This window comes from Nocardia sp. CA-129566, from assembly GCF_050956075.1.
GTDB lineage: Bacteria > Actinomycetota > Actinomycetes > Mycobacteriales > Mycobacteriaceae > Nocardia.
This window is the reverse complement of record NZ_CP192085.1, coordinates 2638252-2694596: the sequence shown is the minus strand read 5'-3', so window position 1 is coordinate 2694596 and position 56345 is coordinate 2638252. Positions and strand designations below refer to the sequence as shown.

The 56345-nt window shown below is 66.1% G+C and carries 60 protein-coding genes and 1 pseudogene (1 of these 61 running past the window's edge); 15 read left to right on the top strand and 46 right to left on the bottom strand.

Going from position 1 to position 56345, the window contains the following annotated elements; all coding sequences use genetic code 11:
* A protein-coding gene (locus ACQP0C_RS12070) for a helix-turn-helix domain-containing protein (protein ID WP_433683737.1) crosses the window boundary here: on the top strand, positions 1-233 show its end. The gene continues 628 nt to the left of window position 1, outside the view; 233 of the gene's 861 nt are visible here — the last part of the coding sequence; its start codon lies beyond the left edge, outside the window; it ends in the stop codon at positions 231-233.
* On the opposite strand, the gene ACQP0C_RS12065 is transcribed toward ACQP0C_RS12070, so the two are convergent.
* The 3 genes from ACQP0C_RS12065 to ACQP0C_RS12055 form a co-directional block, all read right to left on the bottom strand.
* Positions 234-1058, bottom strand: a complete 825-nt coding sequence (locus ACQP0C_RS12065; protein ID WP_433733010.1) for an ABC transporter permease — start codon at positions 1056-1058, stop codon at positions 234-236.
* Positions 1055-1945: an ABC transporter permease gene (locus ACQP0C_RS12060; RefSeq protein WP_433733009.1), complete on the bottom strand. Its 891-nt coding sequence runs from the start codon at positions 1943-1945 to the stop codon at positions 1055-1057. The genes ACQP0C_RS12065 and ACQP0C_RS12060 overlap by 4 nt, the downstream gene beginning before the upstream one ends.
* 142 nt (positions 1946-2087) lie before the next feature.
* Entirely contained in the window at positions 2088-2519 is a 432-nt protein-coding gene (locus ACQP0C_RS12055) for a hypothetical protein (RefSeq protein ID WP_433733008.1), read from the bottom strand.
* 275 nt (positions 2520-2794) lie between these two features.
* On the opposite strand from ACQP0C_RS12055, the gene ACQP0C_RS12050 reads away from it, so the two are divergent.
* Positions 2795-3295, top strand: coding sequence for a hypothetical protein (locus ACQP0C_RS12050; RefSeq protein ID WP_433733007.1), 501 nt, complete (start codon positions 2795-2797; stop codon positions 3293-3295).
* Here ACQP0C_RS12050 and ACQP0C_RS12045 read toward each other — a convergent pair.
* The gene (locus ACQP0C_RS12045; protein ID WP_433733006.1) at positions 3292-3732 is read right to left on the bottom strand and encodes a DUF4254 domain-containing protein; all 441 of its coding nucleotides are present in this window, start codon (positions 3730-3732) and stop codon (positions 3292-3294) included. The two genes, ACQP0C_RS12050 and ACQP0C_RS12045, sit on opposite strands and share 4 nt — an antisense overlap.
* A 222-nt stretch (positions 3733-3954) precedes the next feature.
* Positions 3955-4719, bottom strand: a complete 765-nt coding sequence (locus ACQP0C_RS12040) for an SDR family oxidoreductase (protein WP_433733005.1) — start codon at positions 4717-4719, stop codon at positions 3955-3957.
* A 65-nt stretch (positions 4720-4784) separates the two neighbouring features.
* Between ACQP0C_RS12040 and ACQP0C_RS12035 the strand changes: the two genes are divergently transcribed.
* On the top strand, positions 4785-5123 hold the full coding sequence (locus ACQP0C_RS12035) for a winged helix-turn-helix transcriptional regulator (RefSeq protein ID WP_433733004.1): 339 nt from the start codon (positions 4785-4787) through the stop codon (positions 5121-5123).
* Positions 5124-5226: 103 nt separating this feature from the next.
* Here the strand turns inward: ACQP0C_RS12035 and ACQP0C_RS12030 are convergent, their stop codons facing one another.
* Positions 5227-6597, bottom strand: coding sequence for a TIGR03118 family protein (locus tag ACQP0C_RS12030; protein WP_433733003.1), 1371 nt, complete (start codon positions 6595-6597; stop codon positions 5227-5229).
* 106 nt (positions 6598-6703) lie between these two features.
* On the opposite strand from ACQP0C_RS12030, the gene ACQP0C_RS12025 reads away from it, so the two are divergent.
* The gene (locus ACQP0C_RS12025; protein WP_433733002.1) at positions 6704-7213 is read left to right on the top strand and encodes a peroxynitrite isomerase; all 510 of its coding nucleotides are present in this window, start codon (positions 6704-6706) and stop codon (positions 7211-7213) included.
* A 66-nt stretch (positions 7214-7279) separates the two neighbouring features.
* Here the strand turns inward: ACQP0C_RS12025 and ACQP0C_RS12020 are convergent, their stop codons facing one another.
* Complete coding sequence (locus ACQP0C_RS12020) at positions 7280-8395, bottom strand: hypothetical protein (protein WP_433733001.1); 1116 nt, start codon at positions 8393-8395, stop codon at positions 7280-7282.
* A 240-nt stretch (positions 8396-8635) separates the two neighbouring features.
* Here ACQP0C_RS12020 and ACQP0C_RS12015 point away from each other — a divergent pair, with 240 nt between their 5' ends.
* Positions 8636-9796 carry a BTAD domain-containing putative transcriptional regulator gene (locus ACQP0C_RS12015; protein WP_433733000.1) on the top strand — a complete coding sequence of 387 codons (1161 nt, stop codon included), beginning with the start codon at positions 8636-8638 and terminating at the stop codon, positions 9794-9796.
* On the opposite strand, the gene ACQP0C_RS12010 is transcribed toward ACQP0C_RS12015, so the two are convergent.
* From ACQP0C_RS12010 to dxr, 6 genes are all read right to left on the bottom strand, one after another.
* Complete coding sequence (locus tag ACQP0C_RS12010; protein ID WP_433732999.1) at positions 9790-11577, bottom strand: penicillin-binding transpeptidase domain-containing protein; 1788 nt, start codon at positions 11575-11577, stop codon at positions 9790-9792. The genes ACQP0C_RS12015 and ACQP0C_RS12010 overlap by 7 nt on opposite strands.
* A gap of 66 nt (positions 11578-11643) precedes the next feature.
* Complete coding sequence (locus tag ACQP0C_RS12005) at positions 11644-12507, bottom strand: GNAT family N-acetyltransferase (protein WP_433732998.1); 864 nt, start codon at positions 12505-12507, stop codon at positions 11644-11646.
* 125 nt (positions 12508-12632) lie between these two features.
* Positions 12633-13793, bottom strand: a complete 1161-nt coding sequence (gene ispG / locus ACQP0C_RS12000) for a flavodoxin-dependent (E)-4-hydroxy-3-methylbut-2-enyl-diphosphate synthase (protein ID WP_433732997.1) — start codon at positions 13791-13793, stop codon at positions 12633-12635.
* A gap of 1036 nt (positions 13794-14829) precedes the next feature.
* Positions 14830-15573: an AAA family ATPase gene (locus ACQP0C_RS11995; protein WP_433683723.1), complete on the bottom strand. Its 744-nt coding sequence runs from the start codon at positions 15571-15573 to the stop codon at positions 14830-14832.
* 47 nt (positions 15574-15620) lie between these two features.
* Positions 15621-16820 (bottom strand): M50 family metallopeptidase, encoded by a 1200-nt coding sequence (locus ACQP0C_RS11990; RefSeq protein WP_433732996.1) that lies wholly within the window; start codon positions 16818-16820, stop codon positions 15621-15623.
* Between the two features lie 216 nt (positions 16821-17036).
* The gene (gene dxr / locus ACQP0C_RS11985) at positions 17037-18176 is read right to left on the bottom strand and encodes a 1-deoxy-D-xylulose-5-phosphate reductoisomerase (RefSeq protein WP_433732995.1); all 1140 of its coding nucleotides are present in this window, start codon (positions 18174-18176) and stop codon (positions 17037-17039) included.
* Between the two features lie 156 nt (positions 18177-18332).
* Here dxr and ACQP0C_RS11980 point away from each other — a divergent pair, with 156 nt between their 5' ends.
* Positions 18333-18599, top strand: a complete 267-nt coding sequence (locus tag ACQP0C_RS11980) for a DUF2631 domain-containing protein (protein ID WP_433732994.1) — start codon at positions 18333-18335, stop codon at positions 18597-18599.
* Between the two features lie 41 nt (positions 18600-18640).
* Here the strand turns inward: ACQP0C_RS11980 and ACQP0C_RS11975 are convergent, their stop codons facing one another.
* Positions 18641-19585 carry a LysR family transcriptional regulator gene (locus ACQP0C_RS11975; protein WP_433732993.1) on the bottom strand — a complete coding sequence of 315 codons (945 nt, stop codon included), beginning with the start codon at positions 19583-19585 and terminating at the stop codon, positions 18641-18643.
* Between the two features lie 65 nt (positions 19586-19650).
* Here ACQP0C_RS11975 and ACQP0C_RS11970 point away from each other — a divergent pair, with 65 nt between their 5' ends.
* Entirely contained in the window at positions 19651-20064 is a 414-nt protein-coding gene (locus tag ACQP0C_RS11970; protein WP_433732992.1) for a DUF5997 family protein, read from the top strand.
* A 307-nt stretch (positions 20065-20371) separates the two neighbouring features.
* On the opposite strand, the gene ACQP0C_RS11965 is transcribed toward ACQP0C_RS11970, so the two are convergent.
* The 3 genes from ACQP0C_RS11965 to rlmN all read right to left on the bottom strand — a co-directional run bounded on the left by ACQP0C_RS11965 (position 20372) and on the right by rlmN (position 22878).
* Positions 20372-20692, bottom strand: coding sequence for a hypothetical protein (locus ACQP0C_RS11965; RefSeq protein ID WP_433732991.1), 321 nt, complete (start codon positions 20690-20692; stop codon positions 20372-20374).
* Positions 20673-21221 (bottom strand): RNA polymerase sigma factor, encoded by a 549-nt coding sequence (locus tag ACQP0C_RS11960; protein WP_433732990.1) that lies wholly within the window; start codon positions 21219-21221, stop codon positions 20673-20675. Before ACQP0C_RS11960 ends, ACQP0C_RS11965 begins: the two co-directional genes overlap by 20 nt.
* 547 nt (positions 21222-21768) lie before the next feature.
* Positions 21769-22878: a 23S rRNA (adenine(2503)-C(2))-methyltransferase RlmN gene (rlmN, locus tag ACQP0C_RS11955; protein ID WP_433732989.1), complete on the bottom strand. Its 1110-nt coding sequence runs from the start codon at positions 22876-22878 to the stop codon at positions 21769-21771.
* 192 nt (positions 22879-23070) lie between these two features.
* On the opposite strand from rlmN, the gene ACQP0C_RS11950 reads away from it, so the two are divergent.
* On the top strand, positions 23071-23436 hold the full coding sequence (locus ACQP0C_RS11950) for a LapA family protein (RefSeq protein WP_433732988.1): 366 nt from the start codon (positions 23071-23073) through the stop codon (positions 23434-23436).
* A 45-nt stretch (positions 23437-23481) separates the two neighbouring features.
* On the opposite strand, the gene ACQP0C_RS11945 is transcribed toward ACQP0C_RS11950, so the two are convergent.
* The 5 genes from ACQP0C_RS11945 to rpsB form a co-directional block, all read right to left on the bottom strand.
* Positions 23482-24564 (bottom strand): phosphatidate cytidylyltransferase, encoded by a 1083-nt coding sequence (locus tag ACQP0C_RS11945; RefSeq protein ID WP_433732987.1) that lies wholly within the window; start codon positions 24562-24564, stop codon positions 23482-23484.
* A gap of 48 nt (positions 24565-24612) precedes the next feature.
* Positions 24613-25170, bottom strand: a complete 558-nt coding sequence (frr, locus tag ACQP0C_RS11940) for a ribosome recycling factor (RefSeq protein ID WP_040693344.1) — start codon at positions 25168-25170, stop codon at positions 24613-24615.
* Positions 25171-25219: 49 nt separating this feature from the next.
* Positions 25220-25948: a UMP kinase gene (pyrH, locus tag ACQP0C_RS11935; RefSeq protein WP_433683709.1), complete on the bottom strand. Its 729-nt coding sequence runs from the start codon at positions 25946-25948 to the stop codon at positions 25220-25222.
* A gap of 254 nt (positions 25949-26202) precedes the next feature.
* Positions 26203-27027, bottom strand: a complete 825-nt coding sequence (tsf, locus tag ACQP0C_RS11930) for a translation elongation factor Ts (RefSeq protein ID WP_420773242.1) — start codon at positions 27025-27027, stop codon at positions 26203-26205.
* 149 nt (positions 27028-27176) lie between these two features.
* Positions 27177-28013, bottom strand: a complete 837-nt coding sequence (gene rpsB, locus ACQP0C_RS11925) for a 30S ribosomal protein S2 (RefSeq protein ID WP_433683707.1) — start codon at positions 28011-28013, stop codon at positions 27177-27179.
* A 991-nt stretch (positions 28014-29004) separates the two neighbouring features.
* Between rpsB and ACQP0C_RS11920 the strand changes: the two genes are divergently transcribed.
* From ACQP0C_RS11920 to ACQP0C_RS11910, 3 genes are all read left to right on the top strand, one after another.
* A complete protein-coding gene (locus ACQP0C_RS11920; protein WP_433732986.1) occupies positions 29005-29499 on the top strand; it encodes a hypothetical protein in 495 nt (164 codons plus the stop codon).
* 7 nt (positions 29500-29506) lie between these two features.
* A complete protein-coding gene (locus tag ACQP0C_RS11915) occupies positions 29507-30052 on the top strand; it encodes a M23 family metallopeptidase (protein WP_433732985.1) in 546 nt (181 codons plus the stop codon).
* A 72-nt stretch (positions 30053-30124) separates the two neighbouring features.
* Complete coding sequence (locus tag ACQP0C_RS11910) at positions 30125-30643, top strand: DUF1990 family protein (RefSeq protein ID WP_433732984.1); 519 nt, start codon at positions 30125-30127, stop codon at positions 30641-30643.
* Between the two features lie 69 nt (positions 30644-30712).
* Here ACQP0C_RS11910 and ACQP0C_RS11905 read toward each other — a convergent pair whose 3' ends face one another.
* The 6 genes from ACQP0C_RS11905 to ACQP0C_RS11880 form a co-directional block, all read right to left on the bottom strand.
* A complete protein-coding gene (locus ACQP0C_RS11905) occupies positions 30713-31078 on the bottom strand; it encodes a hypothetical protein (RefSeq protein ID WP_433732983.1) in 366 nt (121 codons plus the stop codon).
* Between the two features lie 79 nt (positions 31079-31157).
* Complete coding sequence (locus ACQP0C_RS11900; protein WP_433732982.1) at positions 31158-33056, bottom strand: alkyl/aryl-sulfatase; 1899 nt, start codon at positions 33054-33056, stop codon at positions 31158-31160.
* A 64-nt stretch (positions 33057-33120) separates the two neighbouring features.
* Complete coding sequence (locus ACQP0C_RS11895) at positions 33121-33426, bottom strand: DUF202 domain-containing protein (protein ID WP_433732981.1); 306 nt, start codon at positions 33424-33426, stop codon at positions 33121-33123.
* Positions 33423-33788, bottom strand: coding sequence for a YidH family protein (locus tag ACQP0C_RS11890; RefSeq protein WP_433732980.1), 366 nt, complete (start codon positions 33786-33788; stop codon positions 33423-33425). The genes ACQP0C_RS11895 and ACQP0C_RS11890 overlap by 4 nt, the downstream gene beginning before the upstream one ends.
* Positions 33785-34408 carry a DUF3159 domain-containing protein gene (locus ACQP0C_RS11885; RefSeq protein WP_433732979.1) on the bottom strand — a complete coding sequence of 208 codons (624 nt, stop codon included), beginning with the start codon at positions 34406-34408 and terminating at the stop codon, positions 33785-33787. Before ACQP0C_RS11885 ends, ACQP0C_RS11890 begins: the two co-directional genes overlap by 4 nt.
* Before the next feature lie 182 nt (positions 34409-34590).
* Positions 34591-35322 (bottom strand): acetoacetate decarboxylase family protein, encoded by a 732-nt coding sequence (locus ACQP0C_RS11880; protein WP_433732978.1) that lies wholly within the window; start codon positions 35320-35322, stop codon positions 34591-34593.
* A 464-nt stretch (positions 35323-35786) separates the two neighbouring features.
* Here ACQP0C_RS11880 and ACQP0C_RS11875 point away from each other — a divergent pair.
* Together ACQP0C_RS11875 and ACQP0C_RS11870 are read left to right on the top strand one after the other, a co-directional pair.
* Positions 35787-36128 (top strand): annotated as a pseudogene (locus tag ACQP0C_RS11875) (TetR/AcrR family transcriptional regulator); the annotation flags it as partial.
* 95 nt (positions 36129-36223) lie between these two features.
* Complete coding sequence (locus tag ACQP0C_RS11870) at positions 36224-36511, top strand: hypothetical protein (RefSeq protein ID WP_433732977.1); 288 nt, start codon at positions 36224-36226, stop codon at positions 36509-36511.
* A 31-nt stretch (positions 36512-36542) separates the two neighbouring features.
* On the opposite strand, the gene ACQP0C_RS11865 is transcribed toward ACQP0C_RS11870, so the two are convergent.
* From ACQP0C_RS11865 to ACQP0C_RS11825, 9 genes are all read right to left on the bottom strand, one after another.
* The gene (locus ACQP0C_RS11865; RefSeq protein ID WP_433732976.1) at positions 36543-37463 is read right to left on the bottom strand and encodes a tyrosine recombinase XerC; all 921 of its coding nucleotides are present in this window, start codon (positions 37461-37463) and stop codon (positions 36543-36545) included.
* 423 nt (positions 37464-37886) lie between these two features.
* Entirely contained in the window at positions 37887-39071 is a 1185-nt protein-coding gene (dprA, locus tag ACQP0C_RS11860) for a DNA-processing protein DprA (protein WP_433734516.1), read from the bottom strand.
* Between the two features lie 345 nt (positions 39072-39416).
* A complete protein-coding gene (locus ACQP0C_RS11855) occupies positions 39417-40925 on the bottom strand; it encodes a YifB family Mg chelatase-like AAA ATPase (protein WP_433732975.1) in 1509 nt (502 codons plus the stop codon).
* On the bottom strand, positions 40925-41281 hold the full coding sequence (locus tag ACQP0C_RS11850; protein WP_433732974.1) for a YraN family protein: 357 nt from the start codon (positions 41279-41281) through the stop codon (positions 40925-40927). The genes ACQP0C_RS11855 and ACQP0C_RS11850 overlap by 1 nt, the downstream gene beginning before the upstream one ends.
* A 184-nt stretch (positions 41282-41465) precedes the next feature.
* The gene (locus tag ACQP0C_RS11845) at positions 41466-41771 is read right to left on the bottom strand and encodes a DUF2469 domain-containing protein (RefSeq protein ID WP_011210678.1); all 306 of its coding nucleotides are present in this window, start codon (positions 41769-41771) and stop codon (positions 41466-41468) included.
* Positions 41772-41814: 43 nt separating this feature from the next.
* Entirely contained in the window at positions 41815-42618 is an 804-nt protein-coding gene (locus ACQP0C_RS11840) for a ribonuclease HII (RefSeq protein ID WP_433734515.1), read from the bottom strand.
* 43 nt (positions 42619-42661) lie between these two features.
* Positions 42662-43405 (bottom strand): signal peptidase I, encoded by a 744-nt coding sequence (gene lepB, locus ACQP0C_RS11835; protein WP_433732973.1) that lies wholly within the window; start codon positions 43403-43405, stop codon positions 42662-42664.
* A gap of 108 nt (positions 43406-43513) precedes the next feature.
* Entirely contained in the window at positions 43514-43855 is a 342-nt protein-coding gene (gene rplS, locus ACQP0C_RS11830; protein ID WP_011210681.1) for a 50S ribosomal protein L19, read from the bottom strand.
* A 181-nt stretch (positions 43856-44036) separates the two neighbouring features.
* Positions 44037-44183, bottom strand: coding sequence for a hypothetical protein (locus ACQP0C_RS11825; RefSeq protein WP_433732972.1), 147 nt, complete (start codon positions 44181-44183; stop codon positions 44037-44039).
* A gap of 51 nt (positions 44184-44234) precedes the next feature.
* Between ACQP0C_RS11825 and ACQP0C_RS11820 the strand changes: the two genes are divergently transcribed.
* Positions 44235-45104, top strand: a complete 870-nt coding sequence (locus tag ACQP0C_RS11820) for a sigma-70 family RNA polymerase sigma factor (RefSeq protein WP_433732971.1) — start codon at positions 44235-44237, stop codon at positions 45102-45104.
* Between the two features lie 66 nt (positions 45105-45170).
* Here ACQP0C_RS11820 and ACQP0C_RS11815 read toward each other — a convergent pair whose 3' ends face one another.
* The 4 genes from ACQP0C_RS11815 to ACQP0C_RS11800 form a co-directional block, all read right to left on the bottom strand.
* A complete protein-coding gene (locus ACQP0C_RS11815) occupies positions 45171-46037 on the bottom strand; it encodes a hypothetical protein (protein ID WP_433732970.1) in 867 nt (288 codons plus the stop codon).
* 29 nt (positions 46038-46066) lie between these two features.
* A complete protein-coding gene (locus ACQP0C_RS11810) occupies positions 46067-48475 on the bottom strand; it encodes a Tex family protein (RefSeq protein WP_433734514.1) in 2409 nt (802 codons plus the stop codon).
* Positions 48476-48733: 258 nt separating this feature from the next.
* Entirely contained in the window at positions 48734-50380 is a 1647-nt protein-coding gene (locus ACQP0C_RS11805; RefSeq protein ID WP_433732969.1) for an AMP-binding protein, read from the bottom strand.
* Complete coding sequence (locus tag ACQP0C_RS11800; protein WP_433732968.1) at positions 50380-52227, bottom strand: AMP-binding protein; 1848 nt, start codon at positions 52225-52227, stop codon at positions 50380-50382. The genes ACQP0C_RS11805 and ACQP0C_RS11800 overlap by 1 nt, the downstream gene beginning before the upstream one ends.
* 96 nt (positions 52228-52323) lie before the next feature.
* On the opposite strand from ACQP0C_RS11800, the gene ACQP0C_RS11795 reads away from it, so the two are divergent.
* Entirely contained in the window at positions 52324-53178 is an 855-nt protein-coding gene (locus ACQP0C_RS11795; protein WP_433734513.1) for a response regulator transcription factor, read from the top strand.
* 57 nt (positions 53179-53235) lie between these two features.
* Here the strand turns inward: ACQP0C_RS11795 and ACQP0C_RS11790 are convergent, their stop codons facing one another.
* The 5 genes from ACQP0C_RS11790 to rpsP form a co-directional block, all read right to left on the bottom strand.
* The gene (locus ACQP0C_RS11790; protein WP_433732967.1) at positions 53236-53457 is read right to left on the bottom strand and encodes a hypothetical protein; all 222 of its coding nucleotides are present in this window, start codon (positions 53455-53457) and stop codon (positions 53236-53238) included.
* Positions 53458-53610: 153 nt separating this feature from the next.
* Complete coding sequence (trmD, locus tag ACQP0C_RS11785) at positions 53611-54297, bottom strand: tRNA (guanosine(37)-N1)-methyltransferase TrmD (RefSeq protein WP_433732966.1); 687 nt, start codon at positions 54295-54297, stop codon at positions 53611-53613.
* Between the two features lie 63 nt (positions 54298-54360).
* Positions 54361-54885: a ribosome maturation factor RimM gene (gene rimM / locus ACQP0C_RS11780; protein ID WP_433732965.1), complete on the bottom strand. Its 525-nt coding sequence runs from the start codon at positions 54883-54885 to the stop codon at positions 54361-54363.
* On the bottom strand, positions 54886-55128 hold the full coding sequence (locus tag ACQP0C_RS11775; RefSeq protein WP_327101130.1) for an RNA-binding protein: 243 nt from the start codon (positions 55126-55128) through the stop codon (positions 54886-54888).
* Between the two features lie 82 nt (positions 55129-55210).
* Positions 55211-55636: a 30S ribosomal protein S16 gene (rpsP, locus tag ACQP0C_RS11770; protein ID WP_355177470.1), complete on the bottom strand. Its 426-nt coding sequence runs from the start codon at positions 55634-55636 to the stop codon at positions 55211-55213.
* Positions 55637-56345 lie beyond the last annotated feature (709 nt).

Sequence of the window (56345 nt, the reverse complement as noted above, 5' to 3'; positions counted from 1 at the left end):
CGTTCTCCGCAGGTGTGCATCCCGGCATGGCCGGTGCGTTCACACTGCTGGACTTCAAGGATCCCGCCGATCCGGAGCTGGTCTATGTGGAGGGCATCGCGGGCGATCAGCTGATCGAGGGTCATCCGCAGATCCGCCGCTTCGGCATCATTTTCGATCAGCTGCGGGCGATGGCTTTGAGCCCGCGCGACTCCATGGCGCTCATCGCCAAGGCATCCGACGAGATGCGCTGATCAGCTGCGACTGGCTCGCCGATACCCCACTGTCGCGGGTATCGCGAAGACTATGATCGCGCCGACACACCAGGCCAGGGTGGCCAGCAGCGGCTCGCGCACCGGACCGCCGACGGACAGGCCCTTCATGGCATCGATGGCATGCGACATCGGCTGATCGCGCACGATCGGCGCGGCCCACGCCGGATAGGCGAACAGCGGCACGAACCCGGTACTGAAGAACATCAGCAGCGATGACCCGAGCGAAACTATCTCCACCAGTGCGGCTTTCGCACTGAACACAGCCACCGCGGTGACCATGGTGGCGAAGGCGATGCCGAACAGCAGTGGCACCCCGAACAGCGCGATACCAGCGATCAGGCCCTGATGGAATCGGAAGCCGAGCGCCACCCCAACCACGAACATCACGCTGGTGCACAACAGGATCCGGATCGCCTCCGCGACGATGCGCGCCGCCAGTCCGGACGCGCGGTGCACCGGCAGCACCCAGAAGCGGGCCAGCAGACCCTCATCACGCTCGCGTCCGAGGGTGATGGCACCGGCCACCGAACCGGACATCACGCCGACCAACGCCACCATCGGCACCGAGCCGTAGAGTGCGTTCTCACCCGTGAAAGCCGAAATCTGTTGTCCTAGGACAGTATTCAATATGAACAGCAGGAGCGCGGGGAAGACGAGCGACTGCACGACCGTCAGCGGATCACGCCACCAGCGCATCAGCAGCCGCTTGGTCTGGATCATCGTCTGCGGGATCAGCAAACGCCAGATCTCGGTCCGACCGGTGACCGCGGGCAACTCCCGGGCGGGATCCAGTACCTGAGTCATGACGACCTCCGCATCGACATGTATACCGCCCCGGCGCCGAACATCATGGCGGGGATGACTGTCCAGGCCAGCGCGGGTCCGAAGATCGACCAGCCGACCACGCCCGCATGGCCCGATGGATCACCGGCGAGTGCCCGCAGCCCGTACACGAAGTGCGAGATCGGCTGGTTGCGTGCGAAACCCTGGATCCACGTCGGGAATTGGGAGGCCGGTGCGAATCCGGTGGAGACCATGCCGAGGATCAGCTGCGGCAGGATCAGCGCCTGGGTGGTCGCCTCCGGGCTCTTGGTCGCGGTGCCGAGCAGATCCGCGCCCAGGCACAGGTCCAGCGCTATCAGCATCGCGTACCCGATGAAACCGATGGTGTCCCACCAGCTTCCATAGAAGCGGAAGCCGATCACATGGGCGGAGGCCAGGGCCGCGGCCAGTGCGACCGCCGCCCGGAACAGTGCGGTCGTGACCCGCGCCGCGAGCGGCACCGCCGAAATCATCGGCATCGATCCGAACCGGGTATTGAGCCCGTCCCTGGCATCGGAGGCCGACCGGAATGCGGCCGTGATGGCGCAGAAGGCGACCGCCTGCATGACGATCATGGGCGTGAGGAACTGGGCGTAGCTGCTCAGGCCGTGCCCTTTGAAGGTCATCACGCGATTCAGCGGCACATAGAACCCGACGGTGAAGACCGCTGGCGCGAGCAGTGCGGTGATCAGTTCGCCATTGCGCCAGGCCGGCCGGACCAGACGCCAGGTCAGCGCCCACCACTGCGCCGCGGTCGCCATGCGCGGCGGTGGTGCGTCCACCAGCCGCTCACTGCTCAGGCGGCGGTATTCCTCGTCGCCGCGTTGCTGCTGGACGGTGCTCGATCCAGCGTCGCTGCCGATGCTCATCCGCACGCTCCCATCCTGCGCGTCATCCGTGCCCGTTGGTGGGGAACCAGCTGTTCTCAGCATGTCGCACACACCCTCGGCCGGTCCAGCTTTCCGCGCTGCTCCTGTACCACCGCAATCTCCTTTAGCACCTCGGCAGCCGTCATCGAGTCGCCCCGATGCCCCGCGTATCCGCGCAAATGCGGCCTCTGACGTGCGGGCGCCCCGCGCCTCCCGAATCGCGCTCGGCCCACCCGCAGAGTTCCGGCGCGTCGGAGGAACCGCTCAGGCGCCCCGAATGGCCATCGTCGATGGCGATAGCTTCGCCGAGGCCGTCGCGGACCACCGCGCTCTCGACAACCCGCAGGTAGCCGGTGCCGAACTCGCGACCGGCCCACCGGCCGAACTCGGCCAGCACATCGAGATGCAGATCGCCGACTATCTCGATGTATCGGGCCATGGCGATCGGCGCCGACCCGGCTACCTGCTCGGGGAATCGGATACCGTGCCGGGCGGTCGACGACGGACGCCTTCCGGCCGCCGTATCGCGCCGAGACATGTCTTCGATATCCGATACCACCGGTCGATACCGCATAGTCCCCTCGTCCGCTTTCGTCCCTGCCCACCGAAACCGGGCGCGCCGCCACATCGCGACGTTCATCAAATCTCGTAGACGAGAGCATGTTTCGATACCGCCCCCGAGTGTCGCAATGACGCCTCCCGAGGGTCCCGAAATCCCCACCAAGGTGTATGCGCGAGATCTCTGTCATATCCGCCCGGCGCGCGAATCATACTGCGTCGCTATCACTCTCGGCGGGGGGCCGAATCGTGGGGTGACGACCGCGCACGGGGTGAGTAAGGTATGCCCCGATGACCAGCATGGAAGCCCGGTTCCGTGACGCCGCACGGACCGTGCCCCTCCCCAGTCCTTGGAATCTGTCCGCCTACCTCGCAAAGGTCGCCGCGCACCGCGGCCGTTCCATCTCGCTGCAGGCGGTCCCCGCGTCCGCGCTGGCGGATATCGGCTGCCGCGGCAGTGGGCTCTGGGTGGCACGCGGCCGCGACGACATCATCGTTTACGACGCCTCCGCCACCGAGCGCAATGTGGACCACATCATCCTGCATGAGATCGGACACATGCTGTTCGGACATGGCAGGGGCGAGACGGCGGCCGCCGCGCCGATCGCGCCGACGCTGGCCGCGCTGCTACCTACCCTTTCACCAGCCTCCATCGAACATGTGCTCGGCCGCAATGAATTCGGCGCCGATCGCGAACGGGACGCGGAGGTCTTCGCCGATATGACCATGGTCTACGCGACCCTGCCGCGCCGCAGGGATCGGTCGTTTCGGCTGTTCGGGCGCGGGCGCTAGGGACCGTCGGGTAATCGACGAGTTCCGGCGCGCAACTCGTCGACGAGATCCTGATAGGCGTCGGCCAATTCGTTGAGCCGCACCCACGCGTCATAGAAGACGGATTCGGGCGCGTGCGCGAGCGGCACGAAGGCCTGCGTGGTCATCCTGGCCAGTCGATCCACGATCTGGCCGACGGTCTCGGTGTGCAACTGTGCGGCGGTGCAGGGCACCGGCATCGCCAGCGTTACCCAGAGGTCGATCGTCCGGACCAACTGAGCGCGCCGCCGATCCAATTTGGCCATCTCACTGATCGGTGTCCGCTCGCGAATCTCGTGCAACTGCGCCAGTTCCCCCGCCGCTTCCAACATTGGATGATCCTCATGCGGCAGCCCGCGAAACGCGGCCAGCAACAGATCCCGGCCCGGCATCATCCGGTCGCTTCCGACATAGCTCATCTCGGCCTCCCGCCGACGCCCGACGCCGTCGGCGCACCATCCGACCAGCAATGTCGTTGCCGCACCGCCCGACCGCACCCCACACCCCGATTATCGACCCGGATCCCCGTCCGCGGCCAGAAACCGCCGATATCAATTTGTTACAGATCAGCCGTGGCGGCGCTACCCCCTCGATGGGTGCGAGCAGTCGCGGCAGGGGGCATGCCGGCACGGACCGTTCGACTAGGCGGGTATGCCCTCCGCGCCGTCGGCCAGGTAGTCCGGACCACCGACATAGAAGGTACGGCCGGATGCGGTTGCGGCACCCGCGGCCTCGGCGACGACAGCAGCGAACTCGGCGATCGTCGGGAGCGTGCAGTGGTCGCGGCGGGCCGACACCGCGTCTGGATTGCGACGTTCGAGCAGGCGCACGATGATCGTGCCGTCGATCATGTCACCGGACACCACATTCAGTCCGATTCCCCGCGCGGCCAGCTCGGGAACCATGGCCCGCAACGCGTCTTCACCAGCCCGCTTACTCGCGGCGATCGGCTCGTAGTCCGCCGGAACGGGCTTGCGACCGTGGAAGTGCGCCTGATGGCTGGTCACGAAGACGATCCGGCCGCCGGCGGGCAGATGCGGCGCGGCCTGGCGCACCAATCGAACCTGCGCGTCGCGGTTGAGCGCCATCGCGTAGTCGGGACCGGCATTGCGCTCGAGTCCGCCGGATGCGTTGAGCACCAGCACATCCAGCCGGCCGAACGCCGCCACCACACCGGCGATCAGCGCGGCGGTCGACTCCGCATCCGCGAGATCCGCGCCCGCGATCGATGCGCTGCCACCGGCCGCGATGATCTCCTCGGCGATCGCCTCGGCGCGCTTGCGCTTCTCGCGATAGTTGACGATCACATGGTCACCGCCCGCCGCCAGCACCTTCGCCGTCTCGGCCCCGATCCCTCGGGAAGCACCGGTGATCAGCACAATCCGTCGTTCCGTCGAGTCGCCCACCGTCTCCCTCTCACCGATCAGCCCACAGCAACGCTTCTAATTTAGAATCACTATGGTAGTTCGAAATGAGAAGTGCAAGCGGAGCGAAACCGTCCAGGGGTGGAACCGACCCGGCGCACGCGCCGATGCTGGCGACCATGGACCTCATCGGCCAGCGCTGGATTCTGCGCGTCCTATGGGAACTCGAACCCGGCCGGCTGGGCTTCCTCGAACTGCGCCGCCGCATGGGCAACTGCTCATCGAGCATGCTCTCCACCCGCCTGCAACACCTCCAGTCCGCGGGCGTGATCATCAAGAATCCGGACAAAACCTACGAACTGACCCCTGCCGGACAAGAACTCACCCAAGCCCTGCAACCACTCTGGGACTGGTCCGAACGCTGGACCCCAGCACTGCCCGACTAGCCGCGGTCCCGTTCGAGAGCCGCACCTCACCTGTGGTTCCTGATGGCGGATACGACGAAGGCGGTCCCCGGAGCACATCCGGGAACCGCCTTCGGGGGCAGCGTTACTTCAACCGAAGCTTGCCGAACAGACCTTCCTTCTCGTCCTCCGGTCCGGCAGTGAAGTACAGCGAGTCGGCGTCGCCGAGGCTCTCGCCATTGCCGAACATCAGGGCCCACAGACCAGGGATCTCGACCGGCTTACTCTTCTCATCGCGCAGGTAGTCGACGAACTTGCCGGTGGCGTCGTCGTAGGCGAGCACATGGCCGAGGCCGCCGAAATTGCCGACGAGCAGCTTGCCGCTGAGCGGACCGAAGTTCGCTGGAGCCACCGCGACACCCCACGGCGCGTTGAGACGACCGCCGTCGTCGAGGATGCGGACGAGCTTGCCGTTGGCGTCGAACTCGGCGAGCTTGCCCTTGGCTGGCTTACCGTTGGCGTCCTTCTCCTGGTCCTTGTCGAGGGAATCCTCTTCGGCCTTGTCGAACTTCGTCGCGTCCTGCTCATCGGGCTTGGTGTCGGCGTAGGCGACGAAGACGCGGTTGCCGATGGTGGTCACATTGAACGGGGCCGGATCGCCGGGCTTGGCCTTCTTACCCTTTTCCGGTGCGGCCGCATCGATCTGGTCGCCGGTGGCGAACGGGTTGGCGAAGCCGACGGTCGGAATCAGCTGCCAGTCCTTGTCGAACGTGCGGATCTGCGGGTTCTCGCCGAAGTCGGCGGCGAGCAGCTTATCGGCGGACGGCGTCAGCGCGATGCCGAAGAACGCCATGCCCTGCGATTCGCCGTCGAAGACCAGATTCGCGGGACCGTCGTGGCGGATGATCGCGCCCTCCGGGCCGAGTTCGGTCCACGCCGAGATCTTGCCGGAGTCGGTGGCGAAGATGAAGCGCGACGAACCGGTCAGCAGCAGCGGGCCGCCATCCGCGTCCACCGGCTGATCACGCACGACGAACAGGTCCGAGGTGATCGGCGCGCCGTTGAAGACGACGCCGGTGGTCTTGCCGATGCTCTTATCCGAGGTATCGGCGTCCGCGCCCGGAATCGTGACGATCTTCAGCGGATCCTGGAACAGCTTCTGCACTTTGGGATCCGCCGACGCGCTGACATCGCCGACGAACTGGAAGGACTTGCCGCCCGCGCCGACCCAGAAGTGCCCGCCCGCACCCTTGGGGCGATCGGCCAGACCCCAGGCATTCACCATGTCGGGGAAGGTGTACTGCGCCTTGTATTCGGCCTTGTTGGCGGCGAGGTTGGTCTGCGCGTAGTGATTGCCGTCCAGGGCGGGCACATCATCGCTCGGCGACTTCGAATCCGAGCATGCCGCGGCGACGACCAGGGCCGCACCCAGCACCGCTACGCGCAGCAGACCATTGCGGGTCCGGGACCGCCACGCACCGTTCCGGCGCGATTCACTCCAGCGTCCGTTCAACATCTTCGTCCTTTCCGGCCTTCGCTACCCTCATATGGCGATTAGGCGATGCTAACCTTAGCTTGGCGGAATTTAGACAGTATGGGAGCACCCGGGAATCGACAGGTTTATGCTGTCGCCCGTGGTCGCCCCCCAGCCTTCCGTCGCACCCCATCCCGATATCGCTCCGCTCGCCGCGCTACTCGGCACCTGGCGCGGTCCAGGGCACGGTGAATACCCGACCATCGAATCCTTCGACTATGTCGAGGAAATCAAATTCGGCCATCTCGGCCGACCGTTCCTCACCTACCGCCAGCGCACCCGCGCCGCCGACGGCAGCCGCCCCATGCACGCCGAAACCGGCTATCTGCGCTGCCCGCGCCCGGATCACGTCGAGCTGATCCTGGCGCACCCGACCGGCATCACCGAGATCTGTGAGGGCAGCCTCACCATCGCCGACGGTGCGCTGCAGATGGAGTTCGAATCGACCAGCATCGGCCGCAGCAGCACCGCGAAAGTGGTGACCGCCCTCGGCCGTTCGATCGTATTGACCAGTGACACCATCGAATACACGCTGCGCATGGCCGCGGTCGGCGAACCACTCACCCACCACCTCGCCGCAACTCTCCACCGCGTCTGACCCCGCACATCCGGGTTGGTCACCTCACATGTGTGCGGTGACCGTGGGGCAAACCGGTGTGCCAGGTCAGTCGCGCGTTGTGTCGGGGCGCCAGGGAATGTAGATCCGCCCGTCGGCCTTCGCGGCGGCCTCGGCCGAATGGAGCTGGTACGGCGTGATACCGCCCGCTTCCCAGGCACCGACCGAACCCGCCGCAATGGCCTCGGCCGCCTTCGGCGCCAAACCGATCTCATTGCGTACCACCGCGATCGGACGGTCGGCCAGTGCGAACCAGTCCAGGTCCAGAAAGTCGTGACTGCCGTGGGTCAGCGCGCCACGACGCATGGCATCGCCGAGGCGGGTCGCCATGCCCGCGGTGCTCAGATGCCCCTCGTTGGCCTCGAACAACCCCGCACCCGCATGCAGATAGCCGGTTTCGAACAGCGAAATCACCATGGCCAGCAGGCTGAACGCGCGCGGATCGTCATTGGCGCGCGCCATGAACGCGAACACCTCGATCTCGTTCTCCAGGGTGGTGCCGTATCCCGCGAGCACATGCACCCAATCGTGCTGGGCCAGCAGCGGCGGCGCCGAACCCGGCAAACCCGGGGTGACGAAGCCGCGGTCGGCATAGAAATCCGATACGCCGCGCCCGAGCGTGCCGACCGGCAGCTCGCGCAGGGTGGCCCAGCGCGCCGCCAAGGCCGGATCGTCGCTGACCTGCCCCCAGGACGAATCCAGGCTTTCGGTGTGCAGCGCGGTGATCCGGCTCGGATCCAGCCCGCCGAGGTAACCGTTGCGATCGAAGTCGACCGCGGCCAGTTCGATCGCGCCCTCGGCGTACTTGTGCGCCACCGCGATCATGTCGTCGTCGACCTCGAGCGCATCGGCGAATTCGCGCAGTTTGGTCGCGACCAAGGGCGGTAGCGGCCGCACCACCAGCGCCGACAGCAACATGGTCTGCACGACCCGCTCGCGGAAGATCCGATTGCGCCGGGCCAACCCGACCGCGAAGGTCTGGGCGTCGATGGGCCGCAGCGTGTCCAGATCGACACGATGACCGGTCATCGACAGGAACAGCGCCGGGATCAGCAATTCCTGCAGCGGGGCCAGTCCGTCTTCACCGCCCGCCGCGGCCACCACACCGCTCGCGATCAACGCGACTTCGGCCGCATCCGGCGGGGTCAGCAGTACATCGTCCATCCGGTCAACACTCCAGCAAGATCGCCAATGACGTCCACCGCCGCGGTGGACGCCTCACAGTATCGAACCGAATTCCGCACGGCGACTACCTGTTTCGCCGAGGGCGTAGTCGAAGCGGGTCGACGCGGACAAAGGGATTGCTTCGGTACGTATGCTGAATTCATCGCGTGAGGCTTCCGTCGGCGAATCAGCCGTGGGCAGAGGCGGTCCGGAAGCAGAATGCGCTCGGAGGGGAATCAAGTGGGCTCTGCGCGCTCGAATCGACCGGCGCTCGATCTTCGAGTGCTCGGACCGGTGCGCCTGCTGGTCGACGATCAGGCGATACCACTACCCGGTGCCAAACTCCGCGCCCTGCTCGCCATGCTCGTCATCAACCGCCGCAATGCCGTCGCGAAAACCACACTGGCGAACAGTATTTGGGATGACGAGAAGCCCAATCGCGCGCTCGACGGCCTCTACGCCTATGTCTCGAATCTGCGCACCATTCTGCGTTCGGCCGGGGTCGACGACCGGGCCATCCTGCGCACCGTAGACGCCGGATATCTTCTCGATATCACCGATGACCAGTGCGATGTCGGCCGCTTCGAGCGGTCGCGGACCCAGGGCTCACTGGCCTTCACCACCGGTGATCTGGAAACCGCGGCCGAATGCTTCGCCGCCGCACTCGCGGAATGGAGCGGTGAGGCCGTCGCCGGGCTGCGCGGCCTACGCTTCTTCGACAATTTCGCCACCGATGTGGACGAACGCCGATTGAATGCCAACGCCGACCGCCTGGACGCGGATATCGCATGCGGTCGCGAGGGTGCTGTCCTCGGCGAACTGACCGCGCTGACCACCGAACACGCGGTGAACGAGCGGCTCTGGCGACTGCTGATCTCCGCGCTGTACCGCGCGGGCCGACAGGCCGACGCGCTGGCCGCCTGTCTGCGCATCCGTCGCAACCTCGCCGACCAGCAGGGCATCGATCCGGATCCGCGAACGCTCGCGCTCGAGGAGGCGATCCGCAGCCAGCAGGTGCTGCCGGCGGTCACCTCCTCGCCGGGTGCGACCAAGCGGGATCTACCCGATGTGCTGCACCAGGCGTGGCTGCGGGTCGGTGACGGTGAGGCGATCGCCATTCCGGCGACCGGGCTGCGGATCGGCCGCGAATGGGATAACGACGTCGTGCTCGACGACGCCAGGGTCAGCCGCAAACACGCGCGCATCGTGCCGCGCGAGAACCGGATCTTCATCCGGGATCGGGATTCGGCCAACGGCGTATACGTCAATGGCGTCCCGATCGGTGCCGATACCGTGCTCGCGCACGGCGATGTCATCCGAATCGGTTCCACCACACTGCGTTACGAAATGCCGGACCAGCCGGAGAACGGCAACCGCACCACGCACCGACGTGGTCAGTAACCCGTGGGCAGGGCGGCGAGCATGTCACGCGTCACCGCGACGGCGTGATCCGAACTGCCGCCCTTGACGAGCAAGGTCGCGAAGGCGAGATCCCCGCGATAGCCGACGAACCAGGAATGCGATCCACCGTCGACCTCGGCCTCTCCGGTCTTCCCGTACACCTCGCCCTGGTCGGCAATGCGTTCAGCGGTACCCCCGGTGACCACTTTGCGCATCATCATGCGCAAACCGTCGACCACCTCCGCTCCGATGGCCGGCCGATCCCCCTTGATCTCAGTGGTGCGTCCGGCGATCAGATACGGCACCGGTGCGCAACCGTGCGCGACGGTTGCGGCGAGCACCGCCATCCCGAACGCACTCACCACCACCTTGCCCTGTCCGATGCCGTCCTCGGTGCGCTGGATCACATCCTCGGCCGATGGCACCGAACCCGATACGGTCGGCAGGCCGGGGACCGTATATCCCTGTCCCACACCGAATTTCGCAGCAGTATCGTGCAGGGCGTCGCCCGTCAGTTCACTGGCCAGCTTCGCGAACGCGGTATTGCAGGACCGCTCGTAGGCGATCGCCATCGGCACATCACCGAGCTGGAAGAGGTTGTAGTTCGGAATTGTCCGCTCCCCGATGACAATTCGGCTCGGGCACGGCAGAACCGTTTCCGGCGTCGCCTTTCCGGCCGACATCGCGGCCGCCGCGGTCACCGTCTTGAATACCGAGCCCGGCGGATACTGGCCGATGGTCGCCACCGGACCGTCGCGATCGGCCGCCCTGTTCTGCGCGACAGCGAGAATCGCGCCGGTCGATGGCCGCAGCACCACCATCATCGTCTGCTCCTCGCGAGCCCCGACGGCGCGCTGCGCGGAGTTCTGCACATTGCGGTCGATGCTGAGCGAAAACGACGGTGCGGGTTGCGAGGGCACTTCGGTGAGCACATCGGTGTCGGCGCCATTGGCATTCATGGTGACAACGCTCCAGCCCGCCTTGCCGTCCACCTCGGCGATCACCGTTTTGCGCACCTGTGCGAGCAGATCGGGCGCGAAATCGCGGTCGGTGGGGACCAGATCCCACTGCTGGGTCATCGTTACCCCGGGCAGACCGATGAGATCGGCACTGACCTGGCCGAATTCGTTCTCGCTCAAGAGCGCGACGGTGTAGGCGCCCTTGGCGCCGTACGCCGCGCTGAGGATCGCCTCGGGGGTGAGCCGCTCGTCGAAGCGATGCAGCGCCGCCGCCAATGCGGTCGCGGTGTACCCCGGATCCGGTGCGGAGGCCACGGTGAACGCGACCCGGGATACCTTGCCCGGCACCAGCACATCGCTGCCGGACTGCTCGTTCACTCTGGCGCGCGGGGCCGGGTTGGCGCGCAGTGCCATGGTCTGGGTGTCGCCGAGTTTGGGATGGATATCGGAGGAGGTCCAGCGCACCATCCAGCGGCCGTCGCTGCGGCCCATCTGTAACTGGCCCGTGTATTTCCAGATCCGGTCCTTGGGCAGCCGCCATTGGTAGGTGTAGTCGACGGTCGCGGTGTCGCCGGTGACCCTGGCCGCGCCGCTGTGCGCGCTCAGTTGCTCGGCTTGTAATTCGTCCCATGCGGAACGCAGTGCGGCGGTTGCCTTCTCGGGCTGACTGGTCAGCTCGGCGGCCGCGACGACATCATGGTTCGCGAAGGCGGCCAGAAAGGCGTCGGCCGCGGGCACCGGTCCCTGTGGGCTGGCCGAACAACCGGTTCCCGCCGCCACGAGCGCCACGACGGCCAGCGTGAGAAACATACGTCTCGACATCGGCACCGATCGTATAGCCAATCGCGGGCAAACGGCTGTGGCACACCGATGTTCGACACGCCGTATTCAGTCGAGCAGAACGGTGGCGAAGGTGGCGATCTGCCGGAATCCGACGCGGCTATAGGCCCGGCGGGCGATCTTGTTGTAGTCGTTCACATACAGGCTGGCGGTGCGGCCCGAGGCCACCACCGCATTGGCGACGGCGGCCGTACCGCGAGTGCCGAGTCCGGCGCCGCGACGTTCGGGATGCACCCACACGCCCTGAATCTGCCCGGTGCGCCGCGACAGCGATCCGACCTCGGCCTTGTACACCACTTCGCCGTCCTCGAAACGTGCCCAGGCGCGGCCGGATTCGATCAAGCTCTGAATCCGGCGACGGTAGCCACGGCCGCCATCGCCCGCGCGCGGGTCGACGCCGACCTCCTCGATGAACATGGCGATCGCCGCATTGAGATAGCGTTCCAATTCGTCCCGCCGGACCCGGCGGACCTGCGCATCGGCGGTGGCCAATGCGGGTTGTCCGAGGGCGAGCAGCGGCTGCGCACCGCGCAGTTCCCGTGCCGGACCCCAATGCGCGGACAACATCTCCCACAGCGGCAGCGTCAACTCCTGGCGTCCGACCACCGACGAGCACACCCGTGGCCAGCGGACCGCCCGCGTCGCGAACGCGCGCAGCGCATCCTCATTCCCGCGCAACGGCACCAGATTCGCACCGGAGAAGCACAGCGATTCCGACGGTCCGCCCCGGCTCCACAGCTCGCCGTATCCAGCGCCGGCATCCAACCCGAATTCCTGCAACCGTGCCGCCACCATGCACGAGGCGACCGGATCGCTATCGAGGACTCGAAGCACCTGCGCCAGATCCCGGTTTGCGAGCTGACGCGCGGGGGCATCCTTGGCCCGTCGCGCCGGCTCCAGCAGACTCCGCACATCGACAGCCTGCCATGAATCAACTCGAAGTGGTACGTCGATCTCTAGAAGTGGTACGTCGATCCGCAAAAGCGAACCACGAGCCAGTCTTACGAGCGACCGCTCGCGGCCCGCCGCAGGCGCGGCTAGCTGGACACCGTGACGACAGGTTCGCCTGCACCCTCTTGCTCGCCCATCTCCTCGGCGATGCGCATCGCCTCTTCGATCAGGGTCTCCACGATCTGTGCCTCCGGCACGGTCTTGATGACCTGACCCTTGACGAAGATCTGGCCCTTGCCATTGCCCGATGCGACACCGAGGTCGGCCTCGCGCGCCTCGCCCGGTCCGTTCACCACACAGCCCATGACGGCCACCCGCAGCGGAACCTCCATGCCCTCCAGGCCCGCGGATACCTCATTGGCCAGGGTGTACACATCGACCTGGGCCCGGCCGCAGGACGGACAGGACACGATCTCGAGCTTGCGCGGCCGCAGGTTCAGCGACTGCAGGATCTGCCCGCCGACCTTGACCTCCTCGGCCGGCGGCGCGGACAGCGACACCCGAATCGTGTCTCCTATGCCCTCCGACAGCAGCGCACCGAATGCGACGGCGGATTTGATCGTGCCCTGGAACGCCGGACCGGCCTCGGTCACACCCAGGTGCAGCGGGTAATCGGACTGGGCCGCCAGCTGGCGGTAGGCCTCGACCATGACCACCGGGTCGTTGTGCTTGACCGAGATCTTGATATCGCCGAAGCCGTGCTCCTCGAACAGGCTCGCCTCCCACAGCGCCGATTCGACCAGCGCCTCGGGGGTCGCCTTGCCGTACTTCTCCAGCATCCGCTTGTCCAGCGAACCGGCGTTCACGCCGATGCGAATCGGGATGCCCGCAGCACCAGCGGCCTTGGCCACCTCGCCGACGCGGCCGTCGAATTCCTTGATATTGCCGGGGTTCACCCGCACCGCGGCGCAGCCCGCGTCGATCGCGGCGAAGATATAGCGCGGCTGAAAATGGATATCCGCGATGACCGGGATCTGGCTCTTGCGCGCGATGATCGCCAGTGCGTCGGCGTCCTCCTGGCGCGGGCAGGCAACGCGCACGATATCGCAGCCCGAGGCCGTCAGCTCGGCGATCTGCTGCAGCGTCGCGTTGACATCGTGGGTCTTGGTGGTGGTCATCGACTGCACCGAAATCGGGTGATCGCTACCGACGCCGACATTGCCGACCATCAACTGGCGGGTCTTGCGTCGAGGCGCGAGAACGGCCGCTGGTGCGGTCGGCATCCCCAATCCGATTGTGCTGGTCACTTTCGGCTGCCTACTTTCGTGCGTTCTGATCGGGCCGTTCGCCTACCGAGCTTAGCCGTAGGCGGGTTGCGTCCACCTGTGACGGCCATGACATGGGCCATAACAGCTCAATGTCCAGAATTGCCACTGATCCGGGGCCCGCGACAGGCTACCGCGATTTATCGCGTCAACGAAACAGCTGGATCGGATCACGATGTCGGCTACCAGAGATGGGTCACGCTCGAGGCCACCACCTGACACGCCGCTGGGGCACAGTCCTTCGGCCCACCGGTCGATCTACGACGGTACCATATCGACCCAGTACAGCGAGGCCAGCAGTCGACGGCCTCATGGTCGATCAGCTCGATATAGGCCCCTGATGTCTGATCTCCGTACGGGGATCGAGATCCCATACGACACGAGGAGCGCGATTTGGCCGCCGACCAACTGTTAGGAGCGCCAGCGGCAGGATATCGAACACACCGATGGCCAAACGGCCAGTGTCTATCTGCTGATAATTCGGCCTGGCCAGTCCACTGAAAGCTTCCTTGATATTCAGGTAGTCGGCTGCGGATTACCGACGAGCGCGGTCACCCCATTCGCCAAGGGGACGCACCTCACATACGGGCCGTAGGCACCACTTGCCCTTACGTTCTCACATTCTTGAGCAGAATTGAACAGGCGGATTACGGTGTCTTCCCAGTTGTCGTCAATCGCATGAGGGTCCGCTACCGAATACGTCCCCCCTGAACTGTCGAGAAGTTCTCGAGCGATGGCCGTCGCACCTGCAGATTGAGCACCTACGGCGCAAACCAAGCCGCACGCGACGACAACGGCGGCGATCTGACGGATCATGAATCCCTCCCAAATGAACTCCCCTGCCCCAATAGGGCTAACGCGAATCTTGGCCTGCGCCAACGGGTTCTGTCAAGCGGTACGTCGCCTCATCGAGCCTCGGGTAGATCCGGTCGATGACAGGCAGAGACGTTCCGAGGGTTCGACCAATTTGCCCAATCGGCGAGCCGTCATGCGACTCCCGGCTGACATCCGGGCCTCGCTAGAGCAGATGTCGGAGGTATCGGTCCGGTTGAGCGAGAAAATCCCTTGTCAGTCGGACCGGTAGGGCGTCGTCGTAGGCAACCGTCTCGATCTCACCGTCATCAGCGATCTCGTAAATCGTCGCTCCAGGCAACGCCAGCAATATGGGCGAATGGGTCGCCACGACGATTTGACACCGCTGAGCGACCAGTTCCGACAGTCGAGCCAGCACCGCCATGCAGCCGCGGGGTGACAATGCCGCCTCAGGTTCGTCCAGCAGATACAGTCCATCTGGGTAGAAACGATGCCGCACCAGATCCACGAACGACTCGCCGTGAGAACGTTCGTGCAACGACATCCCGCCGAAGACCGCCAACTGATCCGGACCGAGCATTTCGGTTGCGGTAGCAACGTTGTAAAACGACTCGGCGCGAAGAAAGAACCGGCTGCGCGGTTTATTTATGCCCCACCTCAGAACAAGATGCTCGCCCAGCGAAGACTCGGTCGAACGAGTAGCGAAACGGTAGTTCTGGCTGCCACCTTCCGGATTCATCCCGGCGGCGACCGCTATGGCTTCGATCAGGGTCGACTTCCCACTACCGTTCTCGCCCACCAGGAAGGTCACGCCCGGTGCCAATGTCAGTCCACTAGCTCGATCGAGGTGCGTCACCACGGGCAGGCAGAACGGATATTCATCTGAGCGAGTATCCGGCTCCAGCCGTACCTCATGGATATACTGACTCGCTCCAGCTTCTCTCCGCACAGCTCATGCTAACCATGGCGTGAGCGCAATGAGGTCGCCGCGCGACCCTAGAACAGTCGGATCGGGTTGATGATATCCGCGGCGATCGTCAACAGCATGTAGGCGCCACCTATCACCACCGCGACATAGGTGACGGGCAACAGTTTCAGATAGTCGACCGGCGCGCCCGGCGCCAGCCCCTTCCAACCGCGAATCGTGTTACGCACCTTCTCGTACAGCACCACCGCGATATGCCCACCGTCCAGCGGCAATAGCGGCAGCAGGTTGAACGCGCCGAGGAAGAAATTCAGGCTGGCCAGCACCAAAATGAAGACGTTCCACAGGCCGCGCTCCGCGGTCTCGCCGCCGATCTTGCTGGCGCCGTACACACTGACCGGCGTCTCCGGATCACGCTCGCCGCCGGTCACCGCGGTCCACAGCGCCGAAACCTTCTGCGGCATCTGCGCCAGCGATACGAAGGTACGAGTGAATACCTGCCCGGTATACGCACCGGCCGCCGGGATCGCGGCCAACGCGTTGTACTGCAGCGGCTCGTAGTACTCGGAGCCGACGCCGACCGCGCTGACCTCCTTGCCCGGTCCGTTCTTCTGCGCGTAGCGGGTGACGCGCTGCGGGGTGACCTCGATCGTCTTGGTCTGGCCGTTGCGTTCGATGATGTAGGTGAACGTGCCGGTCTGTTTCTGCGTTTCGGCGGTGAACTGCTGCCAGGTGTCCACCTTCACGCCGTTGACCGCCTTGACCACGTCACCGCGCTGCAGTCCGGCCTGCTGCGCAGGCCCGGTGCCGTCACAATGCACCATCGACTGATCCGGATTCTGCGGCGGCACGCAGCTCATCGCGCCAATAGTGGTGGCGGGCGGCTGGTCCAAGCGCGGCAGCCCCCAGCCGACGGCGAGTACGACCAGCAGAATGAAGCCGAGCAGGAAATTCATCGCGATCCCGCCGAACATCACCACCAACCGCTTCCAGGTGGCCTGCCGGTACATGGCGCGGTCGAGATCCTCGGGCGCGAGTTCGTCCAGCGCGGTCATGCCCGCGATATCGCAGAAGCCGCCGAGCGGGAGGGCCTTGAGGCCGTATTCGGTTTCACCGCGCCGGAACGAGAACACCTTCGGACCGAAGCCGATGAAGTACCGCCGCACCTTCATGCCGGTGGCCTGGGCGGCCCACATATGCCCGCATTCGTGCAGCGCGATCGAAATCGTGATGCCGAGGGCGAACAGTACGAACCCCAACGCGAACACCATTTGCTGTACAGCCCTCCTGCGTTGCGCAGCTCGCCTCAAATGAAGTGCGGCCGCCCGCAGCGGCCGCGACTACCCGCGGACGCGCATCCGTTCCCGCGCCGCGAGCACCCCGACCACAGTAACCGGACACCGAGCACCACTCGCTGCCAAGTCTGCCAGGCCAGCATCCGACGGCGCGTCCGATCACATCAAAGGTCGTTCGGTGCCCACGGCCGATCACCGATCGACGAGCGCGCGAGCGTACTCGCGCGCCCAGGTGTCGGCCGCCAGCACGTCTCGCAGTGTCTCGGGTTCGGCGCGCCACTGATCGGCCGCCTCGACGGCGCGTGCGACGGTGCGCACGATATCCGGGAAGCGGATGTGGCCGTCCAGAAAGGCTTGTACCGCAATCTCATTGGCCGCGTTGTAGACCGCGGTGACACTGCCGCCCGCGGTTCCGGCCTGCCTGGCCAGATCGACGGCCGGGAAAACCGCATTGTCGACCGGCTCGAATTCCCAGGTCGACGCGGTGCTGAAATCGCAGGCCGTGGCCGCCCCCGGTACTCGATCGGGCCAGCCGAGTGCCAGTGCGATCGGCAGCTTCATATCGGGCGGACTGGCCTGGGCCAGGGTGGAGCCGTCGGTGAAGGTGACCATGGAGTGCACGATCGACTGCGGGTGCACGGTGACGTCGATGCGGTCGTAGGGCACGCCGAACAGCAGGTGGGTCTCGATCAGTTCGAGGCCCTTGTTCACCAGCGATGCCGAATTCAGGGTATTCATCAGCCCCATCGACCAGGTCGGATGCGCCTTCGCCTCGGCCGGATTCACCGATTCCAGCATTTCGGTGGTCCAGCCGCGGAACGGGCCACCCGACGCGGTCAGCACCAGCCGATCCACCTCCTCGGCCCGGCCGCCGCGCAGGCACTGGGCGAGCGCGGAATGTTCGGAATCGACCGGCACGATCTGGCCGGGTGCGGCGGCGCGTGTCACCAGGGAGCCGCCCGCGACCAGGGATTCCTTATTCGCCAGTGCCAGCCGGGTGCCCGCTTGCAGGGTGGCCAGGGTCGGCTCCAGGCCCAGCGAACCGACCAATGCGTTGAGTACGACATCCGCCTCGGTGCGGCGCACCAGTTCGGTGACCGCGCCGGGGCCGCTCAGTGCCAGGTCGAGTCGCGCTCCCGCAGCCGGATCGGCGACCGCGACATTGCTGGTCCCGGTGGCGGCCATCTGCGCCGCGAGCAGCTCGGTATTGCCGCCGCGCGCGGCCAGGCCGACCACCTCGAATTTATCGGGATTGGCGGCAATAACCTCGAGCGCCTGGGTACCGATCGAACCGGTGCTGCCGAGCAGAAGGACTCTCACAATGTCGGACACGGCCCCATTGTGGCAGCGAGGCCAGCGACGCGCCCGAAGGCGGTAGCCTGCGCAACCACCTAGCACCACCGATCAAACCCAGCCCTGCTGGCTACGACGAGCGGTCGTATGCCACGATATCGGCAGCAACAACCCATACCGAGCTAAGGAGCGATCGTGGCCGCCACGGAACTCGAACCCACTAGTGACCGTGCAATCGTCACCCACGTGGACACCGCCGAGGTTCCGTCCGCCGCATGGGGCTGGAGCGGGGAATCGCGCCGCACCTTCCGCGTCGCGGGCTGGATCGTCTGCGTCATCCTGCTGGCCATGACGATCGGCAACCACAAGGGCCATATCGAGGACATATTCCTGGTCGGCTTCGCCGTCCTGATCGCGGCCGTCATGATCCGCGACTCGATCCTGCGCCGCAAGCCTCGGTAGTCCACGCCGAAAGGTGTTGACCCGGTTGGGGATTCGCCCGCCTAACGCCCTCGTCGCTTGGCGGGCTTTTTCTTGGCACCAGGGTTCTTGACGAAGCCCTTGGCGGCACCGCCGCGCGCGCCCGCCGAGCGTTCGGCGCCGGACTTCTTCGGCGGCTCGGTCTTCTTGCGCTGCGCCGCGGCGCGCGAGCTGCGCTCGGACCGGCCGCGCACGATGCCGACGAACTCTTCGATCAGGTCGGTGGTCTGCGCGCTCGGCCAGACCAGCGCGATCTCGGTATCCGGGACCCCCATCATCGTGCGATAGACGAGGTCGCGGCGGGCGTGCAGGCGGGCGATGGAATGCGGGACGATGGCGACGCCGACACCGGCCGCCACCAATTCCATGGGGCCCGCGACGGTATCGATATCGCTGGTGTCCTGGATCCGTTCGCCCTCCAGATCACCCATGCCCACCTGCTCGAACAGTGACAGCGTGTGATCCTTGGGCAGCACGACGACGGGCAGCTCGCGATACAGCGGAATCGCACTCAGGCCAGCGCGATCGATCGGCAGGCGGACGAAACAGGCGTCGACCCGACCCTCGCGCAGCGCCGCGAGTTGCTCGGCCATCGGGATCGCAACGACCTCGAGCGCGGTATCGGGAAACCGCTCACCCCAGATCCGTGTCCACTTGGAGACCGTGACACCCGGCACGAAGCCGACCCGCAGTGCAACCTCCTGCTGGGCGACCGGCTCGGGCTCTTGGGCTCGGGCGATGATGTCCTTGGCTTCGCGCAGCAATTGCTGTCCGGCCTCGGTCAGCTGAGTCGGCTGTGCCCCGGGCACAAAGAGTTTGGTCCCGAGTTCCTGCTCCAAATCGATCACGGTATGGCTCAACCGCTGCCGGGAAATGTGCAGCGATTTCGCCGCGCGCGCGAAATGCAGTTCCTCGGCGACCGCGACAAACCAGCGCAGGCGGGTCACGTCGATGGACTCGGGGTTCATTCGTATGAGGGTATTGCCCTCGGGGCCGGGGACTTGCATCCGGCCGCGCCCATTAGGCTGTACCGGTGAGCCCGGATAAGAAACCGCAGACCATGAAGCCGCTCACCGCGGCGAACAAGCTCGGCATCTACCTTCCGGCGACGCCCGAGGAATTCCGCAATTCCCCGATCTCCCGCGCCGAACTCGAAGAACTGCGCACCAATCCGCCGGCCTGGCTGACCGAACTCCGCAAAATCGGCCCCTTCCCTCGCGATATCGTGGCCCGCAAACTCGGCGTATCCAATACCGGCCTGGCCCGTGCCGAGGTCTCCGACGCGATGAACGCCGAGGAAATCGCCGCTCTCCTCGCCGACCCGCCCGAGTGGCTGATCCGCGAACGCGAAAACTACGCGGCGGTGCTGAAGGAAAACGAGCGCATCAAAACCCAGCAGGCCGAACGACGCGCCGCCTCCAACCGCCCGGCCAAGAACCGCGGCTGACCACCGCCGGATCCGTATCGGCCGCTGATCGGCACCCCTCGGGCACCCCCAGCGGAGATACGGATCCTGACGGGCGTGCGGATTCACAAGCACCCGAAGCAATCCCGCGCCCACCACGCACGAGAGGCGGCCCCGGATCGGGATGCGAATCGCAAGCGGCAGATAGTGATTCGATTCGTGCGCCCAGCGGGGCTACATCGTTCACCGGGCTTCGCCCCTTGTGGCGCCCATGTGGGTGCGAAGCCCGATAAGGGGTGTAGTAGTCACACGGATAGACATCCGTGTGCTCGAGGGCGGGGAGAAGTGTCTATCTCGCACTGGGTTTCGTGGTGACCAGTTGACAGGTCCCGTCGGTACACGAGCGCTGCAACCGGCCCCGCGAGACGGTCTGGAGCAGTCCGATCGCCCAGCAGGTCGGGCAGCCGCGCAATGCGACCAGGCCGACCGGAAGGAGCACCAGGCTCACGGGGCCGAGTGCCGGTAGCAATGCGAGCGAACCGATCACAGCACCGAATCCGATTGCGCCACGGGCCAAGTGGCGCGTCACCGACGCACTGGCGAACTCATCGCGCCCGCTCGTCGCCCGACCGGTCCCCCTGATCGAATCGCTACGCGATGCTGTCCGCATTACCGACCTCCAAACTCTGCTGCACCGCCGAACGTGCCCGGTGCAACCGCGACTTCATCGCCGCGGAACTCAGTCCGAGCAGATCCGCGACCATTCGACCGCTATATCCCTGCACATCTCGCATGATCAGCACTCGCCGCTGATCCCCGGGCAGCGCCGCGATCGCCGCGGCGACCCGCTCGGCCTCCCAGCGATTGATCGCCTCCTCTTCCGCCGACGCGATGGCCGAATCCGGAATCGGTTCCGCCTGGCGCACGCGCAACCGCAGTTGGCGTAGACATTCGTTGCGCACGATCCGAAACATCCACGACGCCAATGCCCCCGACGCCCGCAATGTCCCGATCTTGCGATAGAGAATGATCAACGCCTCCTGCGCGGCATCCTCGGCATCCTCCGGCGACGCGCACAGCGAATAGGCGAACCGCCGCACATGCGGATGCGATCCGGACACCAGCGTGGTGATCGATTCGATATCGCCCTCCCGCGCCGCGGCGACGAGACGTTCGTCGGGCCAGCACACCTCAGCCACGGGACCGACTCCACCGACGCAGCACGGTGACGCTGCACGCACAAATCAGCAGCAGCCCGACAACAATCGCGGCAATGATCACAACAAACCTCCCGATCTCGTGCCGACCGTGTTGCCGACACAAGTATGAGAGATGCGAACCGGCGAAAAGGATTCACCGCGGGCGAACGGCGTTTGAGCAGACAGCAGCGTCGGGGACCTGATCGCGCAAGCACCGCGGCCGAAATCGGTGAGCAGCACGCGCTCTTGTCCCGTGGCCCGGGCCAGGAGAATGTTCGCCGGCTTCCCATCACGATGGAGCCCCCCTTGCCGTGGCCCGCAATCCAACGCCTTGGCCGTCTCCGCAATGATCTGCACCGCACGTCCCAGCGGCAAGGTCGCCGCATCCACCGATGACGCGTCGACCCCGTCGACACACTGCATGGAGATCCACGCCTGTTCGTTCTCGCTACCCGATCGAAAACAGTGACGATGTTCGGATGATCCAGCTGGGCGACCAGATCGGCCTCCTGCTCGAACCAGATCGAAGGTCTCGTCGCTGTCGTGCCTAGCCTTCGGCGGCCAGCTGCCCGCATGCAGCGGCGATCTCCTGACCGCGGGTGTCGCGCACGGTGCACGGGACACCTTGGGCGTTGACGCGCCGGACGAATTCGGCCTCAACAGGTTTCGGGCTGGCATCCCACTTGCTGCCCGGGGTCGGGTTCAGCGGGATCACGTTGACGTGTACGCGCGAGCCGAGGGCCTTGTGCAGTTTCTGCCCGAGCATGTCGGCACGCCACGGCTGATCGTTGATATCGCGGATCAGGGCGTACTCGATCGAGACCCGGCGGCCGGACCTATCGGCGTAGTAGCGGGCCGCGTCGAGCACCTCGGCGACCGGCCAGCGGTTGTTCACCGGAACCAGGGTGTCGCGCAATTCGTCGTCGGGCGTATGCAGCGACACCGCCAGGGTGACCGAGAGGTCTTCATCGGCCAGTTTGCGGATGGCCGGGGCCAGGCCGACCGTCGAGACGACCACATTGCGCTGGGAGATGCCGAAACCGTCGGGGGCGGGCGAGGTGATGCGCCGGACGGCGGCGACCACCCGCTTGTAGTTGGCCAGCGGCTCGCCCATGCCCATGAAAACGATGTTGGACAGGCGGCCGGGACCGCCGGCGACCTCACCGTCACGCATGGCGGCGGCCGCGGCGCGGACCTGGTCGACGATCTCGGCGGTGGACAGGTTGCGATTGAGGCCGCCCTGACCGGTGGCGCAGAACGGGCAGGCCATACCGCAGCCGGCCTGGCTGGAAATGCAGAGGGTGGCGCGGTCCGGATAGCGCATCAGCACGCTCTCCAGCAGGGTGCCATCGCCCGCGCGCCACAGGGTCTTTCGCGTCTCGCCGCCGTCACAGGCGACGTGTTTGACCACCGACATCAGTGGTGGGAACAGCGACTCGCCGATCTTGTCGCGCACCGCGGCGGGCAGGTCGGTCATCTGTTCCGGATCGGCCTGCAGGCGTCCGTAGTACTGACGCGCGATCTGGTCGGCGCGGAACTTCGGCAAACCGAGCTCCTCGACCACGGCCTTACGCCCTTCGGCATCGAGGTCGGCGAGATGCCGCGGCGGCATACCACGGCGCGGAGCATCGAAGACGAGGGGCAGGGAGACGGTCATAGTCCCTCCAGTGTCCCATCCCGCACGCCGGCTTCCGACCGAAGGTGAGCATCACGACGCCGGACGCGACGAAGGTCACGTTCGGTCGACCGGCACCAGCACTCGAGAGCGGCCATGACCCGATGTCACAACATGCCGATAACCGGCACTGAAACGCCTGCACCGACCATAGCGATCGGCAATGATCGGACTATGACCAGCCACCCCGAGTCGCCGGAGCCGGAGCGTACAGAGGATGTCGCACCCCCGTCGCCGACCGGACCCGAGACCGTCGAGCCGACCGGGAGCACGACCGTCGAGCCGACCCGCCGCAAGACGGTAGCGAGGTCCCGGACCGGCCAAACCTGGGTCGGTCTGATCGTCGCGGCGCTGATCGGGATCGTGGTGCTGATCTTCATTCTGCAGAACCTGGAAGAGCAGCGCGTGGATCTGTTCTTCTGGGACTTCTCCCTGCCGGTCGGAATCATGGTCCTGCTGTCAGTGATCGCGGGCGCACTGGTCATGGCTCTGGTGGGCGGCGTGCGCATCGTCCAACTCCGCCGAGCCGTGAAGCGCTAGCACCGGCGCCGCAATCGACAGTTGCAGTGGGCCGAATCGGCTCACTCAAATCAACGTGGACAGCACCAACCAGGACACGAATGCCGAGGGCAGCATCGAATCGAGACGGTCCATGATGCCGCCGTGTCCGGGCAGCAGCGTGCCCATATCCTTGATGCCCAACTCCCGCTTGACCTGCGATTCGATCAGATCGCCGACGGTGGCCACCAGCACCAGACCGACGCCGAGCACCACGCCGATCATCGAATTGGCCTCCAGCAGCAGGGTGACCGTCAGCAGACCGCCGATAACGCTGAACACCAGCGAACCGCAGAAGCCCTCCCAGGACTTCTTCGGGCTGATCGCGGGCACCATCGGATGCCGCCCGAACAGCACACCGGCGACGTAACCGCCGACATCGGAGCAGACCACCAGAATCATGAAGGTCAGCACCCGCAGATTACCGTCGGGTTCCAGTAGCAGCAGGGTCGCGAACGATGCCAGCAGCGGGATCCAGGCCAGCGCGAAAATGGCGATCGCGGTGTCACGCAGGAAATTTCGCGGCGCGGTCTGCAGTCCGTGATCGAACAGCCGCCACACCATGCAGATCAGCGTGGTCGTCGCGAATGCGCCCGCCACGCCGTTGGCACCCCACGGCCAGCCGAGCCAGAACACCGCCTGACCGCCCACGATGAGCGGAATCCGCGGTACCAGGACATCCGCCTCCCGCAGCCGCTTGGCGACCTCCCAGGTGGCCACGCCGACCCCGGTGGCCGCGACTGCGATGAACACCTTCGGCACGAACAGCAGAATTGCGATGAGCGACAGACCGAGGCCGAAACCGACGGCCAGCGCGGCGGGCAGATTGCGACCGGCACGCGAGGCGGGAGGCGAAGGTTCCGCGGAGTTCTCGTGCGGGGCTGGAGCGCTCCCCGATTCATCGATCGATGATTCGGGCGTCGCGGATTCAGCACGCACATACCCGGAGTTCGCGGGTGCACCGAGCGCCGGTTCAGAATGTGCGGCGTCCGGAATCGCGGCATCGACCGCGCGTCCTTCCATCGCATCAGCTGTGCCGTTGACCGGCCTCGGCTCCTCGGCCGCACCGGTCGCGGCGGCGTTCTCGGCCACGATTGTCCCGTCGCTCAACTCGTCGTTCCGTTCGTCCCCCGCCCGAGCGGGTCCTCGGATCTGGCCTCAGACCTCGAGCAGTTCGGCTTCCTTGTGCTTGACCAGTTCATCGACCTGGCCCACATATTTGGCGGTGGTCTTGTCGAGTTCCTTTTCGGCGCGCCCGACCTCGTCCTCACCCGCCTCGCCATCCTTCTGGATGCGCGACAGTTCGTCCATGGCCTTGCGCCGGACATTGCGAATCGAGACCTTGGCGTCCTCGCCCTTACCCTTGGCCTGCTTCGCCAGTTCGCGGCGCCGCTCCTCGGTGAGCTGCGGGACCGAGATCCGAATGATGTCACCGTTGTTGGTGGGGTTGACACCGAGATCGGAATTGCGGATCGCGGTTTCGATCGCGCCGAGGGTCGACTGCTCGTACGGCTTGATCACCACCATCCGCGGTTCCGGCACGGTAATGCTCGAGACCTGGGTAATCGGGGTCGGCGAACCGTAGTAGTCGATGACGATCCGTTGGAACATTCCCGGATTCGCGCGACCGGTACGGATGGACCCGAGGTCGTCCTTCGCCACCGAGACGGCCTTCTCCATCTTCTCCTCGGCGTCGAAGAGCGCTTCTTCAATCACGACCGTTTCCTCCACAGCGTCGTCATCGTCATGATCCGCGGGCGCGGGGTCAGGACCGAACCAATGTGCCGATCTTCTCACCGGCGACCGCACGGGCGATATTGCCCTTCGTCAACAAATTGAACACCAGGATGGGCATCTGGTTATCCATACACAGGCTGAAGGCCGTCGCGTCGGCGACCTTCAAGTCACGCTCGATGACCTCTTTATGCGTAATTTCGGTGTACATGGTGGCGCTCGCGTCGACCCGGGGATCCGCGGTGAACACCCCGTCGACTGCCTTCGCCATCAGCACCACATCGGCGCCGATCTCCAGCGCGCGCTGGGCGGCGGTGGTGTCGGTGGAGAAGTAGGGCATGCCCATGCCCGCGCCGAAGATGACCACCCGGCCCTTCTCCAGATGCCGCTTGGCGCGCAGCGGCAGATACGGCTCGGCCACCTGCCCCATGGTGATCGCGGTCTGCACCCGGGTGTCGATGCCCTGCTGCTGCAGAAAGTCTTGCAGCGCAAGGCTGTTCATCACCGTGCCGAGCATGCCCATATAGTCCGAGCGGGCCCGTTCCATACCGCGCTCCTCGAGTTCGGCGCCGCGGAAGAAGTTGCCGCCGCCGATCACCACGGCCACCTGAACACCGCTGGATACCACCTCGGCGATCTGCTCGGCGACCGTCTGCACCACGTCGGGATCGAGCCCGACCTTGCCACCGCCGAACATCTCGCCGCCCAGTTTGAGAAGCACCCGGCGATATCCTGGGCGGTCTGTCCCGGGGTCCGTCATGGGTGTTCGTCTCCTTCTGCGGTGGATTCGGTCTCGGCAGGGCCGGATGGCAACGCGGAGGTTCTCGGATACCAAGACCCTCACATACAGAGCGCCCTTATCCTGCCCTACTCGGTTTCGGAGTAGGTAGAAGACCCCCTCGGACGCAACGAACTCGCCCGGTCAGGCTCGGGAATTACGGATGAACGTGCGGCATCCGAACAGCCGAAACCCCTCGTACACCGTATCCGGGTACGAGGGGTTCGCGGACGTTATCAGGCCTGGCCGACCTCGAAGCGGGCGAAGCGGGTCACGGTGACACCGGCCTCGTCCAGCAGGGCCTTGACGGTCTTCTTCGAGTCGGTGACCGACGCCTGCTCCAGCAGGACGACGTCCTTGAAGAAGCCGTTGACGCGGCCCTCGGTGATCTTGGGCAGTGCGGCCTCGGGCTTGCCCTCTTCCTTGGCGGTCTGCTCGGCGATGCGGCGCTCGTTCTCCACGACATCGGCCGGGACCTCGTCGCGGGTCAGGTACTTGGCCTTGAGCGCGGCGACCTGCATGCCGACGGCACGCGCAGCCTCGGCGGCGGCGTCACCCTCGCCCTGGTACTCGACCAGCACGCCGACGGCGGGCGGCAGGTCGGTGGCACGCTTGTGCAGGTAGACGGCGACCGGGCCGTCGAAGGCGACGACGCGGCGCAGCTCGAGCTTCTCGCCGATCTTGGCGGCCAGCGCCTGCAGCGCCTCCTCGACGGTCTGGCCGTCGAGCTTCAGCGCCTTCAGCGTGTCCAGGTCGGCGGGCTTGGCAGCCGCGGCGGCGGTCACGATCTTGTCGGCGAGGCCCTGGAACTCGTCGTTCTTGGCGACGAAGTCGGTCTCGGAGTTGATCTCGATCAGTACGCCGTCCTTGGCGACGACCAAGCCCTCGGCGGTCGCGCGCTCGGCACGCTTGCCGACGTCCTTGGCGCCCTTGATGCGCAGCACCTCGACGGCCTTGTCGAAATCGCCGTCGGTCTCGACCAGCGCGTTCTTGCAGTCCATCATCCCGGAGCCGGTGAGCTCCCGCAGCCGCTTCACATCAGCGGCGGTGTAAGTCGCCATGGGTGGCGATCCTCCTGTGTGTTGTTTCGGGTGGTAACACCACCTTGCCGACCGCTCCTACCAGGAGAGGTCGGCAAGGTGAACAAACGCTCCGCGGCGGTGGGAGCCTGGGTGACCAGGTAGCCCGCCGCCATCGGACACTGCGACGATCAGGCGTCGGCCGGGGTGGCGGGAGCCTCGGCGTCGGCCGCCTCGGACTCGGCCGCGGCGGGGGCGGCCTGCGCGAGCAGCTCCTGCTCCCACTCGGCGAGCGGCTCGCCCGCACCGGCTTCCGGCTTCTCGTCACCGGAGGAAAGACCGGCCCGCGCCTGCACGCCCTCGGCCACCGCGGAGGCGACGACCTTGGTCAGCAGTGCGGCGGAACGGATCGCGTCGTCGTTACCCGGGATCGGGTAGTCGACCAGGTCGGGATCGCAGTTGGTGTCCAGGATCGCGATGACCGGAATGTTCAGCTTGCGCGCCTCGCCGACGGCGATGTGCTCCTTGTTGGTGTCGACGACCCAGATGGCCGAGGGCACCTTGGCCATGTCGCGGATACCGCCGAGGGTGCGCTCGAGCTTGTTCATCTCACGCGTGAGCATGAGGATTTCCTTCTTGGTGCGACCCTCGAAGCCACCGGTCTGCTCCATCGCCTCGAGCTCCTTGAGGCGCTGCAGACGCTTGTGCACGGTGGAGAAGTTGGTGAGCATGCCACCCAGCCAGCGCTGGTTGACATACGGCATTCCGACGCGAGTCGCCTCGGCCGCGATCGACTCCTGGGCCTGCTTCTTGGTGCCGACGAAGAGGACGGTGCCACCGTGGGCGACGGTCTCCTTGACGAACTCGTAGGCCTTGTCGATGTAGGTCAGCGTCTGCTGCAGGTCGATGATGTAGATGCCGTTGCGGTCGGTGAAGATGAACCGCTTCATCTTCGGGTTCCAGCGCCGGGTCTGGTGTCCGAAGTGTGCGCCGCTGTCGAGCAGCTGCTTCATGGTTACGACAGCCATGGCTCTCGTATCTCTCTTTCGTTGCCGGTTGACGCGGCGAATCGGTGATCCACCGCCCTGGCGCCTCCGAACCATCGGACCCGATCACGAGGATCAGGACCAGCCGATGATTCCCTGCTCCGCATGCGCACTGCCGATTACGGAGTCGAGCTCCGTTCGAACAGCGCCGTTACGAACAAGCACGGGGTGGCGCGCGAAGTCGATCCGTGCAGGCACAGACCGCCCGACCAGTCTACGGTCTCGGCGGGTCAGTTCCTAAATCGCCATGTCGCGGACGTAAACGAGCGCTGTCCACAAGCTAGGAAGTTGTCCACACTCGCCGGATCGGGGCTACTGCGGGGGCCCGCCCGCCGCCGAGGCTGGAGGCATGAATCGCATAGCTATCTCGATAACCATGATCCTGCCGCCACTGTTCCTGTTGTCGCTGCTTGTGGCACAGCCGGTTTCGGCCGCACAGCCGGATGGCGCGGCTACCGTGGCCGTGCCATGGGGGTCCCGGGCAATCGCTCCGCCTGACGGTATTCGGCCTTACGCATCGGAAGTCGTGTTCGGGGAGTGCACGGGTTCGGCCTGTTACACCCCGTGTCCGGGTGGTGGGCTGGCGCATGTGCCGGATCCGCTCCGGTTGGGACCGCTTGTCGTAAATGTCAGGCCCCACACGTTGCGTGTGAATGGCGCGCCTGGTGCACTCCGTGGGGACGTTGCGCTCGACGTACCCGGCGTGCACGTCACACCAGACGCGCTCCATGTGTCCTGCGTGCCTGATGCACTCCGAGAGGATCGCGCACCCCATGTGGACGCTGCGCTCGACGCACCCGACGTGCACGTCACACCAGACGCACTCCACGTGTCCCCCGCGCCTGATGCACTCCGAGAGGATCGCGCACCCCATGTGGACGCTGCGCTCGACGCACCCGACGTGCACGTCACACCAGACGCACTCCACGTGTCCCCCGCGCCTGATGCACTCCGAGAGGATCGCGCACCCCATGTGGACGCTGCGCTCGACGCACCCGACGTGCACGTCACACCAGACGCACTCCACGTGTCCCCCGCGCCTGATGCACTCCGAGAGGATCGCGCACCCTACGCACCCCATGTGGACGTTGCACCCGATTCGCCCCACGTGAACGTCGCTTCCGACGTACTCCACATCGACATTGCGCCCAATCTGGCATCTGTGGACCTCGGGCCCGATGCACTCCACGTCGACCTGGCATCCGACATGCTCCAGGTGAACGTCACACCAGACGTGCTCGACGTGAATGTCGCGCCCCACGCACTGCCGATGGACCTTGCAGCCAACGTGCTCCGGGCGGACAGTGCGCCGACGCTGGTTCTCGAGGCAGATACGGCTTCGCTCCCGACCGATACGGTCCGTGGACAGGGCGCCGGATCGGCGAGTTCCTTGCCTCGGGTGGTCGATGATCTGCTGTCGCGGCTGTTGGATCTGGAGCACCGAGTTCCGCTCCCGCTGCCTCGCTGATCTCCCAATGAACACCGTCAACAGGGTCCGATGGTCGCTGGGGCGGCGACTGGTTTCGATTGTCGTCGCAGTCATCGCTCTACTGGGATTCGTTGCGGAGCAGGCGGTTTCAGCTGCTCCGCAGGGAGAGTTCAGCTGGCCCTTGCAGCCGCGGCCCACGGTCGAGCGACGGTTCGACAAACCGGCGCAGGACTGGCTGCCCGGACATCGCGGGGTCGATCTGGCGGGTATGCCCGGGCAGGCGGTGCTCGCCGCCGGAAACGGGATCGTGGTGTTCGCGGGGACGGTCGCGGGCAAACCGGCGGTATCGATCGACCATCCCGGTGGGCTTCGGACCACATATGAGCCGGTCAGAGCGGAGGTTGCGGTGGGGCTGCGGGTCCGTCGCGGGATGCGGATCGGCACCTTGGAAGCGGGTCACGAGGGTTGCGGGGCGGCCGCGTGCCTGCACTGGGGTGCACGCCGGGAAGCGGGTGCCCACAGCAGACACGAGTACATCGATCCGCTCGGCCTGCTGCACCCGACTGCGCTGCGATTGAAACCGGTGACCTAGTGGACGGCAGTGCAGGCAGCTGTGTCGGACCACGCTCTTCCGTCGCGATGGTTCCGGGACGAGGATCGACCCATGGGATATGCGCTCGGGGATCCGCCGTTCACCTACGCCGAGGTCGGCGCGACAAAGGATGTGCTCCCGGCCGGCTACCACCGGTTTCGGCTGCGCCGCCGGATCGGGCACGGACGTGCACTGTTCGAGCGCGCGGGAGCAGAGCTCCTGGCGTATCGAATGCAGAAGGGCACCGGCATATTTCAGGAAGCCGACACCGCGACCGCAGCGCCCGGGACCCGGCTGACGGTGCGACTCGGCGTCGGCCCGCTCGGGATCACCGCACCGTGCCGGGTCGTGTACGTCCTCGACGAACTCGACCGGCGCGGCTTCGCCTACGGCACACTGCCCGGCCACCCGGAAATCGGCGAAGAGCTGTTCGCCGTCGAATACGACCCCACCGACGACAGCGTCTACGGGTTGGTGACTGCATTCTCACGCCCGGGCGCGTGGTACGCCCGCCGAGGTGGACCGGTTGTCCGCGCCATCCAGCGCATCATCGCCGGAAAGTACATCGACACCCTTCCGACGTCAGCCTGAGAGGACCCTCGCATCACGCAATTCGGCTGCTGCACAGCCGAATCCGTGACGATGCTGCCCAACCCGGGCTCAGAGCTGCGCCGTCAGCGCCGCCGCTTCGGCGCGGAGTACGTCGCCGTGATCGGAGCGGCCCACGGTGTCGTATTCGTCGGCGGCCTTGTAGCGGTCGGCGATTTCGGCACGAACGATTTCTTCGATATCGGACTCCGTGAGGTCGCGACGGCGGACTTCGGCCGCACCGAGGCCCACGGCACTGGTTTCGATGGCACCGGCCTTGATGTCCACCGTGTCGACGGCCTCGGCATTGTCGATCGCGCCGAGCGCGGAGCGCAGACCAGCGATGGCGCTGCGGTCGCGCGTCTTCATCGCGGCGAACAGGGCGGTTCGGAGGCGATCGCGCAGCGGCACGGATTTGTCGATGGCTTCAGTGGACATGGTCGCCGACCGTACGCGCCGGGACCTCGCGGGTCGAGGGATTTAGAGCGAGATCACGGCGAGTTCGGCTCCGATCCATTCACGGTGTGACGATGGCGAAATCCGGGTCCGGCTGGTCGAAGACGCCGACGATATCGGCGAGTTTGGTGGGGTCGCCGCCGAGCGCGATCGCCCCGGAGGAGACCAGTGCACCGAAGTCCTCTCCCGACAGCAGGACTCGGATCAGCGTCGGCCGGGTCAAGGTGAACGAGGCGTCGGGGTCGGGAAGGGTGACACCGTCGGGACGGTCGTAATGCGTCAAGCGACCGTTGCGCAGTTCGAGGCGGTGGATGCGGTTTTCGTCGGTGATATGCCAGTCGGTCACCACCCGCATATCCCACGCCTTGGGGCCGTCGACGCGCAGTGCCATGGCGTCGAAGATCTGCTCGACGGTCAGCGCGGCGAGCATGGTGGGAGCATTCGTCGTCGTGGGCGTGCCGAACGAGCCGTTGCGCAGTTCATACGCACCGCTGAGGTAGAAGTTGCGCCAGGTGGCATTCTCCGCGCCGAAGCCGAGTTGTTCGAAGGTATTGGCCTGCAATGTTTTCGCCGCCTGATTGTGTGGATCGGCAAAGATGACGTAATTGACCACTTGGGCGACCCATCGGTAGTCACCGGCATCGTAGGCGGCCTGCGCCTTGCGGAGCACTTCGTCGGCACCACCCATGAATTCCACATGTCGCCTGGCCGATTCGACCGGCGGATGCTCCCACAGATGCGCCGGATTGCCATCGAACCAGCCCATATAACGCTGGTAGATGGCCTTCACATTGTGACTGACCGAGCCATAGTAACCGTGTGTGTGCCAGACGTTTTCGATGGCGGGCGGCAGCGCGATCAGCTCCGCGATCTCACTGCCGACATGGCCTTGATTCAGCAGCCGCAAGGTCTGGTCGTGCAGGTAGCCGTACAGATCTCGTTGCAGGGCAAGGAATTCCACCAGTCGATCGGTACCCCAGGTGGGCCAGTGATGCGAGGCGAACACCACATCGGAATCGCGGCCATACAGATTGATCGCCTCGGTCAGGTACCCGGCCCATACATGCGGGTCACGCACCAGCGCACCGCGCAAGGTGAGCAGGTTGTGCAAGGTGTGTGTGGCGTTTTCGGCCATGCACAGCGCGCGGTGGTCCGGAAAGTAGAAGTTCATCTCGGCCGGAGCCTCGGTGCCCGGGGTGATCTGGAAGATGATGCGCACCCCGTCCACCGTTTGCTCCTGACCGGTAGCGGTGATATCGACGGTCGGAGCGATCAGCGTCACAGTGCCCAAGGAGGTGGTCTGGCCCAGGCCCGCACCGACCTGGCCCAATGGACCGCGTGGCAGTGCCGCGCCGTACATGTAGGCGGCGCGGCGTGCCATGGCGGTGCCCGCGTAGACGTTCTCGGCCACCGCGTGCTCCAGGAATCCGGCCGGAGCCAGCACCGGACAGCGGCCCTCCGCAACGTCTTCGGCGCTCGTCACACCCAGCGCGCCGCCGAAGTGGTCCACATGCGAGTGGGTGTAGATGAGTCCGGTGACGGGTCGGTCGCCGCGGTGCGCGCGATAGAGGGCCAGCCCGGTTGCGGCGGTTTCCGCGCAGATCAGCGGATCGATGACGATCACACCGTCGGCGCCCTCGACCAACGTCATATTCGACAGGTCGAGGCCGCGTATCTGATAGATCCCTTCGACGACCTGGTACAGCCCCTGTTTGACCACCACGCCGGACTGGCGCCACAGACTCGGATGCACCGACGCCGGGCACGGCTCGCGCAGGAAGTCATAGGAGTCGTTGTCCCACACCACCGTTCCGTCGGCAGCGGTGACAATGCCCGGTTCGAGCGCCGCGATGAACCCGCGATCCGCGTCCGCCAGATCGGCGGTGTCCGCGAATGGCAGCGTCGCGGCCGCATGCCGCTGGCGCTCGACGATCAACTCGCTCGGCTCGGTCGTAGTCATGTCCACCCTCCTCGTCAGCTGAACTGTTCTGGGGCCTGCCGTTGATATGTCGAGCCTCGGTGCTTCAGGGCGGTGGCTCCGTCGATGCGATCACTGCCACGATGACAGCGACGACCAGAACGGCCACCGTCGTCGCGGCAACCGCGCCCCGGCCGTGACCGAAGCGACCCTCGTGCAATGTGCGATTACGCGAAAAACACAGTCCCGCAAGCGCCGCCATCGTGATAGCCGCACCGATCGCCGCGACGGCAGTGGGCCGCCACCCGCTGGTCACCGCATGATTGAGCAGCAGCGCGGCGATCGCCATCGCGCTGGTGGCAGTGCGCCGCCAAGACAGCGCGGTGCGCTCTGCGGCCAGACCCTCGCTCATCGCAGCAGCACCGCGATGCAGGCCAGCACCGACACGATGGCGATGCCCAACGACAGGATCGGCACCATGATGGTGTTGGGCAGCGGTTCGCCGTTTCGCATCGCCGTGCCGACACGCCGCCAATGTCCGTACGCACCAACCGCGACGATTACCGCGAGCGCGATGCAGCTCATCGCGAGCGCCCGCCGCAGGCCCGCCATCCGGAACGGTTGCACCAGTGTGTGTACCGCGACACCACCGGCGAGCAGCCCGAGCGATGTGCGGATCCAGGCCAGGAAGGTCCGCTCGTTGGCGAGGGTGAATCGATAGTCGATCTCCTCTTCGCCTTCTTCGGATTCCTCGGCGGGATTCGGGAGAGTCACGTCACCTCGGTTTCGACTATCGGCCCCTCGGATTCGGCGGGGCGGGGCCCCTTGGCGCGCACCCGCAGCCAGGTCACCGCGAGCATGACGAGCAGTGCGGGCTTGCCGAGAATCAAGGCCACGGTGCCGAGGATAACCACCTTGTTCGCCAGATACAGCGGCAACATGACGGCCCAGAACACGAACCACGCCAAGGTGATTCGACGATGCAGGTGCAACCGGAGCGCGGGATCGGCCGGTTCCGCCGGTTCGAGCCGGATTCGGCGGCTCACGGTGTAGCTCAGCGGTTTGCCGGTGCGCAGGGTCGCGCCGAACAGCGCGGTCATTACGACGCACAGTGCCACTTCGGGCAGGTAGAAGCCTCGGGCCTGGCCGGTGATCTCGACGAAGAGCGAGAAGACCAGGATGACCAAGGCCGACGCCACGACGACCCGGACCGAATCGCCCCTGATCAACCGGAAGGCCGCCAATACGACGGCGATCAGAATGGCGATGAAGCCACCCACTTCGGCACCCGCCACGGAATAGCCGAACAGAAACCCAACTGCCGGTGCGGCCCCATCAATGATGTGCCGCGGACCGTGCATCGCCTGGGACCCGCCCCAGATCTCGGCGATCACGTTTACATGTTGCCGCCGGTCAGGGGCCACAACGTGCTGCTCGTCGGGATTCACGGACACCTCTCCATCGCTGGCCGGTTTCCTGCCGTATGCAAACGATCCGCTACGTCAGGTTACCGCCGGCGATGTGGCCGTCCACGAAGTTCGCTGCGCGCTGATGCGACCTTGCGGCGCATCCACCGTCAGAGGGTGGCGGCGTCCTGGAAGGTCATCGCGAGTCGATCCACGACCGAGGCCGTCATCGCGCGTTTGGGTAGACCGATGGATCGCAGCTCATCGGCCCAAGCATGGTCGCCGAGGAACAACTCGGCACCGCCGGGTCGGGCACGCATACCGGACGGTTCCATCTGCCACTGCGTGCACCGGGTGATCCCGTCGATATGGGAGTAGGCGTCGAACGATGCGGCACCATTGCGGCGTCCCGGAACGGACAGGCCGGGGCGGATGGTGAGATCGACGATCATTTGCCCGTTCTGGTGCAGCACGCCACGACGCACACGGCCTTCGTGCTGTGCATCGAAATCCGCGATCTCTTTGGGAAATCCCCAGATCCCGCGACCTGCCGCGAGGGTGAATTCACCATCGACCGGGAGACGATGGATGAGGACGCCAGCTCCGCCCGTGGACAGAGCCCGGAGATCGCCGAGTGCGGTGGCAGGTCCGGCGCTGTGGTGGCGGACCATGAACGACACGCCGAATTCGCTGTACGGCCCCAGATCGCCGTCGATGTAGTCGACGAAGACGAGCGTGCACATCGCGCGACTGCCGGGCAGCCGCAGAATCTCCAGCCCCGAGTAGTCGATCACCCGCTGCGCGGCTGCCGCGGAAACCGCATAGGTCGCCATGAACGCGCGCGCGAGCCGGATCCGCACCGGCATCCGGACTTCCTTGCCCAACACGGTGTGGATGCTCATCGGACCACCCACCCTGGGGCGCGACGTGAGCCGACTGCGCACCGGTCAACGAATCGTGCGGCGTTCACGAATCCTCCCAACTAGAACTCGTATCAGAATAGTGACAATTTCACCCATTCCACATGTATTCCTGTCACGCGAACGCGTTTCAGAATTTCGAACAGCCCGAGGTTCACGTTTGGTCGCGGCGTGTGTGGTGGACAACGCCTCGACGAGGTCCGCGACGGTATCGAAGGCGATCGCACCATCGAGCGGATTTGAGTACGTGCGCAACCAGGTGATCAATCCATCGCGCACACGTGCGAGCGCAATGATGTCGAAGGACGGCGGGATGTCATGGGTCCTCAGCCGCCTGGTCGACGAGAACGTCTTGCCGGTCGGGATGACGGTGCCGCGCAGGCGGTATTCGATGACGACAGTGCCGGGGTCGTCGGTTCACAAATGCTGACCTTGTCGGCAGATTCATGGCGCTGCACGCCGACCGCGCCGAGCCGGTGAGCACGGAAGGCCTCGCGCCTCCGGGCATGCTGCGGAACGCCAGGCGGGGAGAAGGGGAACTCCAGGACCGCATCCTCAGCGAACAGGTCGGCCAAGTCGCCATTGGGGCCGGGGGCAGTGAGCTGAACGAGTCGTTCGGCAATGTCGCGTGGGGCGGCATTCGACAGCCGTTGGGGCAACCACTACGAGCCGACGCGCCGCGGAACCGGCAACAGATCCTGGAGGCGGCACGAGAAGCGTTCTTGATCGACGGGGTCGGGGTTTCCCTGGACGAGATCGCACGCCGGGCCGGAGTGGGACCGGGGACGGTTCACCGTCACTTACCGACGACGAAGCAAAGCAGCTGTACGACGCGATCGTCGCCGTACATCTCGATGAACTGCGGCGGGAGGCACAAGCGGCTGTGGACGGCGGTGACAGAGACACGGGTTTCTTCCCATACCTCACCGGCCTTGTTGGACGTCCGGGGCCCAAGCAGGACACGATCGAGGCACTCGCGGCCGCGGGTGTGGAGCCTGGCCCCGGGGCGCAGCAGGCGGCGGCAGAGCTGCGGGACGTGGTCGGCGCACTGCTGAGCGCGGCGCAAGAGTCGGGAGTGGTCAGCAGGGATGTGAACGCCGAGACGTCCGAGCTGTCGTGGTGGCCGCGGCACAGCGGTACCGCGGCGACGATGGGCGGATCGCGGACCTGATACTCGGGTGCCTGCGGCCATGGCCAACTGGTCAGGCGCGGGGATGGGCCTGGTCGTGGACTTTCTTCAGGCGCTCGATGGAGACATGGGTATACAGCTGGGTGGTGGCCATGCTGGCGTGGCCCAGCAGCTCCTGCACGACACGTAGGTCGGCGCCGCCCTCGAGCAGGTGGGTTGCCGCCGAATGTCGCAATCCGTGCGGGCCCATATCGGGTGCGCCCGGGATCGCTGAAACGACCTCGTGGACAACCGTTCTGGCCTGACGTTGATCGAGACGTTTGCCGCGGCGGCCCAGCAGCAGAGCGCGACCCGAGTCGGCGGTGGCAAAGGTGGGGCGGCCGTACCGCAGCCAGTTCGCGATCGCTTCATCGGCCGGAACGCCGAAGGGCACCGATCGCTCCTTGTTGCCCTTGCCGAGCACGCGGATCAGGCGCCGCTCTCGATCGATATCGTCGAGATCGAGTCCGCACAATTCACTGACCCGAATTCCGGTGGCGTACAACAGCTCCACGATCAGCCGGTCCCGTAAGGCCATCGGATCACGTTGCACCGCACCGGATTCCGCCGCATCCATGGCCGCGACGGCCTGCTGTGTACCGAGCACCGCGGGCAACACCCGATGCGCCTTCGGCGAACCGAGCCGAAGTCCGGGATCGATCGCGAGCCGCCCGGTACTGGTCAACCACGCCGTAAATGTCCTTGCCGAGGACGCCCGCCGCGCCATGGTCGTGCGTGCCGCACCATCGGCCGACTGCGCGGCCAGCCACGACCGCAACAACGCCAAATCCATCTCCCGCACTGCCGAATCCGCCGACCGCGCAACCAGATGCCCCAATAGCGACCGCGCATCCCCCACATACGCCCGCGCCGTGTGCGCCGACCGATTCCGCCCCAACCGCAGATGCCGCCCGTACTCCATCAGCAACGCCTCGAGATCCTCCGGCAACTCCATCCCCCCACCGTCACCGTCCCACCCCCCATTGGCAAGTCAGCACGCCGCACCAACACCGGGTTCATCTACCTTCCACCCGGCCCTCGTCACGCCACCAAGTCCGACCTGGCCGGATAGACCGGTTCCACAGCGCAAGCCACCCTTGTTCCAAAGAACACGCGCCAGACCACCGATGTCGCACAGCAAGTGGACGTCCTGCACAACCAACGAAGGTCGCGCAGACCCTATACCCTCTGCGCGATCATCACCCGGTGTGCGACAGCAATTCCAATATGTCTGGTGGCGTTGGGGCGAGGCGCAAGCCCTTCAAAGTCTCGGAGGGCGAAACCTTCACGGTCTCGGCAGAGCGAGAGGGCGAACACCCGCTGAGCGCACTGGCATGACCCGGCGCCCGACCTCTTCGGGTTTGGGCGCGCGGGGCACTCATGGTTTCGGGCTCTTCGTGGTTCGGTACCAACCGTTTTCATCCATGCCGACCAGTCCGGCCAGTTCGAGTGCGGGGAGAATGGCACGGACGGTGGATAGTTCGAGACCGGCGTCGTCGGCGATGGCTCTCGGCTGGCGGGAGCCGTTTTTCGGGAGTACCGCGAAGACCGATGCTTCGTCGCCGAGCACGCGGTCGCCTGGGCCGGACGACTGTTGAGTCGGTAAGGAAAGGCGCAGTGGGCCTGCTTCATCGATGACCTCCTCGGCACGGGTAACGAGTAGGGCCTCACCTTCACGGATCATGCGGTGGCAGCCGACCGAGGCCGCGGAGGTGACCGGGCCCGGGATGGCGAGGGCGGGGCGGCCGAGGCGGCGGGCCCATTTGACGGTGTTGCGTGCACCGCTGCGCAGCCCTGCCTCCACCACGAGAACGCCGTCTGCCAGAGCCGCGATCAGTCTGTTGCGGGCCAGGAATTGGTTCTTGTGGGCGACCGTGCCGGGCGGGTATTCGCTGATCACCAAACCGGTTTCGGCGATCTCGGCCAACAGCCGCTCATGCTGGGCGGGATAGGGGCGGTCGACACCGCAGGCGAGCACCGCAATGGTCGGGGCGCCAATGGCCAGAGCGGCACGATGGGCCATACCGTCGATACCGAAAGCGGCACCGGATACAACCGTCCAGCCTTGTGCAGCCAGATCACCGACGATCTCACCGGTGACGCGATCGCCGTATCCGGTACTGCACCGCGCCCCGACCACCGCGATGGCGCGCTCACTGGACTCCAGCAGCGACCGCGGCCCACGCACCCACAACACCAACGGCACGGCCCCGTCCCGATCGCGTCCCGGCTCGAGCTGGCTGAGGCCCAACATCCGCCAGGCAGGCCATTCCGGATCATCCGGAGTGACCAAACGTCCGCCGATCCGCTCCATCACCCCGAGATCCCTTGCCGCACAATCGATCTCCCGCCGCTTCGAAGTCGGCCCCAACAACGACTCCGGCAACGCGCACTCCCGCACCGCCCGCGCCGCCTCCACCACCCCAACCGACTCGATCAACAACGACAGCGCCGCACACGGCCCCGCCACCACTCGCGACAGATACGCCCACGCCAACCGCCGCTCATCAGCGCCATCCCCACCGATAACTGCGTCGGTATTCACCGACCCCCAATCGTCCAAATCCACAACCCCATACCTCGAGCGAGAAGATCCGCTGCCCACCAGCCCGCCAGCACACCCCGCCGCCCCCGATGCGTATCCCACATCCGCCCCCTCGGCACTTGCCACCCCTCCACGATCCGCCCCGGGGATACCCCCGTCCGCCGCATGCTCATCCGCTACCGATGCCCCGGCCGTCCACTCCTCATTCATCACGCACCCCATCACAGAAGTTCGACGCCGCCAACACATCCCGCACACCGGCCAGGCCGATGCCGCAGCAGGACGTACGCACCGCGACCACCGCTGGATCGGCCCTGTCGCACACGGCCGCAGACTCCGATGACCTCACTCCCCAACGCGCGGTCACTGTGCCCCCCGCTGTCGAAAGTTCAACGCCGCCAGTACATCCTGCGCTCCGGGTAGGTCCGCGCCGCGGAGGTCGGAGATTGTCCACGCGACGCGGATCGCGCGGTCGGCGCCGCGGGCGGAGAGGCGGCCGAGGCGGAGGGCGGCCTCTACGGGTGCGGTAGCTTCGTGGGGGAGTCGGAATCGTTGGCGGAGGATGTGGCCGGGGACTTCGGCGTTGGTGGCCCAGCCGAATTCCTTCCAACGGTGTACTGCCGCTTGCCTTGCCGCCGCTACTCGGCCGCGTACGACCTCGCTGCTCTCGGCCTCATCGGCGGCGAACGACGCGCCCGAGTGGCCGTGCATCTGGACCCAGATATCTATGCGGTCCATCAGCGGGCCGGACAGCTTGCCGAGGTATCGGCGGCGGGCGAGCGGCGGGCAGATGCAGTCGACATCGCGGGCGGGGGCGCAGGGGCAGAGGTTCGCGGCGAGCACCAGTTGGAAGCGGGCCGGATAGCGCGCCACTCCGTCGCGGCGGGCGATGCGAACTTCGCCCTCTTCCAAGGGAGTTCGCATCGCTTCCAGCACCTTGGTGCCGATCTCGGCACATTCGTCGAGGAACAGCACGCCCCGATGGGCGCGGCTGACCGCACCCGGACGTGCGGTCCCCGATCCACCACCGACCATGGCGCTGGCCGAGGTCGAATGATGGGGCGCGACGAAAGGCGGCATGGTGATCAAGGGGTGGTCGCCGGAGAGCGCACCGGCGACCGAGTGGATGGCCGTCACCTCGAGGGCTTCGGATTCGGTGAGGGGCGGCAGCAGGCCCGGAAGACGTTGCGCCAACATGGTTTTGCCGATTCCGGGCGGCCCGGTGAGCAGTAGGTGGTGACCGCCCGCCGCGGCCACCTCCAGTGCCCACCGAGCCTGTTCCTGGCCGACCACCTCGCTCAGATCGCCGCCGCAGCGAACGGTATCGGGCAGGATGCCATCGGGTTCGAGCAGTACGCCCTCGCCACGCAGCCACGCGACGACGGTGCGCAGGCTGGCGGCGCCGAAGACCTCGATGCCATCCACCAGACCGGCTTCGGCCAGCGCGGATTCCGGCACGATCACCCGAGACCAGCCCGCATTGCGCGCCGCGATCACCGCAGGCAGTATGCCGCGCACGCGGCGGACCCGGCCGTCGAGCGCCAATTCCCCCAGCAGTACGGTCTTTCCGAGCCGATCGGAGGGAATCGCGCCCGCCGCATCGAGTACCGCGACCGCAAGGGCCAAATCGTAGACGCTGCCGATTTTGGGCAAGGTCGCCGGGGACAGCGCCAGAATCACCCGGCCGTCCGGCCACTTCTCCCCCGAATTCGCCACCGCCGAGCGCACTCGGTCGCGGGATTCCTGCAGCGCGGTGTCGGGCAGTCCGACCAGATGCACCGAGGGCAGACCCTGTCCGATATCCGCTTCGATCTCGACCAGTTGACCGTCCACCCCGGTTACGGCGACCGAATACGCCACCCCCAACGCCATCAGAACACGGCTTTCAGGTGGTCGATGATCGGACGGTGACCGCGGTGCAGCAATACCGAAATGACATCGAATCGGATATTGCGCCACGGACCGTCCTGTTCGGCCAGCCACACCAGGGCGAGCCGCCGTATCCGCTGCTGTTTATCGAAGGTGACCGCCTCGGCGGGCGTGCCGAACTTGGCCCCGGTCCGCGTTTTCACCTCGACGAAGGCGGTGACCTCGGCGTCCTTGGCGATCAGATCCAGTTCGCCGTATTTGCACCGCCAATTCCTGCCGATGATCTCCATCCCGGCGGCCTGCAGGAACCGTGCCGCCAGTTCTTCCCCTTGTGCGCCGAGCGCCTGGTTATCTGCCACCAGCTCAGCGTGCCCGGACCACAGCACCGGTCGACGGCAGCGACCTGGGCGAACAGAAAACCTGTGGATAACCGCTGAGCTGTGGACAACTCGAGCACCCGGTACCCACCCGCGACGTATTTGTCGGTGCCCCGTGCTACCGAGCCGGGGCGGCGCTTACGCGACCACCCCGCAGTGCGGCGCCTTACTCCGGCAACCGCAGATCCGGCTTCTCCAACTCCTCGATATTCACGTCCTTGAACGTGATCACCCGGACATGCTTCACGAAGCGCGCCGGCCGGTACATATCCCATACCCAGGCGTCGCTCATGCGCACCTCGAAGTACACCTCGCCGTCGGCGTTCTGCGGCCGCAATTCGACGGAGTTGGCCAGGTAGAAGCGGCGCTCGGTCTCCACCACGTACGAGAACTGACCGACGATGTCCTTGTACTCCCGATATAGCGAGAGCTCCATCTCGGTTTCGTATTTCTCCAGGTCCTCGGCACTCATCGGGTGGGACGTCCTCCTTCTCGCCGCACTGCGTATGTTGACATCATCTCGCATGCGCCGGGTCGGTAGCCACTCGGCTATCCGGTTCGGCGCCGTCGACCAGGACCGCACCGGCCAAAACCTCATCGGCCAGTATCGCGTCGGCGCATTCGACGGCGGCGACCGGCCGCAACCCCGCCGCCTCCCGCACATTGCGCCAGGATCGGCGGTGCTCACTGCTCGGTCCGAGCCGTTCGAGCGCGGCGGTATGTTCGGGCGTGTTGTAGCCCTTGTGCGCGGCGAAACCATAGCCGGGAAAGCGCGCATCGAGTTCGACCATTATCCGGTCCCTGGTCACCTTGGCCAGAATGCTCGCCGCCGCGATGCAGGCCGCGGCCGCGTCACCGCCGATGACCGGCAGCGAAGGCACCGGAATACCGGGCACCCGGAATCCGTCGGTGAGCACATACCCTGGCGTCCGCCCGAGCCCGGCGACGGCGCGGCGCATGCCTTCGATATTGGCGACATGGATGCCGATGGAGTCGATCTCCCAGGCCGGAATGACCACGACCTTCCAGGCCAGCGCCAGCCGGGTGATGACCGGGTACAGCTGCTCACGCACCGATTCGGTGAGTTTCTTGGAATCGTCGAGTCCGGCCAGCTTGTCGTAGGCCTTGGGAGCGAGCAGGCAGGCAGCGACCACCAGCGGTCCGGCGCACGGTCCCCGCCCCGCCTCGTCGACACCCGCGACGGGTCCTAGTCCGCTGCGGATCAGCGCTGCTTCCAGGGTGCGCAACCCACCTGCCCGACGCATGACGACCCGCGGCGGCCACCCGTTACCCGGAGTCGCGCCCTTATCCTGTGCCACTCGACTCTGCCCCACCGTCTAATTATCCTGCGGCCCGCACCGATCAGTTCGTCTGGGGATCCTGCGCTTTCACCGGGCCGATGCGGGTGGGCGGCCAGATCTTGAAGACGGTTTTGCCGCGGACATTGTCGATCGGGACGGTGCCCTGCAGATTGTCGCTGACGTGGGCGCGCGAGTCGGCGGACTGGTTGCGGTTATCGCCCATCACCCACAGGTTGCCCTCGGGCACCTTCACCGGGCCGAACACCCGGCCCGCGGGGTAGGTCGCATTCTGCTGTCCGGGATACCACGGGTAGTCGTTCTTGACGTACGGCTCGTCCAAGGGCTTGCCGTCCACCAGGACCCGGCCCTGTGCGTCACAGCACTGCACGGTCTGGCCGCCGACGGCGATCACCCGCTTCACCAGATCGTTCTCATCCGGCGGGACGAGCCCGAAGAAGGAGAAGAAGTTCTGCACGCCGCGCACAACGACATTGCTCGACCGGATGGACTGGTAGCGGGTATTCCACGACGGCGGACCGACGAACACCACGACATCACCGGGCTCGGGATTGCCCCAGTAATAGCTCGGCTTCTCCACATAGATGCGGTCGCCGATGAGCAGGGTCTCTTCCATCGACTGCGACGGAATGACATACGGTCGCCCGACGAAGCTGACCATCAAGGCCGCGATCACCGCGGCGATGACAATGAGGACCGGCAGTTCCTGCCAGAAGGGGCGTTGCTTGCGCTTTGCGCGTCGCGAGCGACGGCCCGCACCCTCGTCGTCCGAACCGGACACAGTCATCGACCCACTTTCGTCTGCCACGCCGAACAGATTAGCCCGGCACCATGACTGACGTCCGGTGCCGGGCTACTGAAGAACTATCGTGCCGAGCTGCGTTGTGCTACAAGGTCAGCGCTTTTCCTTGATCTTGGCAGCCTTGCCGCGCAGATCGCGCAGGTAGTACAGCTTGGCCCGGCGGACATCACCGCGGGTCACGACATCGATGTGGTCGATGTTCGGGCTGTGCACCGGGAAGGTGCGCTCCACGCCGACACCGAACGACACCTTGCGGACGGTGAAGGTCTCGCGGATGCCACCGCCCTGGCGCCGGATCACGACGCCCTTGAAGACCTGGATGCGCTCCTTCGAGCCTTCGATGACCTTCACGTGCACGTTGAGCGTGTCGCCCGGCCGGAAGTCGGGGACGTCGCTGCGCAGCGACTTTTCGTCGACGAAGTCAAGGGTGTTCATTTCATCCTTCTGATGTTCGCGCGAGCAGAGGACCCTGGCGGCACTCGCGTACTCGACCGGTTCATGCTCCGAATAAAGGGGTGCTCCGTGGGCCGAAAGCACCCAGGGCAACCTGTGCATTGTGCCAGATCAGCGGGTCACCGGAGAAATCGACCCTGCCCTGCCTCGGGAAAAGCCCCGCTCAGCGGGTGGCCGCACGGTGCACGGCCGCCGCGAGACGATCGTTCTCCGGGGCGCTGAACCCGAAGGCCGCGCGCCGCCGAGTGTAGCCATAGGCCAGTCCGCTGCGCGGATCCGCGAAACCGTTGCCGACGGCCCGCGATGTCACATTCGCGGCATTCGTTCAGTCATCTCTTCGAGCGACGTCGAGGAGACCTTTGTGGACGAAAACGATTTGGCCGACCGATTCGAGGCGCATCGCCCGCACCTGATCGCGGTGGCCTATCGCATGCTCGGTTCGCTGAGCGAGGCCGAGGATGCGGTACAGGAGGGCTGGTTACGACTGTCCCGGGCCGACACCGGCGAGATCGACAATCTCGGCGGGTGGTTGACCACGACCGTCGGACGCATCTGCCTGGACATATTGCGCTCGCGCAAGATCCGGCGCGAGGAGGTCTTCGAGGCCCGCCTACCCGATCCGATCATCACTGCCGATGACGGCACGCAGCCGGAACAGCAAGCGGTGCTCAGCGATTCGGTCGGTCTGGCGCTACTCGTCGTACTGGACTCACTGAATCCCGCGGAGCGCGTCACCTTCGTACTGCACGATATGTTCGCGGTGCCCTTCGATCAGATCGGTCCGATCATCGGCAAGTCCGCGGCCGCGGCCAAGATGATGGCGAGCCGCGCCCGCCGCAGAGTCCAAGGCCAGGCCCCGCGCCCCGATAAGGACCTGCCTCGGCAACGCAAGGTCGTCGACGCCTTCCTCGCAGCCGCCCGCGGCGGCGAATTCGAAGCCCTACTGACCATTCTCGACCCCGACGTAGTGCTGCGCGCCGACGCCGGAGCCCTCTTCCCCGGCATGCGCATCCTGCACGGCGCAACCGCAGTAGCCGGTCAACTCGACACCTTCCACCGCGCCGCCAACGCCACCATCTCCCACCCAGTCCTCGTCAACGGCCACCCCGCCCTACTCAACACCATCAACGGCACCCCCATCTCCCTCCTCGCCTTCACCATCACCAACAACAAAATCACCACCATCGACCTCCTCTCCGATCCCACCCGCCTCCCCCAACCCACCCCGTGAGAATGCGCTGGTGCAGGCAAACGTCGAGAACACCCGTGCACAACTCATTCTCGTGAACTCGGGACACTAGGGGTGGTGGGAGTGGTCGGACATGGGGAGGTGCCAGTGGGCGGGGGCGGGTGGGGCGGGGACTACGGTGCGGGCCAGTTCGGCTTCGGCGGCCTCGCGGACGTGGACTACGTCGGGTTTTCCTGCGACCAGGTCTTGGACGAAGATCTTCGCTCGGATCACTGGGCGGCGGTATCGGCGTTCGCGGACGATCGCGCGGTACATCAGTCGTCGCTTGCCGGGATAGCGCCAGCGGGCCCATGGTGCGCCCGGTCGGCTCAGGCGTAGTGCGCCTACGACGAGTAGGGGTAGGAAGAACATGCCGAACAGGCCGGTCCAGATCTTGCCTTTCGCGATGACGATGGCCGCGAGCCCGAGGTTCACCACCGCGAAAACGACGATGAAGATCCGGACCTGGATGCTGGGGTCGCGGCGGAAGTCATTGATATCCAATAACCACAGCGGATGGAAGCCGAGCAGTAGCAGTCCCGTCACGGCGAGCGCGACGAAGACCGCGTCGACCGAGGTGCGGCCCTGTTCCTCCCAGTACACATCGCGCAGGTAGAAGATCAGCGCGAATTCGTCGAGTGTCAGGGCCGCACCGACACCGAAGGCGGCGGCGAGCAGGCTCGCGGTGAGCGTATCGGCGTTCTGGTACGTCGTGACCAGCCCGATGCCGGACAACAGCACGAGGATGACCCCGAACACCATGTGGTGGATGTGCACGCCGCCGGAGCGCAGATTTCCGGGCCACCAGCGGACCTGCTTGCGGATCAACCGGACGCTGAGCCGGATCAGTAGGAACCCGACGATGAACCCGAGCAGAAAGCACAGCAGCGGCAGACGACCATGCGCGATCACATCATCTTCGAGCCACCGTCGCATGGCCGCCTACAACCTCCGCCCGTATCGCCCTACTGTCCGAAACCTGCCCGGCGCAGCGCATCCGCCATCGAACCGCTCGGCGCGGGTGCGTTGCGGCGCTGGTTGCCCTGGTTGCGGCCCTGATTCTGCTGGCGTCCCTGACCCTGCTGCTTACCCTGACCATTCTGCCGCTGCCCGCCGCGATCGGGTCCGCCCCGACCACCCTGGCCACGGCCGCGACCGCCGTCGGCCTTGGCCGCACCCGGTTCGTCGTCCAGCCGCAGCGACAGCCCGATGCGCTGACGCGCGACATCGACCTCGAGCACCTTCACCTTGACGACGTCGCCGGACTTCACGACCTCACGCGGATCCTTGACGAAGTTGTGCGACATGGCCGAGACGTGCACGAGTCCGTCCTGATGCACGCCGACATCGACGAAGGCACCGAAGGCGGCCACATTGGTGACCACACCCTCGAGCACCATGCCCGGTTCGAGGTCGGCGACCTTCTCCACACCCGCCGCGAATTCGGCGGTCTTGAACTCCGGACGCGGGTCGCGGCCCGGCTTCTCGAGTTCGGTGATGATGTCGGTGACGGTGGGGATACCGAACTTCTCGTCGGTGAAATCGGCGGGCTTCAGCGCGCGCAGTGTCGTGGTGTTGCCGATCAGTTCCGACATGCCGCGTCCGGTCGATTCCAGGATGCGCCGCACCACCGGATAGGCCTCGGGGTGCACGGCGGAGGTGTCGAGCGGATCGTCACCGCCGCGGATGCGCAGGAAGCCCGCGCACTGTTCGAAGGCCTTCGGGCCCAGGCGCGGCACATTCAGCAGCGCGGTGCGGCTGCGGAACGGACCGTGCTGATCACGGTGCGCCACAATGCTTTCGGCGATCGAGTTGGCGATGCCTGATACTCGCGACAGCAGCGGCACCGACGCGGTGTTGACATCGACACCGACCGCGTTCACCGCATCCTCGACCACCGCGCCGAGCGAGCGGGCCAGCAGCGTTTCGGAGACATCGTGCTGGTACTGGCCGACCCCGATGGACTTCGGGTCGATCTTCACCAGCTCGGCCAGCGGGTCCTGCAGGCGGCGGGCGATCGATACCGCACCGCGCAGCGAGACGTCCATATCCGGTAGTTCCTGCGAGGCGTAGGCCGATGCCGAGTACACCGACGCGCCCGCCTCGGACACCACGATCTTCGTCGGCTTGTTCTCCGGAATGCGCGAGATCAGTTCGGCGGCAAGGGCATCGGTCTCGCGCGAGGCGGTGCCATTGCCGATGGCGATGAGCTCGACGCCGAACCGGGCCACCAGCGCACCGAGTACGGCAAGGGACTTTTCGGTCTGCCCCTGCGGCTTGTGCGGGTAGATGACCTCGGTGGCGACGACCTTGCCGGTCGCATCGACGACCGCGACCTTCACGCCGGTGCGGTAGCCCGGATCCAGGCCCATGGTGGCGCGGGTGCCCGCGGGTGCGGCGAGCAGCAGGTCACGCAGGTTCGCGGCGAAGACATCGACGGCATCCTTCTCGGCCGCCTGACGCAGCCGCATGCGGGTGTCGATGCCAAGGCTCACTTGCAGTTTCGTGCGCCACGCCCAGCGCACCGTGTCCAGCAGCCAGTTATCGGCGGCCCGGCCCCGATCGGCGATATCGAACTTCACCGCGATTCGGCCCTCGTAAATCGACCGCTCGCCGGGCTCGAGTTCTTCGGTATCGGGTTCGAGCTGCAGTTGCAGGATTTCTTCCTTCTCGCCGCGCAGCAACGCGAGGATCCGGTGTGAGGGCAGTTTGCTGAACGGCTCGCTGAACTCGAAGTAGTCGGCGAACTTCGCGCCCGCCTCCTCCTTGCCCGCGCGCACGCTCGAGCTGACCTGACCGCGGTTCCACATCAGCTCGCGCAGTTCACCGACCAGGTCGGCGTCCTCGGCGAAACGCTCGACCAGGATGGCGCGGGCGCCGTCGAGCTGTTCGGCGGTGTACTGCGCCGGATCGGTGGTCGGATCTCCGATCAGCGCGTCGGCGACCGGCTCGTGACCGGCCTCGCGGGCGATCTGCGCCTTGGTGCGCCGCTTCGGCTTGTACGGCAGGTAGATGTCCTCGAGGCGAGCCTTGGTCTCGGCCATCATCAACTGCCCGAGCAGTACGTCGTCGAGTTTGCCCTGGCCCTTGATGGATTCGATGATCGCGCCGCGGCGCTCGTCGAGTTCGCGCAGATAGGTCAGGCGCTCATCGAGCTGGCGGAGCTGGGCGTCATCGAGGCCGCCGGTGACCTCTTTTCGGTACCGCGCGATGAAGGGCACGGTCGAGCCCGCATCCAGCAGCTCGACGGCGGCGCGGACCTGACTCTCGCGCACGCCGAGCTCATCGGCGATGCGCTGGCCCACGCTGGCCAGCACTCTGGTCGCGGCCGGTGCGGCGGCGGTCGTGTCGGTGTTCGTCGCTGAACTGGCGATCTCGGGCGCTGTCGTCACGCCCGAGACACTACCGTTGTCGCCTGACAAACGGCCCACGCCCAGGTAAACCGGTACGGGCACGCCCGAATTGCGCGTGTCACCGTCGGTCGGGCAGGTCGAGCATGGCCTTGGACAGCTCACGCTCCCCCGCCACCCCGGGCGGTCGTGAGGTGCTCGAACGGTGTCGTCGCGGGCCGACAGTCGAGCAGTTGGCGGAGTTTTGGACGTCCTCGGCGAGTTGCCCGTGTACTCCCGAAATCAGCAGTCACTCGGTCTGCGCGCCTCCGAAGAGGCGAGCATTGCCGCAGCCAGCTCACGCATTTCAGCCTTGCGGATCTTGCCCGTGACGGTCATCGGGAACTCCTCGACGACGTGCACGTAGCGCGGAATCTTGAAGTGCGCGAGCCGGCCGGTGCAGAATGCGCGGACCGCGTCGGCGTCCAATGGTGTTGTGCCGTCCTTCATTCGGATCCAGACCATCAGCTCCTCGCCGTATTTCGGATCGGGGACGCCGATCACCTGGGCGTCGAGGATGTCCGGATGGGTGTAGAGGAACTCCTCGATCTCACGCGGGTAGATATTCTCACCGCCGCGGATCACCATGTCCTTGATCCGGCCGGTGATGGCGAGGTATCCGTCGTCGTCCATGACGCCGATATCGCCGGTATGCATCCAGCGGGCGGCATCGATGGCCTCGGCGGTCTTCTCCGGTTCGGACCAGTAGCCGAGCATCACCGAATAGCCCCGGGTGCACAGTTCACCGGGTGCACCGCGCGGCACCGTCAAACCTGTTGCGGGGTCGACGATTTTGACCTCGAGATGCGGTCCTACCCGGCCGACGGTCGCGGTGCGGCGGTCGATGCTGTCATCGCGGCGGGTCTGCGTCGATACCGGGGAGGTTTCGGTCATGCCGTAACAGATGCACACCTCGCTCATCCCCATGCGATCGATCACCCGCTTCATCACCTCGACCGGGCACGGCGATCCGGCCATGATGCCGGTGCGCAGACTGGACAGGTCGACATCGGTGCCCGAATCCAGCTCCGCGAGCATCGCGATGAACATCGTCGGCACGCCGTAGAGCGAGGAACACCGCTCCGCCGCGACCGCGCCCAAGGTTGCCATCGGATCGAACGAAGGTGCCGGAATCACCACGGCCGCACCATGACTGGTGCTCGCCAGGTTGCCCATGACCATTCCGAAGCAGTGGTAGAACGGCACCGGCACGCAGATCCGGTCCTGTTCGGTGTAGCCGCAGAGTTCGCCGACGAAGTAGCCGTTATTGAGGATGTTGTGGTGACTGAGCGTCGCCCCCTTGGGGAAACCCGTTGTGCCGGAGGTGTATTGGATATTGATGGGGTCGTCCATGGACAGCGTCGCGGCGATCGCCGCAAGTCGCTCGGCATCGATATCGGTCCGTGCCACCGCATCCCATTCGGGCGTGCCGAGCACCAGTACCTGCTCCAGACCCGGACACGCCGGGCGTACCTGCTCGATCATGGCGACGTAGTTCGAGGTCTTGAACTCCGGCGCGGCGATCAGCAGACACACGCCGGCCTGGCGCAGTACGTACTCCAGTTCGCTGGTGCGATAGGCCGGATTGATATTGACCAGGATCGCACCGAGTTTCGCGGTGGCGTACTGGGTGAGGAACCACTCCGCGCAGTTCGGCGCCCAGATGCCGACGCGGTCGCCCTTGCCGATGCCACGCACCGAAAGCCCGGTCGCGAGTGCGTCGATCGCGGCGGCGAGTTCGCGATAGGTCCAGCGACGACCGGTGGGATAGTCCACCAGCGCTTCTCGGTCCGCGTAGGCGGCGGCCATGCGGTCGAAGTCGTCGCCGATGGTGTCGCCGAGCAGCGGGGTTTCCGCGGTGCCAGAGGCGTAACTCGCAAGTGTGGACATCACCGAACCCCCTGCTGCCGCAGGATGAACCGCTGCACCTTGCCGCTGGGCGTCTTGGGCAGTGCGTCCACGAAATGCACCTTGCGTGGATAGGCGTGCGCGGCGAACTTCCGCTTCACCAGGGTCTGCAATTCGGCCTCGAGTTCGGGATTCCCCTCGAATCCGTTGCGCAGCACCACGAATGCCTCCAGCACCTCGCCGCGCAGTTCGTCGGGCATGCCGACCACGGCGGCCTCGACCACCCGCTCGTCCAGTACCAGCACGCTCTCGACCTCGAATGGGCCGATGCGGTATCCGGCCATGATGATGACATCGTCGTCGCGGGCCGAGAAGTGGAAGAAGCCATTCGCATCCTGTGATCCGGCATCACCGGTCAGATACCAGCGGCCGTCGGCGGTGTAGCGCTGCGCGGTGCGCTCCGGAGCGTCGAGATAGCCGATGAACCACAGCAGCGGGCTGCGTTCGGTATCGATGGCGACCCGGCCCAACTCGCCGATCGGCGCTTCGATATCGGCATCGTCGGCGAGCACCGCACAATGCCAACCCGGCATCGTGCGCCCCATCGAGCCCGGGGGCGCGTCCACCCGCAGCGCATCGTGCCAGGAATTGCAGATGAGCATGCCATGTTCGGTCTGCCCGTAGTGGTCGCGAACCGCGATGCCGAAGGTATCGACCGACCAGGTCACCACATCCGGGGTCAGCGGTTCGCCCGCCGATGAGGCCCGCCGCAGCCGGAGATTTGTTGGGACAGCGGCGCTATCGGCGCGCAAGGCGCGGTAGACCGTCGGCGCTGCGGTGAAATTGGTGACGCCGAACCGCTCGAGCACCTGCCAGGTCAGCGGTGCGGAAAACGCGGCGTGCAGCAGCAGACTGCGGATGCCGGAGGCCAGCGGGCTCAGAATCGCCCAGTACAGGCCGTACGCCCAACCCGGATCGGCCGCATTCCAATAGACGTCGTCGGTGCGCACATCGAGGGAAAACTCTTGGTACGCATGGAATGCCGCGAGCGCGCGCACCGGAATCGGCACGCCCTTTGGAGTGCCCGTGGTGCCGCTGGTGAACAGCTGGACCAGCAGCCCATCGCCACCGACGGTCGCGGCAGCGGCTCGCGGGTCATCAGCGGAATACTGCGCGAGCACATCCGCGAACCGCAGCGGTGTCGCCGCCGGTTCCTCGGCGTCGCGGCCGGCAGTAGGCGTTTCGTCGCCTGTCTGCGCCTCGGCGCTGCGCCCCGCAGTCACATCAGCACCCAACTGCTCCTCGGCGACATGCTCCGTGACTGTCGCGACGGCACTGACTTGCTCCTCGGCAGCCGAGTTCGCTGTCGGCTTTTCGGCCGAGTCCTGGGCTGCGACGGTCGCTGACGCGCGACCGGTCGTCCGACCGTCCCCCGCGATGATGACCCGCCACGTCGGCGCAGTCGGGATGTCGTCACCGGGGACGAGCTTGCTCGCCTGATCCGCGTCCGCGATGACGAGCGAGGCACGGCTGGCCTCGAGGCGGAAGGCGATGGCGGGCGGGGCGAAGGCGGTGAAGAGCGGGACGTGCACCGCGCCACGGCGCCAGATGCCGAGCAGCGCCACCACCAGATCCGCGGACTTCGACATCAGCGTCGCGACTCGATCACCCGGCCCAACGCCGAGGTCGGCAAGGGCGGCCGCACAGCGCTGGGAGCGTTCGCGCAGCTCACCGTAGGTGAGGTCGGTCGAGGTCAGATCGGAATCGACAACGGTGAACGCGACCTGGTCGGCGGGGTGCCGGTCGCACAGCAGATCCGCCGCACTGGCGTCGGGTCCGCCGTAGGTCTCCAGTAACTCGCGCACGCGCGCGCTCAGGTCCGCAGTCATCTCGCCTCTCCTCATCGGTGATCCAGGCCACCTCGATCTCCAATAGGATGTGGGTCACATCACGTCCGGCACTACCCCCGAAAAGGGGTGAGTCTTTTGACCCACACCCGCGCCCTGCTGCGCCCGCGCGACGGCGACGCGCTGCGCTCCGAGATCCGCTGGGTGGCGACCAAGGCGGGTGTGCCGGTGGTATTCGGCGGCGAGGTGCACGACGACGCATTGCTGCTCACCGAATTCGTCGGCACCGTTACCAACGGTCTGCGCGGGCTCACCGTGCTGCGCACCTCCGGACTCGGCGGCCGGGTCATGGACATGCGCCGCCCGGCCTCGGTCGCCGACTACCGCAGTGCCTCCTCGATCACCCACCACTACGACGGCCCGGTCTCCGGTGAACGCATCCGGTCGGTCGTCGCGGTCCCCGTGGTGGTCGCCAACCGTTCCCGCGCGGTGCTCTACGCCGCCAACCGCGGCGGCACCCCGCTCGGCGACCGCACCGCCGATCTGGTCGTCGAGGCCAGCCGCCGCCTGGCCACCGAGATCACCATCCGCGACGAGGTCGACCGCCGCCTGCGCCTGTTGGAAACGACGATCCCCGCGCCCGATACCGCCCCCGCCATCGCCGAGGAACTCCGCGATATCAGCGCCGAACTCCGCGGCGCGGCCCGCTCGGCCGCGGATGAACAACTCCGCGAACGCCTGCACGCGATCTGCGAACGCCTCACCCGGGTCCTGGTCGGCGACCCGTCACCGGACGCCCCGCGCCTATCTCGACGCGAACTGGACGTGCTCTCCCAGATCGCGCTCGGCTGCACCAATCAGGAAGCCGCCCAACGCCTTTCCCTCAGTGCGGAGACGGTCAAGAGCTATCTGCGCAACGCGATGACCAAACTGGACGCACACTCGCGCCACGAGGCCGTGGTCACCGCCCGCCGCCACGGTTTACTACCCTGACCGGCGCTATCGGCGCGTGCAATGATCACTGCGTGATTCTCGGGTGCCGCGATGCACTCAGCGCCCGCCGGTGCAGAACCCTTCGGGGGTGTACTGGCAGGGACGCTCGCCGCGTCCTTTGTACTGGCCATGGTTGCTGCTGCGGCCGCGCTGGCCCTCGCGATCGGAGTCGCGGTCATGCGTGTCGCGATCCGCGGCGGCTCTGATCACAACGAGTTCTGGCGCACCAAGATCCGATACGACCATCATCGCGCCGCCGATGAGGGTCGAGGCCACCACTCGACGCACCGTCCCGAGCCCCGCCACTGTCCGCACAGTCACCTACCCGTCGTTTAACGTACCGTTAGTTAACGATACATTCGTTCACGGGTTGGTATCCGTACATTCGAAGACTTCGGTGACGACACCCGATAGGCCGGGCCGCAGCGCGGCTCAGTCGTGGTCGGCGAGCAGATCCGGACGCCGTTCGCGGGTCCGTGCCAGCGACTGTTCGCGTCGCCATGCGGCGACCTTGGCATGATCTCCGGACAGCAGGATCGGCGGAACATCCAGACCGCGCCAGGAGACCGGGCGGGTGTAGCTCGGGCCTTCGAGCAGCCCGTCGGAGAACGAATCCTCTTGGTGGGATTGCTGATTGCCGAGCACGCCGGGGAGCAGTCGGACCACTGCCTCGGCCATGACGAGGACCGCGGCCTCGCCGCCGATGAGAACGTAGTCGCCGATGCTGACCTCTTCGACGCGAACCCGGCGGGCGGCGTCGTCGAAGACGCGTTGATCGATGCCTTCGTAACGGCCGCAAGCGAATACGAGGTGCTTCTCGCTCGCCCAGCGTTGGGCGGTGGCCTGGGTGAAGGGCACCCCGGCGGGCGTGGGCACCACGAGCAGCGCGTCATCGGGGCACACCGCGTCGAGGGCCTCGCCCCAGACGGTCGGCTTCATGACCATGCCCGGCCCGCCGCCATAAGGCGAGTCGTCCACGGATTTGTGCACGTCGTGGGTCCAGCGACGCAGATCGTGCACGCCGAGCGAGATCAGCCCCTTGTCGATCGCCTTGCCCAGCAACGCCGTTCGCAGCGGCTCCAGATACTCCGGAAAGATCGTGACGACATCGAGTTTCATGCTGCCCCCTGCTTCTGGCGGGAGATACCTACTGATCGCGCCCATCGGCGTAGGCGCACGCCGCTACTCAGGATCGAGCAGACCTTCGGGCGGATCGATGACGACGAGGTGATCGGCCAACGAGACCGTCGGCACAATGGCCGTGACGAACGGAATCAGAATCTCCCGGCCGTCGTCGGCGGCACGCACCGAAAGCAGTTCACCCGCGGCCGAATGCTGCACCTCGATGACCTCGCCGACGACGGTGCCATCGGTGAGCTGGACGCTCAGTCCCTCCAACTCGTGGTCGTAATACTCGTCCGGATCCTCCGATGGCGGCAGATCCGCACTGTCCACGATGAACAGCGTGCCGCGCAGCGCATCGGCGGCGGTGCGATCGCAGACCCCGACCAGTTGCACGAGAAGTCGACCCGAATGTTCTCGGGCCGACTCCACGGTGAACTCACGGACTTCGTTGGACCGCGCCGCCCGACCGCGCAGCCGCGCACCGGGTGCGAAGCGCGCGTCGGGATCATCGGTGCGTACCTCGACGACCAGTTCACCGCGCACACCGTGCGATTTGGCGACCCGGCCTACGACGAGTTCCATCTAGGCGTCGGTATCGACCACGTCGACCCGGATGCCCCGGCCACCGATACCGGCGACCAGGGTGCGCAGCGCGGTCGCGGTACGACCGCCGCGACCGATCACCTTGCCCAGATCCTCGGGATTGACGTGCACCTCGACGGTGCGTCCGCGGCGGCCGGTGATCAGCTCGACCCGGACGTCATCCGGATTGGCGACAATGCCGCGAACCAGGTGCTCCACGGCATCGGCGACGACGGCGCTCACGACTCCGCCTCGCTGACGCTCGGCTCCGTCGTGCGCGCCGAGGGCGCAGTGTCTTCGGTTCGCTCGCTGCGCTCGCTCACGGTTACTCGGCAGCCTCGGTCTCGGCGGCCTCGTCCTTCTTGGCGGCCTTCTTCTTGGGGGTGACGGCCTCGGCGACCGGCTCGTTATCGGCGGCGGCCAGGGCGGCGTTGAACAGGTCCAGCTTGGACGGCTTCGGGGCCTTCACCTTCAGGGTGCCCTCGGCGCCCGGCAGGCCCTTGAACTTCTGCCAGTCGCCGGTGATCTCCAGCAGGCGCTGCACGGCCTCGGTCGGCTGCGCGCCGACACCCAGCCAGTACTGCACGCGCTCGGAGTTGATCTCGATCAGCGACGGCTCTTCCTTCGGGTGGTACTTGCCGACGTTCTCGATGGCGCGGCCGTCACGACGGGTGCGGGCGTCGGCGATGACCACGCGGTACTGCGGGTTGCGGATCTTGCCGAGGCGGGTGAGCTTGATGCGAACAGCCATGTGCTGTATCTGCCTTTCAGTGGTTGGTCACGGCACAATTCAGCGACCCGCACGGTCTGCGAGCCCGGTTTTGCGCTTGGAGTGTGTGACCGCCGCGCGGTACGTAACCGGAGACGGGCTGACACTTGTCCAGGAAGGACGATGGTCCATTCTGCCAGACCGGCCACTCTCACCTGAAATCGCGATGTCAGGAAACGATCGGCCACCCGGCGAGGTTTGCCCCGATGCCGCCGCTCAGTCGGCGGCGATGCCGCTCTGGAATAGATCGCGCGGCCCGGCGCGAGCCACTGTCGGCAGCATTCGCCTAGCCGTCAGCGGTATCGCGCGCCCGTTCAGCCGACGGCCGAGCGGCACCGCGCGCAATGACGTCAGCAACGCCTCAGCGCAGGTCCGCAGCGTTTACGGCAACCGAAACGGGCCCTGGGCGACCATCGTTTCGCCCGCCGCAGCGTATACCTCCTGACGGTATCCGCTCTCACCGAGCCGATAACTCCAGAAGCGCGCTGGCTTGTCGGGAAGTTCCACAATCCACAGGTAAGGGACCCCGCGCGGCCGCATATCCCGCGATCTTCGTATCGCGCTCCTCGCGGCTATTGGCGGGAGACCACACCGCGACGGCAAGCACCGAGTCCTCGGGCGCTTTCGTGGACCCGCGTCGACAGCCACAGGGCGCGGACAGCGGCCGAGCGCCCGAACTCGGGCAGCATCC

Excerpts from the sequence above, each read along its gene's own strand:
- ACQP0C_RS12025 (WP_433733002.1), top strand. The coding sequence starts at position 6,704 with ATGCTGTCGCCCGTGGTCGCCCCCCAGCCTTCCGTCGCACCCCATCCC.
- tsf (WP_420773242.1), bottom strand. The coding sequence starts at position 27,027 with ATGGCGACTTACACCGCCGCTGATGTGAAGCGGCTGCGGGAGCTCACC.
- ACQP0C_RS12055 (WP_433733008.1), bottom strand. The coding sequence starts at position 2,519 with ATGCGGTATCGACCGGTGGTATCGGATATCGAAGACATGTCTCGGCGC.
- ACQP0C_RS12030 (WP_433733003.1), bottom strand. The coding sequence starts at position 6,597 with ATGTTGAACGGACGCTGGAGTGAATCGCGCCGGAACGGTGCGTGGCGG.
- ACQP0C_RS11950 (WP_433732988.1), top strand. The coding sequence starts at position 23,071 with ATGACCAGCCACCCCGAGTCGCCGGAGCCGGAGCGTACAGAGGATGTC.
- ACQP0C_RS11900 (WP_433732982.1), bottom strand. The coding sequence starts at position 33,056 with ATGACTACGACCGAGCCGAGCGAGTTGATCGTCGAGCGCCAGCGGCAT.
- ACQP0C_RS12050 (WP_433733007.1), top strand. The coding sequence starts at position 2,795 with ATGACCAGCATGGAAGCCCGGTTCCGTGACGCCGCACGGACCGTGCCC.
- ACQP0C_RS11905 (WP_433732983.1), bottom strand. The coding sequence starts at position 31,078 with ATGTCCACTGAAGCCATCGACAAATCCGTGCCGCTGCGCGATCGCCTC.
- ACQP0C_RS11965 (WP_433732991.1), bottom strand. The coding sequence starts at position 20,692 with ATGCGGACAGCATCGCGTAGCGATTCGATCAGGGGGACCGGTCGGGCG.
- ACQP0C_RS11915 (WP_433732985.1), top strand. The coding sequence starts at position 29,507 with ATGAACACCGTCAACAGGGTCCGATGGTCGCTGGGGCGGCGACTGGTT.
- ACQP0C_RS11815 (WP_433732970.1), bottom strand. The coding sequence starts at position 46,037 with ATGCGACGGTGGCTCGAAGATGATGTGATCGCGCATGGTCGTCTGCCG.
- ACQP0C_RS11910 (WP_433732984.1), top strand. The coding sequence starts at position 30,125 with ATGGGATATGCGCTCGGGGATCCGCCGTTCACCTACGCCGAGGTCGGC.
- ACQP0C_RS11855 (WP_433732975.1), bottom strand. The coding sequence starts at position 40,925 with ATGGCGTTGGGGGTGGCGTATTCGGTCGCCGTAACCGGGGTGGACGGT.
- trmD (WP_433732966.1), bottom strand. The coding sequence starts at position 54,297 with ATGAAACTCGATGTCGTCACGATCTTTCCGGAGTATCTGGAGCCGCTG.
- lepB (WP_433732973.1), bottom strand. The coding sequence starts at position 43,405 with ATGACTGTGTCCGGTTCGGACGACGAGGGTGCGGGCCGTCGCTCGCGA.
- ACQP0C_RS12045 (WP_433733006.1), bottom strand. The coding sequence starts at position 3,732 with ATGAGCTATGTCGGAAGCGACCGGATGATGCCGGGCCGGGATCTGTTG.
- ACQP0C_RS11975 (WP_433732993.1), bottom strand. The coding sequence starts at position 19,585 with ATGAACCCCGAGTCCATCGACGTGACCCGCCTGCGCTGGTTTGTCGCG.
- ACQP0C_RS11800 (WP_433732968.1), bottom strand. The coding sequence starts at position 52,227 with ATGACTGCGGACCTGAGCGCGCGCGTGCGCGAGTTACTGGAGACCTAC.
- ACQP0C_RS11845 (WP_011210678.1), bottom strand. The coding sequence starts at position 41,771 with ATGAGTGCCGAGGACCTGGAGAAATACGAAACCGAGATGGAGCTCTCG.
- rplS (WP_011210681.1), bottom strand. The coding sequence starts at position 43,855 with ATGAACACCCTTGACTTCGTCGACGAAAAGTCGCTGCGCAGCGACGTC.
- ACQP0C_RS11865 (WP_433732976.1), bottom strand. The coding sequence starts at position 37,463 with ATGGAGTTGCCGGAGGATCTCGAGGCGTTGCTGATGGAGTACGGGCGG.
- ACQP0C_RS11895 (WP_433732981.1), bottom strand. The coding sequence starts at position 33,426 with ATGAGCGAGGGTCTGGCCGCAGAGCGCACCGCGCTGTCTTGGCGGCGC.
- ACQP0C_RS11990 (WP_433732996.1), bottom strand. The coding sequence starts at position 16,820 with ATGGTGTTCGCGTTGGGGTTCGTACTGTTCGCCCTCGGCATCACGATT.
- ACQP0C_RS12020 (WP_433733001.1), bottom strand. The coding sequence starts at position 8,395 with ATGGACGATGTACTGCTGACCCCGCCGGATGCGGCCGAAGTCGCGTTG.
- ACQP0C_RS12060 (WP_433733009.1), bottom strand. The coding sequence starts at position 1,945 with ATGAGCATCGGCAGCGACGCTGGATCGAGCACCGTCCAGCAGCAACGC.
- ACQP0C_RS12035 (WP_433733004.1), top strand. The coding sequence starts at position 4,785 with ATGAGAAGTGCAAGCGGAGCGAAACCGTCCAGGGGTGGAACCGACCCG.
- rpsP (WP_355177470.1), bottom strand. The coding sequence starts at position 55,636 with ATGGCTGTTCGCATCAAGCTCACCCGCCTCGGCAAGATCCGCAACCCG.
- ACQP0C_RS11805 (WP_433732969.1), bottom strand. The coding sequence starts at position 50,380 with ATGTCCACACTTGCGAGTTACGCCTCTGGCACCGCGGAAACCCCGCTG.
- ACQP0C_RS11880 (WP_433732978.1), bottom strand. The coding sequence starts at position 35,322 with ATGAGCATCCACACCGTGTTGGGCAAGGAAGTCCGGATGCCGGTGCGG.
- ACQP0C_RS12010 (WP_433732999.1), bottom strand. The coding sequence starts at position 11,577 with ATGTCGAGACGTATGTTTCTCACGCTGGCCGTCGTGGCGCTCGTGGCG.
- rpsB (WP_433683707.1), bottom strand. The coding sequence starts at position 28,013 with ATGGCTGTCGTAACCATGAAGCAGCTGCTCGACAGCGGCGCACACTTC.
- pyrH (WP_433683709.1), bottom strand. The coding sequence starts at position 25,948 with ATGACGGACCCCGGGACAGACCGCCCAGGATATCGCCGGGTGCTTCTC.
- rimM (WP_433732965.1), bottom strand. The coding sequence starts at position 54,885 with ATGGAACTCGTCGTAGGCCGGGTCGCCAAATCGCACGGTGTGCGCGGT.
- ACQP0C_RS12065 (WP_433733010.1), bottom strand. The coding sequence starts at position 1,058 with ATGACTCAGGTACTGGATCCCGCCCGGGAGTTGCCCGCGGTCACCGGT.
- rlmN (WP_433732989.1), bottom strand. The coding sequence starts at position 22,878 with ATGACCGTCTCCCTGCCCCTCGTCTTCGATGCTCCGCGCCGTGGTATG.